The sequence below is a fragment of the Streptomyces sp. NPDC096205 genome, from assembly GCF_044763135.1.
Taxonomy (GTDB): domain Bacteria; phylum Actinomycetota; class Actinomycetes; order Streptomycetales; family Streptomycetaceae; genus Streptomyces.
In genome coordinates this window covers 673,802-729,601 of the sequence record NZ_JBIWFS010000003.1, presented here as the reverse complement: position 1 = coordinate 729,601, position 55,800 = coordinate 673,802, and the positions used below count along the sequence as shown (strand labels likewise).

Below are 55,800 nucleotides of genomic sequence, written 5' to 3'. Positions count from 1 at the left end.
CTCGGCGACATGCTTGACCAGCCCGGACAGCGACAGCTCGCTGGCGCTGGGCGCCTGGGCCGCCTGCTCGTCGGTCAGCCCCAGGAGCGACCTGCGCAGGCCGCCGCGCTGGGCCTCGACGAAGTTGAGAAGCGCGCCGCGCTCGTCACCGTGGGCCTCGGCGGGAACGTGAGTGGGCATGAGGGCCTCTTTCCTGGGGTTCGGCCGTTCCTTCTTCCGACACCGATGACGTTACGGGCCCTTGCGGTCAGGTTCTGTCCGCAAGGGCCCGCGAAAGAGGACGAGTCGGAGGCTCAGAAGGGGAACGCGCTCCGCCCGTGCTGGATGGAGATCCACTTCAGCGTCGTGAAGGCGTCCAGCCCGCTCTCGCCGTTCAGCCGGCCGACGCCGGAGTTCTTCTCGCCGCCGAAGGGCACGAGCGGCTCGTCGTGGGCGGTGCCGTCGTTCACATGGAACATGCCGGTGTCGATGCGCTGCGCGAACCGCACCCCGCGCTCGACATCGGCGGTGTGGACGGCGCCGCTCAGGCCGTAGGGAGTGTCGTTGACGAGGCGTACGGCCTCCTCCTCGCCGTCGAACGGGACGAGGAAGGCGACCGGCCCGAACACCTCCTGCTTCAGCAGGGGCGAGTCGGCCGGTACGTCGGTCAGGACGGTCGGCTCGACGAGGTTGTCCCGGACGCCGCCGCGCACCAGGGCGGTGGCCCCGCCGGCGACCGCCTGCTCGACCACGCTGGAAATGGCCTCCGCCTGCGAGGAGTTGATCAGCGGCCCGATGACCGTCTCCGGGTCGCGCGGGTCGCCCGCCTTCAGGCTCCTGACCTTGGCGACGAACTTCTCGGTGAACTCCTCGGCGACCGACCTGTCCACCAGGACACGGTTGGCGGCCATGCAGACCTGGCCCTGATGGACGTACCGGCTGAAGACCGCCGCGTCGACGGCGTAGTCGAGGTCGGCGTCGTCCAGCACGACCAGGGCGCTGTTGCCGCCCAGTTCGAGGACGGTCCGCTTGAAGTGCGCGGCGCAGACGGTGGCCACGTGGCGGCCGACCTTGTCGGAGCCGGTGAAGGAGATGACCTTCGGTATGGGGTGCTCGATGAAGGCGTCGCCTATCTCGGCGATGTCGGTGACGACGACGTTGAGCAGGCCGGCCGGCAGGCCCGCGTCCTCGAAGATCTTCGCGATCAGGGTGCCGCCGGTGACCGGGGTGTCCTGGTGGGGCTTGAGGACGACGCCGTTGCCGAGCGCGAGCGCCGGGGCGACCGACTTCAGCGACAGGAAGAAGGGGAAGTTGAAGGGGCTGATGACACCGACCACACCGACCGGCACGCGGTAGAGGCGGTTCTCCTTGCCTTCGACCGGGGAGGCGATCAGCTGCCCCTCGGGGCGGGTGGCCACGTTCATCGACTCGCGCAGGAACTCCTTGGCGAGGTACAGCTCGAAGGCGGCCTTCGCATGGGTGCCGCCCAGCTCGGCGATGATCACGTCGGTGATCTCCGCCTCGCGTTCCTCCACCACCCGCAGCGCCTTCTCCAGCACGGCCCGGCGGGTGTACGCGCTGGTCGCGGCCCACTCGCGCTGCACGCGCGCGGAGGCGCTGTAGGCCTGGTCGACCTCGTCGACGGTGGCGATGGTGATCGAGGCCAGCTTCTCCCCGTCGTACGGGTTGAAGTCGATGATGTCCCAGGAACCGGTGCCCGGACGCCACTCGCCGTCGATGTACTGCTGTGCCAGGTCGGTGAAGTAGGACGACATGTGATCCCTCAATCCCCTGCCGCAGATGCGTCGAAGCGGTCGAGCGGTCACGGCAAGAGGCAGGCACACCCGAACGGCTTCACGGTCTGATCAGGCGTCATCGTACTTGTGTTTCAAGACAGTTGAAGGAGTCCCCGCAGAAGATCCCGGCTCTCGTCCGGCCCCGGACTGTCGCTCTGCAGCTCCTTCAGCGCGGCCTCGTACTGGGCGACGTCCTCGGGCTTGTCGAGGTAGAGCGCACTGGTGAGCTGTTCGAGGTAGACGACGTCCGAGAGGTCGGACTCGGGGAAGCTGAGGATGGTGAAGGCACCGCTCTCGCCGGAGTGCCCGCCGAAGCTGAACGGCATGATCTGCAGGCGGACGTTGGGCCGCTCGGAGATGTCGATGAGGTGCTGGAGCTGGCCGCGCATCACCGCGCGGTCGCCGTAGGGGCGGCGCAGGGACGCCTCGTCGAGGACGATGTGGAAGTCGGGGGCGTTCTCCGCGACGAGGTGCTTCTGCCGCTCCAGACGCAGGGCCACACGCCGCTCCACGTCGGCCTCGCTCGCGCCCTTCATGCCGCGCCGCACGACCGCGCGGGCGTACTCCTCGGTTTGCAGCAGCCCGTGCACGAACTGCACCTCGTAGGCACGGATGATCGAGGCCGCGCCCTCCAGGCCCACATAGGTGGGGAACCAGTTGGGCAGCACGTCCGAGTAACTGTGCCACCAGCCCGCGACATTGGCCTCGCGGGCGAGCGAGACCAGCGCCGTGCGCTCCGTCTCGTCGGTGACGCCGTACAGGGTCAACAGGTCTTCGACGTCCCTCGTCTTGAAGCTCACCCGGCCCAGCTCCATCCGGCTGATCTTCGACTCGGAGGCGCGGATCGAGTAGCCCGCCGCCTCGCGGGTGATCCCGCGCGCCTCGCGCAGTCGCCTGAGTTGCGAGCCGAGCAGCATCCGCCGCACCACCGATCCGGGCTCTCCCGCGCTCACTTCGCCAGCCTCCCCAACCGTCTTCAGGGCCCGCAGTCTGCCACTAAAACACTCCGAGCAGTACTCGCCCGATTACAGAGACGGAAAGAAGCCAAAGATTCAACTGCGAACAAGTGCGTCGGCTGGGCGACGAGCAGGCGGAAGATGGCAGAAAAAATGGCTAAGAAGCGGTACGGGACTGACTAATTCGGTCACGTGCACGTGCATCTGCCCTTGCATCTGCCCTACGCATCCGAAACCATGGTCCCGCGCCACCGCTGCATCGCAACGACCGCGAATTACCGGGGGAGTGCCTCGCATGGGGACGAATGGATCGACCATGCTCGAGCCGTTAAGGCAGGGCCTTCCACCGCTGGATCCCTCGGCCGTGTCCAGCGCCGCCTCCTGCGCACTGCCCGCCCGCTACGAAGCGGTCCGCGACGCCCGGCAGTTCACCCGAAGAACTCTCGACCAGTGGGACCTGGGCGACCGCTTCGACGACGTCTGTCTGGTCGTCTCCGAACTCGTCACCAACGCCCTGCGGCACGCCCTGCCGGATTCCGGCACCGGCGTTCCGCAGCATCAGGAGCCTTTTGTACGGCTGCACTTGATGCGGTGGGCCGAGCGGCTGGTGTGCGCCGTGCGTGACCCCAGCAACGACGGCCCGGTCGCGCGCGTCTCGGAGGACTTCTCCGCGGAGTCGGGGCGGGGCCTGTTCCTCGTCGACTCCTTCAGCGACAGCTGGGGCTGGCACCCGCTGGCCGGCACGCTCAGCGGGAAGGTCGTCTGGGCGCTGTTCCGGCTGCGGCCGGAGGGGTGACGCCGGCCGACGGTGTGGCTTCGGCCGACGGTGTGACTCCAGGCGGAAGGATGACTCCGGCTGAGGGCGTGAGGAACCGCGGCACGTCCCGCCGTCCTGCCGTCACCCCTCTACGCGCGTCACCGCGCCCAGGAGCACCGCGTCCGGGACTCTCTGCCGAGCCCCGTGCCAGACGTCATCCCGCTATCAGGTGATCGAACTCGCCGTCCTTGATGCCGAGCAGCATCGCCTCGATCTCGGCACGGGTGTAGACCAGCGCCGGGCCGTCGGGAAAGTTCGAGTTGCGCACCGCCACGCGGCCGCCCGGCAGGCGGGCGAACTCCACGCATGATCCCTGCGAATTGCTGTGGCGGCTTTTCTGCCAGGCCACGTCCCGCAGCTTCGTCGCGGCCATGCCGTTGTACACGTCGTGGTCCACAGGTCGCTCCCCGGTGGTGCACTGGCTGGTGTGGCCATTGATGCAGTGGTCAACTGAGCCGGATCATAACCCTGTTCATGTGCAGTTGCATGGGCAGATGCACGTGCACGCGGGGTGGTCCTGTGGTTACAGCGGCGCCGACGCCGTCATGTGCGGTGTTGCAGCGCCTTCCCCAGAGATCGCACTACATGCGACCGCCAGCCCCCGTCCGTGGTCATCCACGCCTTGCGTCGCTCCGGGGGGGCCGGATCGAATCCGCCGCCCCTCAGATAGAGACGCATCAGGCGGGCTTGGTGTTCCACGGTCGGGGGCACGGATCGGTGCCGGTGATTGGCCGAAACCGGACCCGGAGCATCCGGATGTCCGGCGGGGAGCGACCTGAGGGAGTTCTCCAGGCTGAGGGTGTTCGACAGGGAGCGACCCTGAGGGTGTTCGGCAGCGAGCGCCCCGAAGGTGTTCGGCGACGCGCCGGGAGGAGCCGTCAGCGGGTGCCGTACGGCAGGAGTGCCATCTCCCGGGCGTTCTTGATCGCGCGTGCCAGTTGACGCTGCTGCTGGGAGGAGACACGCGTCACGCGACGGCTGCGGATCTTTCCGCGGTCGGAGATGAACTTCCGTAGCAGATCGGTGTCCTTGTAGTCGATGTACGTGATCCGCGCCTGGTCCAGCGGATTGGGGCGGTTCTTGGCGGGCTTGCGGTCGCTTTTGCGGGGCATGGGTCTCAAACCTCCAGAAGTGTGTCGAAGGGATGCGGAAGTTGACGCCAGGCCTCGCGCCCGGCGGCGTACTCGGCGTCGGTCAGCAGGCAGGACTCCAGCAGCTCGGCGAGTCCGTCGCGGTCGAGACCGGGAGACGTGAACACCAGGTGCTGGCAGCGGTCGCCGTGCTCGGGGTGCCAGTCCAGAGCGGCCGCGGCGCGGCGTACCGGCGGCACCATCTCCCAGGCCGCGTCGGGCAGGGACGCGAGCCACGGCCCCGCGCTCTCCACGCACAGGGCTCCGCCGGCGGCGTCCCAGTGCAGCAGCGTGTCCGGCTTGTCGGCCAGCCAGAACCGCCCTCGGCTGCGGGCTGCCGCGCAGGTCAGGTCCTCCAGCGCCACGTAGAGCCGCTCGGGGTGGAAGGGCCGGTGACGCCGCCAGACGAAGGTCGAGACACCGCGCGCGTCCGCCTCCACGGGCAGCAGCGCACACGCGGGGTGCTGCGCGGCTGCGGCGGCCTCGACGTCGAACCCGGCGAGGGCGGCCCGGGCCAGCGGAGGGTGGCGGTCCGGGCTCGGGGCACCTGCATGTGCTGCTGCGGGTGCACCGGAGGAGGGCTCCGCCTCTGGGGGCAAGCCGGTCGACGCCTCCGTACGGCCGCTGGTCCTGTCTATCGACACGTCCGTCGATGCGTCATCCAGCCCGCCACCCGGCGCAGACGCCGCCCCCAGCTCACCCCACCCCCCGGCGGAGCCGATCCGCACGCGCCGAGCCGTCGGATGCAACTGCACGAGCAGCTCCCGGTCCTCGTCGTCGGCCTCCTCCGAGTCGGCCACGGCAAGGACAGGGGCGTACTCCAGCTGGCGCGCGAAGGTGTCGGCGACCGTGCGCTGGTCGGTGGCGGCCGCGGCGAGGCCGCGTTCGGCGAGGTCGTCGCCGTTGCCGAGGCAGGGCAGCAGGAGTGCCGGGTCGACGGCGGTGATGACGCCGGTGACGGTGAGGCCGCCTGCGGTGATCACCTCGGCCATCGCCTTGGGTTCGACGGAGTCCCACAGCTCGACGATCGCGAGCGGGCTGGTGCCCGCGTCCTGGATGCGTTCCAGCTCGGGCACCAGGTCCTCGCGCAGGGCGCAGCAGGCGCAGTCGTTGACCAGGGGCGCCTCGCCCGTGGAGAGGACCCCGGAGGCGTCCCGGACGGTGCGGACGACCGTGCCCGCCGGGGCCGTGGCGAGGTCGTGGTGGAGGGCGACGCTGCCGGGCACCTCGGTGAGCAGCTGCCCGACGGCCGCCCGGCGCGCGTCGGCGTGCAGGCCGGCGACGATGACGACGGAGAGCATCAGCCCCTCTTCCCGTACCGGCGTTCGAAGCGCTCGACGCGTCCGGCGGTGTCCAGGACGCGGGCCGTGCCCGTGTAGAAGGGGTGGCTGACGTTCGAGATCTCGACGTCCACGACCGGGTAGGTGTGGCCGTCCTCCCACTCGATCGTCTTCTCGCTCGTCATGGTCGAGCGGGTGAGGAAGGCGTGGTCCGCGGCGCGGTCACGGAAGACGACCGGGCCGTAGGGCGGGTGGATTCCCTTGCGCATGGCGGGGTTCAGCGCTCCTCTCGGAAGTCGACGTGCCGGCCGGCGACCGGGTCGTACTTGCGCAGGGTCATGCGGTCCGGGTCGTTTCGGCGGTTCTTGCGGGTGACGTACGTGTAGCCGGTTCCGGCGGTGGACCGGAGTTTGATGACCGGGCGGAGTTCGTTGCGTGCCATGGCGCTATGCTACTGAAAATGATTTCCATTTACACATCGGACTCCAAGAGATTCGAGAGAGGTGCATCACCGTGTCCGCGCACTGCATGCTGACCGGCACCAAGCCCGGCTTCGGCAACGCGATCTCCCACTCCCACCGGCGGACCTCCCGCCGCTTCGACCCGAACATCCAGATCAAGCGCTACTGGCTGCCGAGCGAGGGCCGGTACGTCCGGCTGAAGCTGAGCACCAAGGCGATCAAGACGGTCGACGCGATCGGCGTCGAGGCGGCGGTTGCGCGCATCCGCGCGCGGGGGGTGAAGATCTGATGGCCAAGAAGAGCAAGATCGCGAAGAACGAGAAGCGACAGGAGACCGTCGCCCGCTACGCCGCACGGCGGGCCGAGCTGAAGGAGATCATCCGCAGGCCGTCCTCCACCGACGCCGAACGCCTCGCCGCCCAGCGCGAGCTGCGCCGCCAGCCACGCGACGCGAGCCCCACGCGCGTCCGCAACCGCGACCAGGTGGACGGCCGTCCGCGCGGCTACTTCCGTACGTTCGGACTCTCGCGCGTGTCCCTGCGGGAGCAGGCGCACGCGGGGTATCTGCCCGGCGTGCGCAAGTCGTCCTGGTAGCACCGGTGCCGGACCTCACAGGAGCCGCCGGGGTTACGGGCTGGTAGCTTGCTGCGCGTCGAGGCGTCCGACCGGCTCACCCTGGGGGCTTGCAGTGAATACGGTGACGTACGCGCGCGTGGCGCGCAGGCGGATGCGGTTCGCCGCGGCGACCGCGGGACTGGCGGGCCTGCTCGTGCTGAGCGGGTGCAGCGACGGCGGCGGCTCCGACGACGACTCCTCGCCCACCGCGAGCGCCACGCCGACCGCCGCGCAGACCCAGGAGACCGGCGGCAGTACGTCCTCCCCCGAGGGCGGCCTGGAGGGCAGCTGGCTCACCACCTCCGGCGGCAGCGCGGTCGCCCTGGTGATCACCGGTGACGAGGCGGCCCTGTTCGGCTCCAAGGGCGCGGTGTGCAGCGGCTCGGCGTCGGCGCGGTCGATCCGCCTGACCTGCGCAGACGGCGACGACTCCCGGTCCTCCGGCACGGTCGACTCCGTCAGCGGCGACAGCCTGAAGGTCACCTGGAGCGGCGACCTCGGCCAGGAGACCTACCAGCGCGCAGAGGGCGGCACGCTGCCCTCGGGCCTGCCGACGGCGGGCCTGCCGACGGCGGGACTCGGCCAGTGACGCGAACGGTGCGCTGAAGCGCTCAACGGGCCGCGGAATCCCTCGGGTTCCGCGGCCCGTCCCGTTCCCCGCCCGTGGTCCCCGTAGCCCCCGTAGCCCCCGTAGCCCCCGTGGTCCCCGTGGTCATCGGCGGTACGGCGGTGTCGAGCGCCTCGGAGAGCTCGGTGAGGTGCCGCAGCAGCAGGCGGGCGCTCTGCTGCACGACCGTGTCCGCGACGTCGGCCCATTCGGGGTCCTCCAGGGCGTCCCGTACGGCCGTCCAGTCCGGCACCCGGCGCTCCCGTACGGCGCGGGCGCCCGCCTCGGTGGCCGTGCGCAGCGCGTCGGCGAGCCGGGCGGCGGGCGGCAGCGCGGGCGCGTCACGGTCCGGGAGGTGGGCCTCCATGAGCATCGCCACGCGGCCCGTCTGGGTCAGCGCCTCCTCGGCGTCGTCGGCGGTGACCCGGGACAGGCCCCGGTGGCGCACCGGCTCCCCGGCGGCACGGGCCACCGCGGCGTGCCAGGCCGCGCGGGCGGACCTGGCCGCGAGGAGCGCCTCGCGGACCTCGGCGAGCGACGTGTCGGCGGGCTCGGCGTAGTGCCGTACGACCGCAGCGGCGTAGCGGCCCTGCGCGGCCAGCCAGTCGGCGAGGTGGGCACGTAGCCGCGGGGTCTCCCAGGCCGGGTAGACGGCGTACGCCACCATCGCCAGCACCCCGCCCAGCAGGGTGAGCAGCACGCGCTCGGGCACGGTCTGCGTCCACTGCTCGCCGCCCATGCCGAGCAGGAAGACGACGTACGCCGCGACGCACGCCTGGGCGGCGAACTGGCCGGTGCGCATAAGGAGGTACATCAGCGCGGCACTGGCCACGGCGAGCGCGCCGGACACCTCGGGGTCGGCGCCGGTGAGCTGGAGGACGCCCGTGGCGACGGCCACGCCGACGAGGGTGCCCGCGAAACGCGCGACCGCGCGGCTGTACGTCTGCGTGAAGTCCGGCCGCATGATCATCACGGCGGCGAGGGGCGCCCAGTAGCCGTGCCCGAACGGCAGGGCGGTGCCGAGGAGGTAGCCGGCGCAGGCCACCACGGTGACGCGGACGGCGTGCCGGACGACGGGTGAGGAGTGGTGCCGCAGCTCGTCGCGCATGCCCTTGAGCGCGACCGGCACCAGGGACAGGAGGGACGGTCTGCGCAGGTGGGCGGCGGGGCTCGGGCCGTCCGCCGGCTCGCCGCCCGCCGTCTCCACCACGTCCTGCAGGAGCCGGCCGAGGCGGGTGGCCGCGCGGTGGGGGGCGCCCTTGAGGACCGATCCGGTGTCCGGGGTGCGGAAGGCGGCGACCGCGGCGGGCGGGAGATCGACGGCGGTGCCGTGGCGGATGGCATGGGCGGTGGCGTCCAGGACGGCGGCGGCCGCTCCGAGCAGCTCCCGCGCGCGGTCGCGTTCCGGGCCGTTCGGCGGCACGCCGACGGCCGGGTCGGCGAGGGAGGCGAGCACCGGGCGGATGCGCTCGGCGAGGCCGCGGGCGCCGCGCAGCTCGGCCGGGCGGCGGCGGGCCTGGCGCGGGGTGAGCACCGCCGCGGCCCGGGCCTCCATCAGCGGCACCGGGTCGAACGGCGCGACCGGGTCCTGCCGCAGCCGGCGCGCGTAGTCGGCCTCGGCGGCGAGGGCGTCGGCCAGCACGTCCCGCTGGCGCCCCCAGCGCCGTACGGGAAACAGCACGATCAGGGCCGCCTGGATCAGCCCGCCGGCGACCATCGTCGCCGCGTGCACACCCGCGTCGGCGACCGAGGTCGGCAGGGTGACGGTGACCAGCATCATCGCCACGTTCGAGGACGCGATCATCCCTGTCGTCGGGCCCGCGGCCCAGCTCAGCCCGGCCACGAAGGTCCACACGGCCAACAGCCCCAGGAACAGCACCAGGTGCGAGATCGTCAGATAACCGAGGAACGTCGACACCGCCAGGCTCGCCCCCGACGCCAGCGCCAGCTGCGGCCTCGGCCGCCAACTGCGCTGGAACGTCGCGATCGCCGCCTGGAACGCCCCGAACGCCGAACTCGCCGCCGCCTCCGGCCCCAGCGCCCACAGGCACACCCCGATGGTGATCCCCAGCCCCACCGCCCCACGCAACGCGACCAACGGCTCCAGCCGGGCCCGCTCCAGCGTGAGCCCCGAGCGCGAGGTCTCTTTCAGCGCTCGGAACCAGGTCATTTTGTCAGCGTACGGGAGATATGGGGCGCTTGTGGGGAGGGCGGGGTGGGTCTGCCGGGGGCCTTGAGGCGTGTACGTGGCGGGGTGGGGGCGGGTGCGGGGAGGGGGGCGAGGGGCGTGCGCGGCGCGTCCGCGGGGGCCCCGCAGGGGGATGCATGCCCCGGCCGGCGGCAGGGTGTCCCGGGAGAAGGGCGGCGCACGTTCCTGGAGGGGTGGCACGCGGGCCCGGAGGGGTAACGGCACGCGCCCCCGCAGGGGAAAGGCGCGTGCCCCCGTAGAGGGACGCGAGTGCCCCCGTAAGGGGACGGGCGCGCGCGGGACGGGATGTCGTGCGGGATGATCCAAGGGCATCGACCCGAGCCCTGAGGACCAGCCATGCGCGCCCTTCGTATCACCGTGACCGCTCTCGCCGCGAGCCTCGTGCTGACCGCCTGTGACAGTGAGGGCGGCGACACCGACAGCAAGCCCCGGGCCGGTGAGCCCTGTGCGATCGGGTCGGTTCGTATCGCGGTCGGCCCCGCGAATGTCGCGCCCGCTGCCGGGGACACCGGGAACGTGCCGGTCACCGTCACCAACCCCGGCCCCGAGTGCACCCTGAAGGGCTTCCCCGAGGTCGTCCTGGACACGGGCCACCACTCCGTCGAGGTCCCGGCGGACAAGGCCGCGAAGGCCGGCGAACTGACGCTGGCCGAGGGCACCGCCGCCTCCTTCACCCTGACCTACGTCAGGGGCGCGGAGGGCGACGGCAGTCTCGCCGTACGGACGCTGCGGATCGCCCTGCCCGGCTCGTCCGAGCAGCGGGACTTCGACTGGTCGAACTACGGCCCGGTGGCCGGGACCGACACGCCGCAGGCGTCGTTCACGGCCTTCCAGCAGGCCGGGGACTGATCGGCGGCGCGTCAGCCGAGGCGACGGCGGGAGCGGACCTCGGCGTGGTCCGCGGCGCGGGCGCCCTCGGTCCAGCCCGCCTCGTCGCTGATCCCACGCAGCCGGCTCGTGGTCGTCTCCGGGAACAGGCGGTCGGTCGCGGCGCCGACCGCGACCTCGCGGGAGGCCAGGACCGGGAGCAGGTCGTCGCTGACCTGCGTCTCGGCGGCCGCCGCGAGCCGCGTGCCGACGCGATGCGCGTACGCGGCCAGGAACGACTGCCGGAAGGTCTTGGTCCGTTTCCGCCCGCCGGCCCGCTGCGCGGCCTCCGCCCTGGTCATGGCGGAGGTCGCCTGCACGAGCAGCGAGGCGTAGAGCAGCTCGACCGCCTCCAGATCGGCCTCGAACCCGACGACCGTGGAGAAGCCGAGCGGCTCGTTCCACACCGCGCGGCAGTGGTTGGCCGTCGCCACCGCGTCCAGCAGCACCGCCTTGGCCTGCTCGTACGGCGGCTCAACCCCGATCCGGCACGCGGCGGGCGCGTCCGGGTCGGGCGCCTGCGCGGCCAGCAGGGCTTCGTCGACGCTGTGCCGCGCCATCAGCTCCTGCGCCTTGGCGCTCAGCGCCTCGGCCTCCTCCGGATAGCCGGTCGCCTCGGCCTTGGCGAGCAGCGCGCGGATGCGGGTGAGCATGCGGGACTCGGTCCGCGGTGAGCCCTCGGGGCGGTCGAGGGGTTCGAGGACGGGCAGCCTCAGCAGCAGGCGGTACAGCTCCAGAGTGACGGTGGCATTCGTGAAACGGTCCGCGCGCCGCGGGAGTTCCCCGGGCAGTTCGGCGATCTGCGCCGCCCACCGGGGTCCGCGCGGCCGGTCGTCGGGCGCCTGCGCGCGGATCAGCGCCGCCAGCACACGCGCGTGCACGTCGTCCAACTCCCGCCGCACCATCCGTACGACGTCGGCGGGCTGCCAGCCCCGGCGCCAGGCCGCCGCCACGAACTCCCTGCCGCGCCGGTCGAGCTCGGCGTCCGCCGCGGGGTCTGCGGCGAGAAGGGAGGCTGCGGTGTCGAAGGCGCTGTCGGGCGCGTCGCCGTAGAGGGTGGCCTCGAAGGCGCGTTCGACGGTGGTGGGCGTACTCACGGGTCCGATGGTCTCATCAGATGCCTCCGGGAAGGTGTCAACCATCGGTTGACAGTCCCTGGGGTGCAACCTACGGTTGACACATGACGACGAACTCCGCCATCACGTCCTCCGTACGCCTCGACGACCTCATCGCGGCCATCAAGCAGGTCCACGCGGAACCGCTCGAACAGCTCCAGGACGCCGTACTCGCCGGTGAGCACCTGGGTGACGTGGCCGACCACCTGATCGGGCACTTCGTGGACCAGGCCCGCCGCTCCGGCGCCTCCTGGACCGACATCGGCAAGAGCATGGGAGTCACCCGGCAGGCCGCGCAGAAGCGGTTCGTGCCGAAGGAGTCGGCCGACCTCGACCCCAGCCAGGGCTTCAGCCGCTACACGCCCCGCGCGCGGAACGTCATCATGGCCGCGCACAACGAGGCCGTCGCCGCGCGCAACGCCGAGGGGCGGCCCGAGCACCTGGTCCTCGGGCTGCTCGCCGAGCCGGAGGGGCTCGCCGCCAAGGCGATCGTGGCGCAGGGGGTGCTGCTGGACTCCGTCCGCCAGGCCGCGCACGCGGTGCTGCCGGCCGCCGTCGAGGACGCGCCGGAGCTGGTGCCCTACGGGCCCGACGCCAAGAAGGTCCTGGAGCTCACCTTCCGGGAGGCTCTGCGGCTCGGGCACAACTACATCGGGACCGAGCATGTGCTGCTGGCGCTGCTGGAGTTCGAGAACGGGGAAGGTGTGCTGAGCGGGCTCGGTCTCACCAAGGCGGCGGTCGAGGGGTACGTGGCCGAGGCGCTGGCTCTGTTGGTGGCCGAGCGGACTGAGGAGAGCTGACCTTGCCGGGGACGCCGTGGGTGCTGCTGCGGATCGCGGGCTGACCGTCGTTCGTGGCTGGTGGCGCAGTTCCCCGCGCCCCTTTCGGGACGTCGTTGTCAGACCCCCCTGACACACTCGCAGCATGACCGATCGATGGGCGCTCGCTGCGGCCGAGGACGGTGGCGTGGAGGTCGCCGCCCTCGGCCCGGACGGGCTGCCCGCGGGGCCGGTGGTGTGGGAGCCGGAGCTCGCCAGGGCCGTGCGGGGGCGGCCCGAGGTCGCCCGGTGGGTGTGGCGGTCCACCGCCGAGATGTATCCGCGTCTGCTCGCCGCGGGGGTGCGAGTGGAGCGGTGCTACGACATCGAGGACGCCGAGACGCTCCTGCTGGGCCACGAGGGACGGTACGGCGAACCGCGCTCGGCCGCCGCCGCCCTCGCCCGGCTGCGCGGCGGCCCCGTACCGCCCGACCCGCCGCAGCGCGCCGCCGAACCGGGCGCGCAGTCGCCGCTGTTCGAGCCGCAGGGCGTCCATGTGCCGCTGCGGGATCTGATCGACGTGTACGCAGATCAGCAGCGCCGGCATGACGCGACCGCGCACCCGGAGCGCATGCGGCTGCTGACCGCCGCCGAGTCGGCGGGCATGCTCGTGGCCGCCGAGATGAACGCCGCGGGGCTGCCGTGGAGCGCGGACGTCCACCGCGCGGTGCTGAACGAACTGCTCGGCGAGCGGTACGCGGGCGGTGGCGAGCCGCGCCGCCTGGCCGAGCTGGCCGACGAGGTGTCCGCCGCGTTCGGGCGCCGGGTCCGGCCCGATCTGCCGGCCGATGTGATCAAGGCCTTCGCCCAGGCCGGGATCAAGGTCGGCTCGACCCGCCGCTGGGAGCTGGAGACCATCGACCATCCGGCCGTGAAGCCGCTGGTCGAGTACAAGAAGCTGTACCGCATCTGGGTCGCCCACGGCTGGTCCTGGCTGCAGGACTGGGTACGCGAGGGGCGGTTCCGGCCGGAGTTCGTCGCCGGCGGCACCGTCACGGGCCGCTGGGTGACCAACGGCGGAGGCGCGCTGCAGATCCCCCGGGTCATCCGGCGGGCCGTCGTCGCCGACCCCGGCTGGCGGCTGGTCGTCGCCGACGCCGACCAGATGGAACCGCGCGTGCTCGCCGCCATCTCCCGCGACCCCGGACTGATGGAGGTGGCCGGCCGCGAGAGCGACCTCTACCAGTCCGTCTCCGACCGCGCCTTCTCCGGCGACCGCGACCAGGCCAAGATCGCCGTCCTGGGCGCCGTGTACGGGCAGACCTCCGGGGACGGCCTGAAGAACCTCGCCGCGCTCAGACGCCGCTTCCCCCAGGCGGTGGCCTACGTCGACGACGCGGCGCGGGCCGGTGAGGAGGGGCGGCTGGTGCGGACGTGGCTGGGCCGGACCTGTCCCCCGGCCGCGGGGACGGGCGACGCCGCCGAGGAGGCCGGTCTCCCCCAGGACGACGACCCGCAGCCCCCGGCCGGCCAGGAGTGGGTGCCGGGCTACGCCTCCACCAACACGCGTGCCCGCGGCCGCTTCGCCCGCAACTTCGTCGTCCAGGGCAGCGCCGCCGACTGGGCCCTGCTGATGCTCGCCGCCCTGCGCCGGGCCTGCGCGGACCTCTCGGCCGAACTGGTGTTCTTCCAGCACGACGAGGTGATCGTGCACTGTCCGGCGGAGGAGGCCGACACCGTCGTACAAGCCATCAAAGAGGCATCCGACCTGGCCGGACGGCTGACCTTCGGGGAGACGCCGGTGCGGTTCCCGTTCACCACGGCGGTGGTGGAGTGCTATGCCGACGCGAAGTGAGCGCGCCCGCAGCCGCGCGGGGTCAGGCCTTCCGCCCGGCCAGCAGCTCCCGCAGCTCCGCCACCACCGCCTTCTCGTCGGTGCCGTCGAGGGCGCTGAGCGCGGCCCGCCACTGCGCGTGCGCCTCGTCGCCACGGCCGTGTTCGCGCAGCAGAAGCCCGTGCTGGTGGCGGGCCAGGGCGCCGGTGTAGCCGTCGGCGCGGGCGTCGGCGCGGCTCAGCAGCTCGGCGCACTCGCGTCCGGCCCGCCCGGTGTCGCCGAGCAGCCGCAGCGCGCGCACCAGGCCGAGCCGGGTCTGGGACTCGCCGTGCCAGTCGCCGTGGCCGCCGAGGATGCGCAGGCTCTCCTCGAAGTGCGGCAGGGCGGCGTGCGGTTCGCCGAGGGTGAGGTGGGCGTAGCCCATGTTGCAGTGCGCCGAGTGCTGCACGATCACCGCGCCGATCTCCACGCCGATCGCGAGCGAGCGCCGGTGCTGCTCGATGGCCGCACGCGGGTCGGTGTGCTCGTAGAGGTTACCGAGGTGGCTGTACGTCACGGCCTCGCCCTGCGGGTCGTTCAACTGCCGGGAGTACTCCAGGCTCTGCCGCAGCGCCTCCCCCGACTCGGCGTGCCGGCCCAGCCCTTCGAGCAGCAGCCCGCGGTTGTTCAGGCAGCGGCGGATACGGGTGACCGCGCCGAGTCCCTGCCAGATCTCCAGCGCGCGGTCGTTGAGGGCGAGCGCCTCGTTGTGCCGGCCGGTGAGGAAGTGCAGGCCGGCGAGGTCACCGAGGGCGTACGCCTCGGCCGCGGCGTCCCCGAGCCGCCGCGCCACCGTGAGCGCCGCCCGCCCGAGCACCTCCATCTCGGCGACCCGGCCGCTGCGGTGGACACACGGGAAGAGCAGGCGCAGCAGCGTGGAGAGGTGTGCGAGCTGCGACTCCGGCCCGGCCGCCGCCTCGGCCTCATCGGCGTACTGCTCCGCGAGCGCCACGAGGTTCTCCAGCTCCCGGTCGGCCCAGGCGAAGGCGTCCTCCGGGCTGCCGAAGTGCGGCACGACGGCGACGTCGGCCGCGTGCCCGGCTGGCTGCGCGGCGGTCGGGCGGCACCGGTCGTCCAGGTCGAGGCCGGGTTCGAGGATCGCCGTGAGGATGCGTTCGGCGACGGCCGCGTACCAGCGCAGGGCGATCTCCGCGGTGTCGCCGGCCTGCCCGGAGTGGGCCAGTTCGCGGGCGAAGTCACGGACGAGGTCGTGCGGGGCGTAGCGGCCGTACGCCGTCTCCTCCAGCAGCGCCACGTCGACCAGCCGGTCGAGCGCTGCCTCGGCGCGGCGCTCGTCGGTGCCGAGCAGCCGGGCGAGGAGCGGGGCGCCGTACGCGGGCAGGTCGAGCGCGCCGATGCGGCCGAGGGCGGCGGCCGCGTCCCGGTCGGCCTCCCGGTCGGAGGCGGCGAGCGCCTCGTGCGCGACGGCGAGCGACCGCCGCACGCTCAGGTCGTCGTACTCCAGGTGGTGCAGACGCCCTTCGGTGGCGGCCAGTTGACCGGCCAGCACCTCCGGGGTGAGGGCACTGCGGGCGGCCAGCCGCGCGGCGACGACCCGCAGGGCGAGCGGGAGTCGGCCGGTGAGACCGACGAGCGGGTGACCGGCGTCGAGCCCGTCCCGGCCGGAGACCGCACGCAGCAGGGCGGCACTGTCCTCGTCACTCAGCGGCCCGAGCGGGAAGCGGACGGCCCCGTCGAGCGCGGTCAGCGGCGAACGACTGGTCACGATCACCGCACAGCCGGGCCCCGCCGGAAGCAGGGGGCGTAGCTGCGCGGCGTTCTCGGCATCGTCGAGCACCATGAGCGTGCGGGTGGGGGCGAGCAGAGACCGCAGCAACGCCGCAGCGGCGTCCGGGTGTTCGGGGATGCGCCGGGGCTCGGTGCCGAGGTCCCGCAACAGCGCGGCGAGGGCCTGGCCAGAGGTGAGGGGGGTCATGCCCGGGGTGGCGCCATGCAGGTTCACATAGAGCTGCCCATCAGGGAAACGTTCCCGCAGGCCATGCGCCACATGCAGGGCGAGGGCGCTCTTGCCGACACCGGCCATACCGCTGACGACGGTGACGGCGGAGGGGCGGGTGAGGGTGTCGAGCAGGTCGTCGCGGATACGGGCACGGCCGGTGAAGTGTGCGGGGGGTGGGGGGAGTTGGGCGGGGCGGGGGGTGAGGGGGTTTTTGACCGGCGTGTGGGTGGGGGGCGTGGGGGTGGGGGCGGCGCTGGGTGCGGGGGTTGCGTCGGAGGCATCGAAGGCGTCGAAGGCTTCGGGGTGGCTCGAGTCGGCGTGCCGGGCGGGGGCGGCTCCCGGCACGTGGGCGGTGGGGTGGGAATCCGGGGCGGGGTGCGAATCCGCGCCGCCGCGTTGCGAGTCCAGGGCGTGAGGGGAATCCGAGGCGCGATACGACTCCGGGTCACCCTGCGAGCCCGGGGCACGCTGTGGGTCCCAGGCGGGATGCGAACCAGCGGCACCAGACGAACCCACAGCACCACGCGAGTCAGCGCCACGCTGCGAGCCCGAGGCAGGGCGCGAACCAGCGGCACCAGACGAACCCACAGCACCACGCGAGCCCACGACCCCCCGCGAATCCACGCCCCGCTGCGAATCCACGGCATCCCGCGCCGCCCCACCCGCCGCCCGAGTCGATCCGCCCGCCATGCGAACCGCCCCGCCAGTCGCCCGAGCCGATCCGGCCGAAGGCCGACCGCCCTCCCCCCGCAGCACCTCCAGGTGGGCCTCGCGCACCGCGGGCCCCGGTTCGATGCCGAGTTCCTCGACGAGGCGGGCGCGCAGGTCGCGGTGGACGGCGAGGGCCTCGGCCTGGCGGCCGGTGGCGTGCAGGGCGAGCATCAGCTGGCGGTGGTAGGCCTCGCGCAGCGGATGTTCGGCGGCGAGGGCCGTGAGTTCCGGGACGAGGCCGTCCGGCCGGCCGCCGGGGACGGCCAGTTGGGCGTCGTAGAGCCATTCGAGCAGCAGCAACCGTGCCTCGGTCAGGCGCTGCACGAAGGCGTAGCCGCCGAGGTCGGCGGGGAGGCCGCTGAGCGGTGTGCCGCGCCACAGCGCGAGCGCGGCGGTGCACTCGCGCACCGTCCGCTCCCAGTCCCCGTCGGTGTGTGCGGCGCGGGCCCCGGTGACGTGTGCGTCGAAGACATGGATGTCCAACTCGCCCTGTTCGACGCGCAGCAGATAGCCGGGCGGCACGGCGCGCAGCCGCTCGGGGTCGTCGAGGAGCCGGCGCAGCCGGGCGACGTGGTTGTGGAGCGAGGCGTGGGCGGAGACGGGTGGTTCGCCGCCCCACAGGGCGTCCTTGAGCGAGTGGACCGGGACGACGCGCCCGGCCTCCATCAGCAGCGCGGCGAGCAGGGAACGCACCTTGCCGCTGCGCACGGTCCGCACGGCGCAGCCCGAGGCGTCGGACATCCCGGCGCCGCCGTCGTCGTACAGCACGGGCGGTCCGAGCAGCCCGAAGCGCAGCGCGAACGGCGGCCCGGACCGCGGCCTGTGCCGCTCCTCCGGGCTCTCGGCTCCGCTCGAGCAGGGAGGTGCCCCCATCCGCCGCTCCATTGCCTTTCCGCGCGCCCGAGCGGCCGCGCTCCCTGCGGAAACGGCCGTCCCATGGCCGAATCCCACTGCTCTACGACGGTTTCCCGCCACTTGCTCGCCAGGCCGCCCAACGGCCGCTCCGCCCGGCAACCGCACCGCGCGCGACGAATTCCGGCGAGAACGCGGCGGAATCCGTCGCGCTCCACTACGGTGACGACCGTTTACCGTCGCATAGTTGCGGTTCCACCGCGCTTCCGTTCGCGGCGAGGCCGACCTGTCCACCGCCGCAGGCAGCCGAAAGGCGGTTTCCCGCCAGCCGGTCGACAGCAAGTCGGAGAACCGTTGGCCACATGTTAGCGATCCGTTGGTGCGACCTGATGTGATCACTTCATCGGATCTGGCCCGACGGTGCGCGCGTTCTACGCGTTGCTCGGGGGAGTGTCGCCGCCGCGGCCGGGTCCGGGGACGCAAGAGGGCCCCCGGTCGGCAGAGGTGAGCGACCGGGGCCCTCGTCCCTCCCTCGCGCGGCTCAGGTCCGCCGGTTCTCCTTACGGCGTACGAACTTCAGCCCCGACCAGTCCTCCCCCAGCGCGGCCACCTTCACATCGACCAGGCCCAACGGCAGGAACAGCTCCCGTAGCGCGTCCTCGGTGATGTCACTGTCGTGCCCGGCCGCCCGACGTGGCCAGGCGATCCACACCATGGTCCCGTCCCCCAGCTCGGCAGCCACCCGCCGCGCCTCCTGTGCCAGCAGGGCCCGCTCCCGGTAGAACGCCACGGTCACATCCGCCCGCGCCGGCCCACCGACATCCACCTCACACCCCTCCGGCAGCCCCGGAATCCCCCACCCCTGCGGCCCGTGCCACAACCGCACCCGCTGCCCGCCTTCACCCCGATCTTCCGCGCGAGCGGCGTACCCGAATACCCGGCGGCTTCACTCATGCGCACCGCTCTTCCCGCCCCGGACAACAAGAAAACCCCAGATCAGATTCTTCTGACCTGGGGTTCCAGTGGAGCCGCCTTCGGGATTCGAACCCGAGACCTACGCATTACGAGTTGTCCGATCTTGGTCCGGGGGCGTCCACTCATGTCCCCGGAGCGCCATGATGGCCTGGTCAGGCGAGGGCTCAGACTTCGACAGACCACGGCGGACGATTGTGGATCGGACGCCGGATGAGACCGCCATTGAGACCACCAGCAGCGTCGGCAATCTCGAAGGCTGTCACAGCACATGTTACTCGTGGGGCGAAGTACCACCCGCCCTGCAGAGAGCTGCACCCCTGGCCAGGTCGATTTGCCAGAGGCCCAGGATGCCGGAAACCGCACTCGCTCGCTTCTGCCTGGGGCCATGGGAGAGCTCCGCGCCCATGCCACTGCTCCGTCGGCCCTCGCGAACGGGGCCGCCTCTTCTCGGGGCTGAGGCGGCCCCACCAGAGGCATGCCGTTGCCCCCCACCAGGGGCACGGGTAGGACCCGAAGGAGCACTACCGTCGGTGCGGGCCCGCCATGTCTGCGCGCCTGAGACGGTCACTGCTTGTTGACTGCTAGCGGGCTCATGGCGAGCGCTTCAATGCGGAGTTACGGCAAGTCGCCCTGCTGGAACGACACTTCATCCTATGCTGATGGCGAGCATAGGGGGTGGGGGCATGACTTCATCGGAGCCGAACACACCGGAAACGGGTGCGCTTCGCGATCAGTTCGCATTGGAGCGGTATCGATACGTACTGCAGCAGATCCAAGCCGTGAACGAAAATACACATCGATTCCTGGCCATCTATCAAACGCTCGCTACAGCATTGGTTGGGGCAGCGTTAGCGCTCTTCGTCGGTTACCGAAAGTGGGAAGTGGCCCCAGACGTCGCACGCTCCGGAGTGATCGGGTTACTAATACTGACCACAATGGTCGCCGCATTCACAGCAACGTTGATCGCGGTGGGCGCAGCCGCTTGGCTTGACTACCGAAACGAAGAGTGCGATATAACAGATGAAATGGTAGGCCCTGGATTCCGTAAGCGTCCTCGCCCTGGCAACCTACTGCGCTGGTATGAAACCTATGTTCTCCTTTTCATCATTTTCTCCGTAATGTTGATGTGGGTTCTTTCTGGGATTCTCGTGATTCCTGCAATAAAATAGCACAGCAGAGTGGCATTGTGTCGACTGCACCCCTTCTGCTGCACGCCGCCGACAAGCGGGACAGAGGCTAGCCCAATAATCGGTTGATCGGAGGAATTAATGGACTACGAGGAGACGCGTTTTTGGAGACTCTTCAGCGAGCAGATTGGGATGCAGGCCCAGAGCGAGGCACAGCGGCTTGCAGAGCAGTTTAAGAGTAGCCGCAAACGGGCTGCGCTTATCGCTGCAGAGATCAGTCGAGATTCTGCAGACCTAACACAGCACGACATTTCTCACATCGACGCTCTTTGGGAGTATGCCGAGCTAGTTTGTGGCCCAGAGTACGCGCTAAATCCTGCCGAGATCTACGTTCTAGGTATCGCCTTCCTTGCCCACGATCTAGCCAATGGATTGGCGGCAATCCCGGAAGGGATGGAACATGTAAAGAAAGACGCAAGGTGGCTAGATATCTTGACTTCGGAATACCGGGCAGAGAACGGCGTTTACCCTTCACCCGAGAAACTTACCGAACCGGATCCCGAGATAAAATCCCGAGCAATCTCACGTTATCTCCGCGAGACACATGCCGACTTCGCCGCAAATATTCCCTTGGAGCCTTACACAGACACCGCTACAGGCGAATCCTTCTATCTGCTGGAGGACGCTGAACTGCGCAATCAATATGGACACCTGGCCGGCCGCATCGCAGCGAGCCATTGGTGGCCATCTAGAGTGTTGCGCGAGGAATTCAGTGTGCGAATTGGTGCGCGTGCCAGCATGCCCAGTTCATGGGAGGTAGACCCACTCGCCCTTGCCTTCATTCTTCGATGTGCCGATGCTAGTCATTTGGATTCCCGTAGGGCACCTGCCTTTTTGCGTGCGGTGAGGAGCCCAAGGAACGAATCAATGCCTCACTGGGTCTTTCAGGACAAGCTTCAGAAACCGCGCATTCACGATGATCGATTGTCATACACCAGCTTGAGCCCCTTCGGACGGAACGAATCCGAAGCCTGGTGGGTCTGCCACGACGCCCTCTCAACGCTCCATCACGAGCTTACAGCCGCCGATAACATCCTTTCTGATTCAGGGAGGGATCGGTTTGCTGCGCGAGGCGTAGTGGGTATTAGCGACCTGGAGGAACTCTCCCGGAACATCCGTACCGATGGCTGGCATCCGATCAACGCCACGGTTAAGGCTACCGACGTAATCACTCTCGTCCGCCGCCTAGGGGGTGCAGAACTGTACGGCAATGACCCTTCGATCCCCATTCGAGAATTGATCAGCAACGCTGCCGACGCCGTGCGGGCGAAGAAATCACTTCTGGGTGCATCCGGAGCACGCCCCTGGGAAATTACGGGGGATGTCACCGTTTCACTAAATTACGATGCAGACGGTACCTGGCTCCATATTCACGACACAGGTCTCGGCATGTCAAAAAACGTTCTGACTAATGCACTTTTGAACTTCGGCACCTCTTACTGGGGTTCACCCGACTCGCGGCGAGATCTCCCGGGACTCCTTTCGTCTGACTTCCGCCCTACGGGGCAGTATGGTATCGGATTCTTTTCCGTATTCATGATTGGCCGCTCAGTTCGAGTAACATCTCGTCGCTACGACGCTGCCGCGAGCGAGACAATGGTGCTTGAGTTCGCAAACGGCCTGACAGGGCGCCCACTGCTGAGGAATGCCGAATTTCACGAGCAGCTAGTTACCGGTGGCACCGAGGTCAGGGTACTACTGAACACAGACCTTTCCGATATCCTGACCGTCGATGATCACCACGGAATCCTAGAGAGTCACACGTTAACTTTGGCTGAATATTACGCCTGGCTCTGCCCTGCGCTGGATGTAAATCTCTACGTGGTAAACAAAAACGGGGAGCGCGTTCTCGCTGTAGAAGCGGACGATTGGAAACGCCTCGATCGCAACTCACTTATTGATCGGCTACATGCAGACCATCGACCAAGTGAGCGTGAGCGATTCAAACAGGTGATCAACGGCGATCTGGAGCCTGTCTATTCGCCTCTCGGGGAAATGGTGGCCAGGATCGCCATTGCGCCCATGATCACCGATGCTAGACTCCGCGAGCGTCCTGACTCCGACGACTCTCATGGAGTGGACTGGATTTCCATGGCTGCTCCACTCGTAGTGGGCGGCGTGCGTGCCAAATCCAGCATGCAGAGCTGTGCAGGTCTAATCGTTGGTAGAACACTGCGAGCAGCGCGCGATGTTGCAATTCCTGCTATCCCTGCACAAGATTTCTCTGCTTGGGCTACCAGTCAGGCTGCATCATGGATTCCGACTTGGGATCACTATATCGAGAGTATCTCCCAGCAGCTGGTTTCACTTTACGCAGAGCCAGGGAAAATGCCAGTAGGTGAAACGTCGGACGGCCCGGCGACATACGAGCAACTGGTCGAGCACTGCAAGAATCTGCAGCGCGTTATCCTATTGCAAGACGCCGCGTGGTCCAATTACTGCAGCAGAGATGGCGCCAGCCAACATGAACTCCAGAAAGACGTGATCCTTATGAATCCAGGATACGCGTCAGTCTTGAGTGTCGAACGCAGCCAAAATGGCGGGCGGGATATTGATGTTCACGATTGGGTGGGACACTTCTCTGTCGGTGAGAACTCGGTCGCGCCCAACTCGATTCCCGGCATCATCGTTCGAGCCGTGGCTCAAGCATGGAGCATCGATGAGTCCGAGCTCCAATCAGCCTATGCCCGCCGGGAAAAAGGTGACGCAAGGCAAATTGAGGTCGTCGGAGTAAGCAAAAAGGGTGAAACTGTGAAGAGCGTGCGGCTCTCGACAATTGCTGTTTTTTCACGAGAATAGTCGATCACAGTAGTATCAGCTCCGACCAGGCGCCAGCCGGGCTGGAAACGAGGTGGGGACCAGAACAGAGTTGACCCGAGCCTGTGCTCGGCAGCGCTCGATCTGCGCAGGGTGATCACATTCAGCCTGATTGGCCCACTGGCGACAATGATCGCGTGTGCTCGTCAGAGATTGAGTTTGGCGTCAACCGTAGGTAGCCATTGGGCGACAGCATCCTGAGGCAGCGAGAGCCATGGGAAGCTTGAAACAGACAGTGAGCGGACGGGGAAGGAGAGCGAGTGTCTCAGCAGGTCAGCCCTCGGGGAACCTTCCTGAAAGTCGCGGACGAACTGAAGGCTCGAACTGCGGCAGACCCAGACATGGCGGAGCTTCCGTCCTTGGCTGAGGTTATGCGGGAGCACAAGGTCTCGCGCGGGGTTGCCCTTCGCGCCTTCGGCGTGTTGCGCCAGGAAGGTGTGGCTGAGCCGGTGCCAGGGGGTCGATGGCGTGTTGTGCGCTCGGGTGCACGAGTTGACGGGCGCCCGCTCGATGAGCGCATCGTCGACATCATCAAGGCTGAGGGGTTCGAAGTAGGGGAAGCCTTCCTGAGCGCCACCGTGCTGGCGAACCGGTTCGGAGTCTCACGCCCCACGGTCACCAAGGCACTGGAGAAGCTGCAGACCGCCGGCGTGCTGGCGGGGGGCGGACAGGGCAGGGTGCGGACGGTCCGCGCCGTGCCGACGCGAGAGGAGCGTTCATAGCTTGCCGAAGTTGACGGAGTGGGCCTATCCCCTGGCTGAGTCCCTGCTCGCCGAGCCGCTGCCGCGGCGGTGGAAGCACTGTCTCGGGGTCGCCGAGAGGTCACGCACGATCGCGCTCATCCTTGATCAGGATGCAGACCTGCTGGAGGCTGCGGCGGTCCTGCACGACATTGGCTATGCGCCGGACCTGGCTAAGACCGGCTTTCATCCGCTGGACGGCGCACGCTACCTGCGGGACGTCGCCGGCGCCGACGAGCGCGTCATTAACCTGGTCGCCCACCACTCCTGTGCGTGCATGGAGGCCGAAGCTCGGGGCCTGCGCCAGGAGCTGGAGGACGAGTTCCCCCGCGAGGGCGCACACCTCAATGACGCGCTGTGCTTCTGCGACATGAACACCACGCCAGACGGGACGCCCACCAACCCGATCGACCGGATCAACGAGATCGCTGGTCGTTACGGGCCTGAAAGCCTAATCGGGCAGTTCATCCGCCGGGCCGAACCCGAGATCCTGGCGTGCACGTCCCGTGTCCTCGATAGAGTCGCTGCTGCCAAGCGTCAGCCGATGTAGGGCGCGCTCCGGGCTCGGTCCATAGCGTGCTCGATCCGGAGCCGCATCGTGGGATGCACGTCTAGAGCCGTCAGGTCCTCCGGGGCGACCCAGCGGACCTGGGTCGTCTCGTTACTCGTCCGGACCTCACCGCCGACCGGCCGCGCGCGGAAGCAGATGCTGAACTGTTGGCGGACCTCGCCATCGTCGTACTGCATCACGTGTCCGGGGTCCGTGTAGATCCCGGACATGTCTACGACTTCCGCCTTGATCCCGGTCTCTTCCCAGACCTCGCGGATGACCGTATCGCTGATGGACTCCCCTACGTCGTGCCCGCCGCCGGGCAGAGCCCAGCGCCCGTTATCGGATCGCTGGATCATCAGCACCTCTCCCGCGTCGTTCTGCACGAACGCGACCACGGACGGCACTACGGAGTTGGCCGGCGGGGCGTCGGGGTCATGTAGGTAGTCGATACGTCCCATGGTTCAGGCTCCCGTGATGCTCGCTATGTCCTGCTCGGTGATCGGGCGTGCGTTCTCCCACGTGTGGTCGATGCTATTGGCGTACGTGTCGAAGATGCCGCCGCCGGGCAGTCGGCGCAGATGCATGACGGGCGCCATGTAGGCGCCGATGCCGTAGACGTGAGGGTTGACGAGCATCTCGTCATCCGCCCGATAGATCGAGTTGTAGAGCGTCGAGTCATGCAGCCGGAAGTCAATGTCCGGGTGACTCCGCATGAGGGGACGGTAGAGCACCAGGGCGTTGCGAATCTTGCCGTCCATGATCTGGTGACCCTCGTCTATGCCCCGCTGTCGCACGGCATCACAGTCAGGGTCCCCGAGCAGGATGCGCACCCGCGCCCCCGCTTCCACCTTGGCCCTCAGCAGGTTGTGGAACAGCGGATCTTCCGAGAGGAAGAGGCCGGAGTAGACAAGCACGTCCAGATTCCGCTCAGCGCGGCTGTAGAGCTCTCGCCACAACCCGGGCGGCACTGTATGCCGGTGGGGGTAGACGGAAGCTATCTCGGCTTTGGTCAGGTCCGTCGCGCTCTCGACGTTGCGGTCGTCGTCCCACAGCGTCGTCACGTCGACCCTGAGCGCCACTGCCGTTGCGTACTGGTGGCGCCGGTAGGGCACCTTCCCTTGCGTGATCCAGCGCTCAACCGTCTTCGGGTTGACGTTGATCTCTTCAGCGAGGCTCTGCACCGTCATGCCGCGTGCGAGCAGGGCGGACCGTAAGCGCTCGTTCGACATCTGCACCCCCGGTGGGACGTCTAGGGACTTCTTGACCGTAGCCAGAAGTCCCGGAGCTGTCCACGTATGGGGTGACCAACTCCCCTGACCTGCGGCGATTCTGAATGTGCGCCAAGAAGTCCCGGCGCGAAACCAAGAGGTTCCGTCGACATACTTGACGGACCCTCATGCAGTACCTGTAAATCAGGTACTGCTACGGCCGAACGCAACAACTCGGCTGTAGGCGGCTTCATGCCGCACGCGCAGAAGGCGGGGACGCTGCAATCCCGCTGAAGGCCAGGCAGAACAGGGTTTCGGCCCGTACTGGCGAGGTGGCCCGGCGACCGCGAGCAACGGCCGGAGGGTGGGGACTAGGTCCCCCTTGCAGTGCTTCACCCCTGTTGATCTGGCCCGAAAGGGATTTCCAGTGCTCCGACGAAGACTGTGGGCGCCGCCGTGAGGGACCGGCCGGCGGGCGCCAGTGCGGCATTCCGGTCCGTTCTCTTCCTGCCATCGCAGCGGCTAGCGCTGCGGTCGGTTGCCTCCCTCGCCCGTCCGGGCCCGCGCATGGCGCGGGGCGCGTACGGGCGGGGCGTGGGGAGCCGAGTCGGCTTCAACGGCAAGCGGCTCCCGGGGTGCCTCCCGGGAGCCGCGTTCGGGCCGTTCACCTTCGAGAGGAACACGACCCATGAAGATTCTCCCCCTTCACCCGCTGCCCGGCATCGACGTGGCCGAGTCGGACCGTGAACCGACGGACGCGGAGCTGAGCGCGATCGACGCCGAGATGCCGCTGATCCGCGCGGAGGTCGAGGAGCTGGACGTTCAGATCAGCCTCCTGGACCGGCCGGTGACCGAGTGGGACGCGCGCCGGCTGCGCCGGGCCCGCCGCAAGGTGCTGGTCGCGCGCCGGGACCTGGCCAACCGGGACGGCGCCGGGGCGCCGGAGGTGGCCTGATGGCGCGGGAGTTCACGGCGCAGATGTCCGTGTCCAAGGGGCGGTGGCGCTTGTACGTCGCCCTGCTGAATACGACCGAGCCGTGGCCTGAGTTCAGCTTCGAGCGGCCCGCGCCGGTGCCGACGTTCACGGAACGTGTGAACGCGCTCAGCGTGCTCGGCTTCGAGCCGGTTCCGGACGCCGAGTGGGAGTGGACGGAGTACAGCGCCGACGATGAGGACCCCGCCTCCCCGGTGACACTGCTCGGCTCGGTTCAGGTGCGTTCACGGACGGGGGCGGGCGCGTGAACACCGACCAGATCCGTTCAGCGGAGCGGGCGCTGTCGGTCGGCACGTGGCTGATCGTGGGCGGCGCCATGCTGTACTCCATCCTGACCGTGACCCCGCTCGCGGCTGCGCACACGCCGGATGAGTGGGACTGGACGGCGCCGATCCTGCCGCTCGTGGTCGATGCGGCGGTCGTCATCGTGGTCCGGCTGGATGCCGTACTGGCCCGCCTGGGCGGGCGCGGTGGGCGGTGGCCGGTGGCGCTGCGGTGGATGACCGGGGGCATGACGCTGGCCCTCAACGTCGCCGATTCCGCCCTGGACAGGGACCCGGTGGGCGTGGCCGTGCACGCGGTCGCCCCCCTGCTGCTCATCGTCACCGCCGAGACCGGGCTCGCCTACCGGCGTGCCATCACCACCGCCATGACGGCGCTGGAAGAACGCCGGCGGGCCGAGCGCGAGCAGCGCGAGCGTGCCGCCCAGGAGCGGGCTTCGGCGGCCCGTCGACAGGCGCGGGAAGAGCGTGAGCATGCCGCGATGCTCGCTCGTGAACAGCGCGAGCATGAGGCACGGCTCGCCCGTGAAGCCGCCGAGCGGGAGGAGCGGCGGCGGCGCGAGGAGCAGGCCGAGCGGGCTGCCCGTGAGGCTGCGGAGCGGGAGGCGCGTGAACGCCGTGAACGCGAGCGTGAACAGCGCGAGCGGGAGCGCGAACGCGCTGAGCGGGAGGTCGCCGAACGCCGCGAGCGCGAGCGGCTGGAGCGCGAGGAGCGTGAACGCCGTGAACAGGCTGAGCGCGAGGAGCGGGCTGAGCGTGAACGCGCCGCGCTGCTGTCGCGCGGCCCCGCCCAGAGCAAGCTGCCCGAGGACGAAGCGCGCGCCGTCGTCGCTGCCGCGTTCCACGCCGGCCTGTCGGTGCGGCAGGCGGCCGAGCTGTGCGGCTGGTCTGTCGGCTGGGTCTCCACCCGCTACGCCGAACACCGCGACCCCGCCGCGGGCGGCGCTGAACTGGCCATCGCGGGCCGCTGATGGCCGCGATACCTGTCTACCCCTGGCGCCTGGCCCCTGACGGGCTGGCCACCCGTCGTCAGCTGCGTGCCCGTGGGCTGCGGCCCGGCGGGCAGGACGTGGCCGCGCAGGTCGAGCGACCTCGGCGCCGCCGGGGGCCGCTGGTCGCCTACCTGTACTCGATCGAGCAGGCCAAGCCGGTGCGGCCGATGACGCCGGCCAAGTGGGCGGCGTTGGAGCGGGCGAACGCGGCCCGCCGCATCTGCCCGCAGTGCCGCACGGACGCCGGTTACGTCATCCCCGCATCGCTCGGGATGTGCGTGCCGTGCGCCTTCCCTAACGAACAGTGCGCCGCCTGAAGCCCCCTTCGACTCTCTCTGGAGTTCGCTGTGTCCAGTCGTACCCGTGCCCGCGGCGTGAAGACGGCCGCGGGTGTTCACACCGTTCAGATCCCTCGCCAGCGCGGCCGGCGCGGCGCGCAGCCGTTCGTGATCGTCGTCCCCGAACGGCCCTCCTTCACCCGCGAGGCACTCGGCTTCGCCGGCCGCGCGCTGTGGAAGGGCCGCCGCGCACTCGCCCCGACCAGTCTCGGCCTGGTGGCCCTGGTCGTGACCGGCCTGCTGCACCTGCTGGGCTGGTGGTCGGGGCTGGTGCTCGCACCGCTCGCCGTGGCCCCGCTGGTCTGGCTCGGCCTCGTCCAGCGCCGCCGCCCCGGTCGTCTTTCCACGCTGGCCTGGCGCATCGGTCTGGCCGTGCTCGCCACGGTCGCATTCACCTGGGCGGCGCTGGCCGCCACGTTCGGCCCGCTCGCCGGGCCGCTGCCCCTGGTCTGGCTGCTCGTGCTGATCTCCGCCCAGACCGGCTGGCTCATCATCCGCCGCACCCGCTGACCTGAGGAGACGGATTCTGATGGCAACCCCGACCCGTAACAGCCGCGGCGGGCGCAACAGCGGCGACAAGGGCAACAAGTTCGCCAACGCCGGCGCCGCCGCCGGCGGTTTCGTCGGCGCGCTCGGCGGCTCGTTCGTCCCGCCGGTCAACGTCACCGTGAACAACAACAAGAACAGCTCCCGCAGCGGCGGTGGCCGTCCGCACGCGGAGGCGCTGCTGCCGGCTCCGGAGTTCGGCTCGCCGGCGCAGGTGCGGCAGTACTGCAACACCCTGCGGGCCGCGGCCGTGACCCTGTCGATCGAAGTCGCGATGGGCGCCGAGATCCTCAAGGGCGTGCTCGCCGCGGTTCCGGACCCGGAGGGGCGGACGTTCGGCTCCCGCATCCGGGCGCAGAAGGTGGCCCGCAAGATGCAGCGCTCCGCGGACGCGCTGCGGGACGCGGCGAAGAACGCCGCCGCCTGCTACTCGGTCTTCCAGCAGGAGTTCGAGGAGGAGATCAACCGCGTCCGTCACCGTGCCCGGCGCCCCACGCAGCCGGTCATGAACTGGCACCAGCAGTAGAAGGGACCAGCCGATGACCAGCAGCAACGGCAGGCGGCGAACCCGCATGGACCACTTGGGGAACGGACTCGTGGCTACCTACACCGTGCCGGAGGGCGAGCCCTCCGGCGGCACGATCAGCGCCTACCTCCTGCACCGGGCAAAGCCGCACCTTCCGCCGTGGCTCGGCTGGGGCGCCACCGGCCTGGCCGGAGCGCTCGCACACACGCGGTGGGCCGAGAGCGCCGCCGCCGGCGTTGGCCTCACCCTCGCCTCCGTGGCCCTGACCGGGGCCACGTGGTGGGCGGGCAAGGGCACCAGCCAGCAACGGCGCCTGCACTCGGCCATCACCGTGGCCGCGGGCTCGGCCTGGCTCACCGGCGCCTCGCTCGCCGGTTTCACGGCCGGGCCGCTCGATGACCTGTACCTGATGGGCGGCCCGGCGTTGGCGCTGTCGTGGAACGTGCGCATGATCCTGCGCCACAACGTCGACGGGGGCACCGGCGACGGCGCGGACAAGGGCCTGATGGAGAAGATCGGGCTCGCGCGTGCGCAGCTCGGTGCGGCGAAGGTGGAGCCCAACCGGGTCACCGCCCGCGTCGCGCTGGAACCGGGTGAGCAGACCCACGACGACGCCACCAAAGCCTTGGGGCGGCTCGCGTCCGCGCTGGACCTGCCGACCTCCGCCGTTCGCTACACCCCGGACGCGGACTCCTCGCGGCGCGGTGAGTTCGTGATCGTGCCGGAGGACATGCTGGCCGAGGTGGCGGAGTGGGAGGGGCCGTCTAACCTGGGCGGCTCCATCACCGAGCCCCTGGTCATCGGCCGGTACGACGACGGCTCGCCGCTGGTCATGTGGCTGCCCGGCGACCCGGACTCGGGCCGCAACTCCACCCACGGGCTGATCGCGGGAGGCACCGGCTCAGGCAAGGGCGACGCCGCCCTGAACCTCCTGACCGAGATCCTGTCCCGCACCGACGTGATCGTGTGGTTCTCCGACCCCAAGGCATTCCAGGACTTCGCACCCCTGCGGCCCGGCCTGGACTGGGACGCGGAGGGCGGCACCGAAACCGAGGTACTGGTCGCAGCCGTGGAGGCCGTCATCCCCGCGCGCACTCGGTGGTTGGGCGTGCACGGCTACCGCCAGTGGGTCGCGCAGGCCGCGCAGCAGCAGAACGACCCTGAGCACTCCTGCCGCGGCGACGGGCGGGCGTGCGGCTGCGAGGGCATGCCGTTCCTGGTCGCCTGGTTCGAGGAGGCCGCCAACACCCTGCGCAACCTCGGTGACGACGCATTCACCGGCATCGCGCAAGAGGCCCGCGCCGCCGGGATCTCGCTGATCGTGTCGCTCCAGCGGCCCTCCTACGACCAGATGTCCACCTCCACCCGCGCTTCCCTGCCGTCCGTGATCGCGCTCGGCTGCGACGCACGCGATGAGGGGTTCGTCCTGCCGGACGAGGTCCTCGCGCAGGGCGCCCACCCGGGCGCGTGGGGCAACCGGCGGCCCGGCTACTGCTACGTCGTCTCACCCGGCATCTCCGAGGACCGCTACGCCTCACCGGGCCGCACCTTCCGCTTCACCCACCGCGCCGTGCCGGTCATGGAACTGCTCGCCGTCTGGGCCCAGCGCAACGGCGCGACCGCCGACCCGGTCACTGCGGGCGCCGCCGCCAGCGTCGCCGGCAACGCCTACACCGGCCGGACCAACTCCAGCACCCCGCAGCCGACGGCGCTGAGGGCCGTCGATCAGGAGGACGGCATGGACCATGGCGGACTGCTGGTCGACCCCGAGGACGCAGGCATCGACCCGGAAGCCGAACTCCCCGACGCGCAAGACGGCGACGATGCCCCGATCTTCGGTCAGAACACCGGCCGCAAGCCGTCCCCGGAAGAGGCCCGGCGTCTCTTCGCCGATGCGCTCGCCGAGTTCGAGAGCGAGGGCCGGATGATCGTGGGCCCGGTCGACTTCATGGACTGGTGCGACCGGCACAACCTCTCCCGCCCGTGGGTCTCCGCCCGGCTGAAGGAAGCCGCCGAGCAGGGCCGGTTGGAGGCGACGAACACGACTGGCCGGTGGCGCATCGTCCCCGCCCTGACGGCCGCCTGACGCCTGACACCGTCACGGTCCCCTGACACCCAAACCCCTAGGCAAACCCGCTGTCAGAAACGCCTGACGCCCCAGCGTGACACCCCTGACACCCGCGCCTGGCACTCACCCGCGCGGGCCCGCACCCGCGCCGGTGCGGCCCCGCGCGGCTCACCCGAGGGAGGCACTCATGCCCCACCGAGACCCGCCCGGAATCGTCGCCCCACACATTCCCGCCGACGCCTACCGCCGGGCGGAGAGCACCGGCGCCCCGGTCGTGATCGTCGTCCACACCGCCGCCCCGACCGGCCGGCCCCTGCGCCACTTCCTCTACCCGATCGCCGTCGCGACCGCCGGCGCGGTTGGGGTGTTCGCCACCGTGGCCGCGCTGCTCGCCCTGCTCGACTTCGCCGCGCACACCGCCGTTGCCATCGCCGGCGCGACCGGCCCGCTCGGTGTCGGCGGCATCAGCCTCAAACTCACCCGCTCCAAAGGCTCATGACCCGCCGCGCGCGGCTCCCGGCCGGCGCGCAACGGGGGACGCCTGCGCCGGATCACCGATGCTGCTCCGGCCCCACCGCCCACCAGCCAAACTTTCCCACCCCAGCGATGGAGCAGAGGGGCAGCAGAGGGGATGTCAGACCCCCGACCACGCAAAAGCGGGCCCCTCACCTGCATAAACGCCCGCCGCCCCGAACGGCTCGCGCAACAGATATCGCAACCTTTGTCGCATCACTAGGCGCAACAGATAGCGCAAGAGATGTCGCAACAAACCTTCCGGCCACGGCGCAAACCCGCCGCTGTGCGGCGCTGGCAACGTCGCCAACGATCAGGCGAGCGACAGCACCTGCTCAGAGGTCGTCCGCCTCGCCTGCTCTTCACCGCCAACCACCGGACCCACCACGCCCGAAAGCGAGTGATCCCATGTCGTTCGGAGAGACCCCGATCACCCTCGTCGGCAACCTGACCGACGACCCGGAACTGAAGATCACCGACTCCGGCACCGCCCTGGCCCGGTTCACGATCGCCGTCACCCCGCGCACCTTCGACCGTGCGTCGAACCAGTGGAAGGACGGCACCACCGCGTTCTACCGGTGCGCCGCCTGGCGCACCCTCGCCGAACACGTCACCGACAGCTTCGGCAAGGGCTCCCGCGTCGTCGCCACCGGCCGGATGCGCCAGCACGACTGGAAGACCCCCGAGGGCGAGAACCGCAGCATGCTCGCCGTCGAGGTAGACGACATCGGAGCGTCCGTCCGCTTCACCACCGTCCAGATCAACGGCAAGCGGCGCGCGTCCAACGGCCCGGCCGGCAGCGACCCGTGGAACACCGGGGACAACCCCACCGAGCCGGGCAACGAACCCCCGTTCTAGCTACGCCAAGGGCGGCCCCCGCATCTCGCCAAAGAACCGGGGCCGCCCTTGTCCACCTGTCCTCATCAGACCTGTGGAGGTCTCCCAGCATGACCCAACCTGCCCTCATCCGGCGAGTGCGCGGCCGACGGCCGCGGCTGCTGGACCTGTTCTGCTGCCAGGGCGGCGCGGCCAAGGGCTACGACGACGCCGGTTTCGACGTGACCGGCGTCGACAAGGACCCCCAGCCCCGCTACCCGTTCCGGTTCGTCCAGGCCGACGCGATCGAGTTCGTCATCGCGCATGGGGCGGAGTTCGACTTCATCCACGCCTCATGTCCTTGCCAGCACGACAGCGACTGCCAGCGCCTCCAGGGCAACAACCACCCGGACCTGATCGCCCCCACCCGCGCCGCCCTGGAAGCCACCGGGCGGCCGTGGTTGATCGAGAACGTCAGGGGTGCGCGGCCCAAGCTCCGTGATCCGGTGATGCTGTGCGGACCCATGTTCGGCGTGGCCACGTACCGGCACCGGTACTTCGAGCCCGGCGGAGGCTTCCGCCTCACCCAGCCCGAGCATCCCGCCCACACCGTGCCGCAGGCGAAGATGGGCCGCCCTGTCCCGCCCGGCCACTACGGGCAGTTCGTCGGCAACTTCTCCGGAGTCGACCTCGCCCGGCAGGTGATGGGCGTGCCGTGGATGAACCGCGACGGCATCCGCGAGTGCATCCCGCCCGCCTACACCCAGTGGATCGGCCGCACTGCCCTCACCCAGCTCGCGCCCGCGCTGGAGGTGGCGGCATGAGCCTGATCAACGTCACCAGCACGCCTCTGGTCGACCTCAGCACGCTCCACCTGTTGGCCGCCGCGCTGTGCTCCGCCGAACGCGGCTGGCCCGTCATCCCGTTGCACCCCGGCACCAAGCGCCCGGCCGGGCACCCGGAACGCTCCTGCCCCAGCACCGGACGCTGCGCCGAGGGCCACCGCACACCCGAGCAGCGCGCCACGACCGACCCGGAGTTGATCCAGGCGGCATGGGCGCGCACCGCGTACAACGTGGGGATTGCCACCGGTCCGGCCGGGTTGCTGGTGGTGGATCTGGACGTGTGCAAGCCGGGAGACGAAGAAGGAGCGCCTGACGGCGCCGCTTCTTTGGCAGCGCTCTGCGAGCGCGCCGGCGAGACGCTTCCGCCCACTTACCAGGTGCGGACTCCGAGCGGGGGCCGCCACCTGTACTTCACCGCCCCGCCCGGCGGGCGCCTGCCCAACAGCGTCAACCGGCTCGGCCCGCACATCGACACCCGGGCATGCGGCGGGTACGTCGTCGCGCCCGGTAGCACCACCCCCGAGGGCGCGTACGAAGTGCTTGACGAGGCCCCGGTCGCAGCGCTGCCGCACTGGCTCACCTCACTTCTGATCGAGCCAGCCGCGGCCGCCAACGTGGCGCCCGCCCCGTTGCTCATCCATGAGTCGGTCACTCGCCGGGCCCGGGTGGCGCTGGAGCGGGAGGTGGCCGCGGTCGCCGGGACCGGCGAGGGAGGCCGGAACCAGCGGCTGTTGGAGGGCGCCCGCGCGCTGGGCCGGCTCGTCGCATGGGGCGAGATCCCCCGTGATGTGGTGGAGCAGGCGTTTCAGGCGGGGGGAGAGACGGCCGGACTGCCCGCGTCCGAGTGCCGCGCCACCATCCGCAGCGCCCTGGACTGGTCGATCCGCACGTGCCGGCCCAGGGACGCCGCGTGACCCCCCGCCCTGAAAAGCCCACCCGAACCGCTTCCCCGCCTCCGCGCCCGACCGGGCCCGACTCCCAGGGGAGCCGTGGCACGAAGAGCGACGGCCGACAGGCCGTCCTTTCAGCTCTTCACCCCGCCACGCACCCGCCCGGCCGCCCGCAGCCGAGCCCGGACGACCCCACGCCGCAACGGCCAGGCATCCGCATCTACGCCCCGCCGGTCTACCGCCACCACTACGACGGCGCCCGCTGGTCCAAGCGATACGGCGACACCCCCACCGCCGCCTACGCCTGCGGCTGCGGCGAGACCCGCACCGCCCGCGGCCAGGACGACGTGGCCGACCTGGTCGCCGACTACGACGCCCACAGGCACTTCTGCACCGGCACTCCCGCCCCGCGCACCGAAAGGAGGATCGCCGCATGACCGACACCACCACGCCCACCCCGTCCCTCGACGGCGCTGCCCTGCTCAACGAGGTCGAAGCGTTCCACCGCCGCTTCAATGTCTTCCCCACCGAGGCCGCGTACGTGGCCGTCACACTGTGGGACGCGCACGCGCACCTGTTGGACGCGTTCGAGTCCACCCCGCGGCTCGCGTTCCTCTCCCCGGAGCCGGGCTCGGGCAAGACGCGGGCGCTGGAGATCTGCGGCACCCTCGTGCCGCAGCCCATGGTGGCCGTCAACGCCTCACCCGCCGCCCTGTTCCGGGCCGTCTCGGGGATGGAGTCCGGCCGGCCCACGATCCTGTTCGACGAGATCGACACCGTCTTCGGCCCCAAGGCCAAGGACAATGAAGAACTGCGCGGCCTGCTCAACGCCGGCCACCGCCGAACGGGCGTCTCCTACCGCTGCGTCGGGGACGGCGGCAACCAGACTGTGCAAGCCTTCCCGTCCTACGCCGCGGTCGCCGTCGCCGGTCTCGGCTGGCTGCCGGACACGATCCTGACCCGCTCGGTCATCATCCGCATGCGCCGCCGCGCCCCGAACGAGACCGTGGAATCCTTCCGCAGCCGCCTCCACGAGCCCGAGGGCCGCGCCCTGCGCGAGCGCCTGGCGGCATGGGCGGACACCGTCCGCGAGCGGCTGCAGGATGCCTTCCCCGAAATGCCCGATGGGGTCTCCGACCGACCCGCGGACGTGTGGGAGCCCCTGCTGGCCATCGCCGACGCGGCCGGCGGAGAGTGGCCCGAGCGCGCCCGCGAGGCGTGCGTCGAACTGGTCGCCGCGGCCACGGCCGGCGACAAAGCGTCCCTGGGCATCCGGTTGTTGACCGACTTGCGCGACGTTGTGTTCAACGGCGCCGACCGGATGCCCACCGCGCAGATTCTCGCCGCGCTCAATGCCATGGACGACGCGCCGTGGGCCGACATGGGCGGCAAGCCGCTCGACTCCCGGCAACTCGCCAAGCGGCTCGGGGAGTACGTCACCGCCGACAACACCCCCATCAAGGCCCGCAACATCCGCACAGGCGCTGGCGTCGTCAAGGGCTACTACGCAGCCGACCTGTATGACGCGTGGAAGCGGTACTGCCCCGCGCCCAAGGGGCCCGAGTCCGCTACACCCGCCACGGACGCCGACTGATCACCGTCTGACCTGCGGAAACGGCGTAGCGGCTGTTACCCACGTAACCCGCTACGCCCCCGCTACTGACACCGGAAAGCCGCTACAGCACCCGAGCGTGTAGCGGCCCCATCCGCTACACGCGGCCCCACCGCTACGCCGAAAACAGGCTCTGAGCTGCGACGTAGCACCCGTGGCGCATGTAGCGGACTTCCAGGGCATGCCAGACAGCCCCACCCGAGGAGACACCCGGATGAGCACAGCCACCGCTGCGCCTGTGGACCGGCTTCTCTACACGCCGGAAGAGGCCGCCGAAGCACTCGCCATTGGCCGCTCGACCCTCTACGAGCTGATGGCCGAAGGAGTCCTGAAGTACATCAAGTTGGGCCGCAGCCGCCGCATCCGGCGGACGGACCTTGAGCACTACGTGGCGAGCCTCGCCCCGATCGCCCACTGACCAGCGTCACCGAGGCGGCCCCGAATTCATCGGGGCCGCCTCCCGCATGGAGGAGTGCATGAGCCCCCGCAAAGCGAATATGGAATCGTCCATCTACCTGGGCAGTGACGGCTGGTTTCACGGCCGCGTCACGATGGGCGTCAAGGACGATGGCAGTCCCGACCGACGCCACCGCCGGGCGCGGACCGAGACGGAAATCAAGCGCAAGGTCCGGGAACTGGAAGACCTACGCGACAAGGGACGCGCGCCCAAGGCCGGACGCAAGCCGACCGTAGAGCAGTGGATGACCACATACCTGACCGATATCGCGTCCTTGAAGCTCAAGCCGCGCTCCCTGGACGACTACTGGTCCAAGACCAGGAACGACATCATCCCCGGTATCGGCAAACACCGGCTCGACAAGCTTCAGCCGGAGCACTTGGAGCGGATGTACCGCGTCATGCTCGATGAGGGACACGCGCCGTCGCACGTGCTCAAGGTGCACCGCATCCTGTCGCGCGCCCTGAAGATCGCACACCGCCGCCGTCTGATCGTCGAAAACGTGGCCACCCTCGTCGACCCACCCACTGTCGACGAGACCGAGGCAAACCCGTTCACGACCGAGGAAGCCAAGGCGTTCCTGGAGGCCGCCGCCAAGCGCCCCACCTTCATGCGGTGGTGCGTCGGCGTCGGCATGGGCTTCAGACAGGGCGAGACCCTGGGCTTGAGGTGGCCGTACGTCGACTTCGACAACGAGCTTTTCCATCCCGAATGGCAGCTTCAGCGCCTTACGTGGCGGCACGGCTGCACAGACCCGCACGCATGCGGCGACAAGTTCCACCGGTTCGAGCCGTGCCCGCCGGAATGCAGGACCCACAAGAACTACAAGCGCGGCTGCCCGAAGCCGTGCCCGAAAGACTGCACGAGTCACGCCCGAGCGTGCCCGGAACGCAAAGGCGGCGGCTTGGTCTTCACCCGGCCCAAGACCAAGAAGAGCCGGAACGCCGTGCCTATCCCGCCGCCGTTCATCCCCTACCTCCGCGAGCACAAGGCGCAGCAGGACGCAGCACGCGCCGAAGCAGGGGACGCGTGGGAGGAACACAAGCTGGTCTTCACCCGCCCGGACGGCCGCCCTCTGGACCCTCGCCAGGACTGGGAAGAGTTCAAGGAGCTGTTGGCGGAAGCCGGGATCGACGACCGGCGCCTGTACGACGGGAGCCGTCACACCGCCGGCACGATCCTGAACGAACTCGGGGTCGACATGCCCACGATCATGGAGATCCTCCGGCACACCCAGATCAGTCAGACCCGGCGGTACGTGAAGGGCAGATCCCACCTTTCGAAGGACGCCATGCGTCGCATGGGAGACGCCTTCATGCCCCGCCCGGAACCCGCGACTGAGACCAGAACTGAGACCGAGGACAGCCGGGCAGCCCGCGCGCTGCGCCGTCGCCGCATCCGCTGAACGAGAAAACCCCAGGTCAGAGAGATTCTGTCCTGGGGTTCCAGTGGAGCCGCCTTCGGGATTCGAACCCGAGACCTACGCATTACGAGTGCGTTGCTCTGGCCATCTGAGCTAAGGCGGCGCGCTGTCCGCACTATGGTGCGATCAGCAACGTCGGTAAGTCTACACAGTTTCCCGGGGTGCTTCGTACCGCCCCCGGAGCAGGGGACTCCGGGGCGGGTGGCAGTGCTTATGAGCAGCGCTTTTGGTCCGTGGGCGGGGTGCCGCGGAGGAGGTAGGCGTTGATCGTGGAGTCGATGCAGGCGCTGCCGCGGCCGTACGCCGTGTGGCCGTCGCCGTCGTAGGTGAGCAGGCGGGCGGAGGAGAGCTGGCCGGCGAGGGAGCGGGCCCAGCGGTAGGGGGTGGCCGGGTCGCGGGTGGTGCCGACCACGACGATGGGCGCGGCGCCCTTCGCCTCGATGCGGTGCGGCTCACCGGTCGGGGCGACCGGCCAGTACGCGCACGTCAGTGCGGCCCAGGCGAGGCCCTTGCCGAAGACCGGGGAGGCCTTCTCGAAGGCGCCGAGCGACTCGCGCACCTTCTCGGGGCCGTCGAAGGCGGGCGGCAGGTCGAGGCAGTTCACGGCGGCGTTGGCGTACATCAGGTTCGAGTAGTCGCCGTCGGCGTCCCGCTCGTAGTAGCTGTCGGAGAGCATCAGCAGGCCCGCGCCGTCGCGCTCTTCCATCGCCGACGTCAGCGCCTCGCGCAACTGCTCCCAGCTGCTCTCGTCGTACATCGCCGCGATCACCCCGGTGGTGGCGAGCGACTCGCCGAGCCGGCGCCCGTCGGCGTCACCGGCGGGAATCGGCCGCGCGTCGAGCTTCCCGAAGAACTCCTTCAACGTGCGCCCCGCCTGCTCGGGCGTCGTGCGCGGGCCGCCGAGCGGGCAGTCCGGCTGCCGCACGCAGTCCTTCACGAACGCCCGGAACGCCGTCTCGAAACCCGCCGTCTGATCCAGGCTCAGCCGCCGCGCGGGCAGCGACGGGTCCATCGCGCCGTCCAGCACCAGCCGCCCGGCCCGCTCCGGGAACAGCCCGGCGTACGTCGCCCCGAGGAACGTCCCGTACGACGCCCCCACATAGGTGAGCTTCTGGTCGCCCAGCACCGCCCGCACGATGTCCATGTCCCGCGCCGCCTCGACGGTGGACAGATGCCGCAGCAACCGCGGCGCGTCCGCCCCGCAGCCCTCCGCGAACTTCTTGTACGCGTCGACGAGCGCGTCCACCTCCTTGTCGTCGTCGGGCGTGACGTCCGTCTGCGTGTACGTGTCCATGTCCCGCCCGTCCAGGCACTCGACGGGCTCGCTGCGGGCCACGCCCCGCGGGTCCACGGCCACCATGTCGTAGCGGGACCGGACCTCGGCCGGGTAGCCGATCCCCGCGTACGCCTGGAGGTAACCGACCGCGGAGCCGCCCGGCCCGCCCGGGTTCACCAGCAGCGAGCCCAGCCGCTCCCCCGGCCCCGTCGCCTTCTTACGGGCCACCGCGAGCCGGATGTCGCCCCGGTCCGGCTCGGCGTAGTCCAGCGGCGCCTTGACCGTGGTGCACTGAAAACCCGGCACCCCGCAGGCGCGCCAGCTCAGCCGCTGCCCGTAGTAGGGCGCCAGCGCGGCCGGCGTGGCCTCGGGCAGGGCCGCCAGCTCGGCCCGCGCCGCCGCGGTGGACGTACCCGACACGCTGCCCGAGGAGCAGGCGGACACGAGCAGCGCGGCTGCGGCGAACAGACCCGCGGCGGTACGGGACCTGCGGTGCGCGGCGGTACGGGAACTGCGGACGGGGCGCCTTGAGTGCATCCACCGAGCGTAACTGCAAGCGATCACGCAGATGCTCTCCGTGTCCGCTGTGCCCCGGACGAGTTACCGGCGTCAACCAGGGTCGACGCCCTCCCCGGCGGGAGAGGTCAGCCGGATCTGAGTGCCATCGTCATCGCCTCCACCGCCAGCAGAGGCGCCACATTGCGGTCGAGCGCGTCGCGGCACGCGCTGATGGCCTCGATACGGCGCAGGGTGGACTCCGGGGTGCCGGAACGGGCCAGCCGCTCCAGGACGTCCTCGGCGTCGGTGTTGGCCAGGGCCACCCGCGAGCCCAGCTGGAGGGCGAGGACGTCGCGGTAGAAGGCGGTGAGGTCGGTCAGAGCCAGGTCGAGGCTGTCGCGCTGGGTGCGCGTTCTGCGGCGCTTCTGCTTGTCCTCCAGGTCCTTCATCACCCCGGCCGTGCCGCGCGGCATCCGGCCGCCCTGGGCCGCGCCCAGCGCCGCCTTCAGTTCCTCGGTCTCCTTGCCGTCGAGCTCCTCGGCGAGCTGCTTGGCGTCCTCGGCGGCGGCGTCGACCAGCTCCTGCGCGGCCCTGAGCGCGCCGCCGACGTCCTCGACGCGCAGCGGCAGCTTCAGCACCGCGGCCCGGCGCTCCCGCGCGGCGGGGTCGGTGGCCAGGCGGCGGGCCCGGTCGACATGGCCCTGGGTGGCGCGGGACACGGCGGCGGCGACCTCGGGCTCGATGCCCTCGCGCCGTACGAGCATGTCGGCCACCGCCTCCACCGACGGCGTGCGCAGGTTCAGGTGGCGGCAGCGGGAGCGGATGGTGGGCAGGACGTCCTCCAGGGAGGGCGCGCACAGCAGCCACACCGTGCGTGGGGCGGGCTCCTCCACCGCCTTCAGGACGGCGTTCGCCGACTTCTCGTTCAGCCGCTCGGCGTCCTCGACGAGGATGACCTGCCAGCGGCCGTTCGCCGGCGACGTGAACGACTTGCGGACCGTGTCGCGCATGTCGTCGGCGAGGATCTGCGTGCCCACGGCGGCGACCGTGGTGACGTCGGCGTGCGTGCCGATGAGTGCGGTGTGGCAGCCGTCGCAGAACCCGCAGCCGGGGACCCCGCCGAGGGCGCGGTCGGGGCTCACGCACTGCAGGGCCGCGGCGAACGCCCGCGCCGTCTGCGTACGGCCCGCTCCGGGCGGGCCCGTGAACAGCCACGCGTGCGTCATCTTCGACGCCTCCGGCGGCGGAGCGTCGGTCGCGACCGCGGTGACCAGGGCGTCGGCGTCCCGGGCAGCGGCGGCGAGCTGCTCGCTCACCTTCTCCTGCCCGACCAGGTCGTCCCACACGGTCATGGGTCACCCCGCCCTTTCGTCACGCTTCGTGTTGCTGCCTCCATTGTGGGGGCACCCACTGACAACGGGTTCCGGCCCCGTCAGCGGCCCCCGCCGACGGGGTCGCGGCCAGAGCCACTGAGAGCGGGTCCCGGCAACGTCAGCGGCTCCCACCAACGGAGTCGGAGCCGGGGCCGACGCCCCGGGCGCCCGGCCCCGCCGAGTTCCGCCGCTTCATACAGAGCTCAGGGTTCAGGACTCACGGCACAGGGCTCAGCCCCGCCGCCCCCGGCCGCCACGGCCCCGGCCGCGGTCGTCGCGATCCGTCCCGTCCTCGTCGTCCCGCGGGCCCAGCAGCTCGTCCGCCAGCGTCGGCAGGTCGTCCAGCGGCGTCTCCTCGGCCCAGTCGGACCGCGGCCGCCGACGCGGCGCGCCCTCGGCGTCGACCTGCGGCAGCTCCCGCGTACGGCCCTGCGAGCCGTCCGGGCCTGCCCCCGACCGCTCGTCCCGGAAGAACCCCGGCGGCACCCGGTCCGCCGGATCCCCGCCCGGCACCTGCGGCAGCACAGCCGTCTCGTCCGCCGCGCCCGGCACGACGGGCGGCAGCACGGCCGTCTCGTCCGCGGCCCCTGGCGCCACCGGAGGCAGCACAGCCGTCTCGTCGGCCGCGCCCTGCGGCACCGGCGGCTGCGGCAGCTCCGCCGTCACCTCGGAGTCGGAAGCGGTGGAGGGGGCGGCCGAGGTGTCGGCACGGTCCGAGGGCTCGGCCTCGTCCCGCACGGGACGCAGTACAGCCGTGTCCTCAGTCGAACGCGCCGCAGGCGCCGAGCGTGCCGCACGCGCCTCCTCCGGCGTCACCACCGGCGTCGGCACGGTCACCGCCTCCGGCGAGCCGACCTGCGGCGCCGGTGCCGGGGCCGGTGCCGGTGTCTTGGGGCCGGCCGCCGCCGCGGCCGCGGCCTGTTCGGCGGCCCGGCGGGCCTGCTCGGCCTTCAGCAGGGCCTCCTCGGCCTTGCGCTGCTTCTCCAGGCGCCGTGCCTCGGCCTCGGCGTGCAGCCGGGCCTCCTCCTCGGCCTGCTTGCGGCGCCGTTCCTCCTCGGCCTTGCGGCGGGCCTCCGCCTCGGCCCGGGCCCGCTCCTCGGCGAGGAGACGCTGACGTTCCTCCTCGGCCCGCCTGTGTGCTTCCTCGGCGCGCTGCCGCGCCTCCTCCGCCTGCCGCTCGGCCTCGCGGCGCTGGGCCTCCTCCAGCTCGCGCCGCTTGCGCTCCTCCTCCTCGGCGCGCAGCTTGGCGAGCTGCTCCTGGCGCTCGCGCTCCAGGCGCTCCTCCTCGGCCTTGCGGGCGGCCTCTTCCTCGGCCTTCCTGCGGGCCTCCTCCTCGGCCTTGCGGCGCGCCTCCTCGCGGGCCTGGATCTCGGCCTCGGACAGCGGCAGCATCTGGTCCAGCCGGGCCCGGATCACGGTCGTGACGCCCTCGGGCTCCTGCCCGGCGTCCACGACGAGGTAGCGGCCGGGATCGGCGGCGGCCAGCGTGAGGAAACCGGAGCGCACGCGCGCGTGGAACTCGGCCGGCTCCGACTCCAGCCGGTCCGGCGCCTCGGTGAACCGCTCGCGCGCGGTCTCCGGCGACACGTCAAGGAGCACCGTCAGGTTCGGCACGAGCCCGTTAGTCGCCCAGCGCGAGATCCGTGCGATCTCGGTCGGGGACAGGTCACGGCCGGCGCCCTGGTAGGCCACCGAGGAGTCGATGTACCGGTCGGTGATCACGACAGCGCCGCGCTCCAGGGCGGGCCGTACGACGGTGTCGACGTGCTCCGCGCGGTCCGCCGCGTACAGCAGGGCCTCCGCGCGGTGCGACAGCCCGGCCGAGGACACGTCCAGCAGGATCGACCGCAGCCGCTTGCCGACGGGTGTGGCGCCCGGCTCGCGGGTGAGGACGACCTCGTGGCCCTTGGCCCTGATCCACTCGGCGAGCGCCTCGGCCTGGGTGGACTTCCCGGCGCCGTCACCGCCCTCCAGGGCGATGAAGAAGCCGGCCGCGGCGGGCGCCTGCACGGGGTCGTCGCCGCCGAGCAGCGCGTCCCTCAGGTCGTGGCGCAGCGGCACGCCGGAGCGGTCGTCGAGCTTGGCCAGCACCAGCGCGGCCACGGGCAGCAGCAGCGCGCCGACGAGCATCAGGGTGAAGGCGGCACCGCCGTGCGCGAACACGAACTTGCCGTTCTCCAGCCGGTGCGGCCCGATCAGCGCCGCCACCACGGGCGCGATCAGCACGCCGAGCGCCACGAAGACCCGGACCACCGCGTGCAGGTGCCCGGTCGTGCGCGTGCGGCGGGCCTCCTCGACCTCCTGGTCGAGCAGGGCGTGCCCGATGTTGGCGGCCATGCCCGCGCCGGCGCCCGCCAGGCCGACGATCAGCACCACGGTGGCGACGTCCGGGACGAGGCCCGCGGCCAGCAGCGCCACGCCGGTGAAGGCCGTCGCCAGCGCCAGCATGCGCCGCCGCGACAGGGAGACCAGCGCCTTGGGCGCCGTACGGATACCGACGACGACTCCGCCGGTCAGCGCCAGGACCAGCAGGCCGTACGTCACCGGACCGCCGCCCAGGTCCTTGGCGTGCAGCACCGACACGGCGACGGCGGCCGCCACCGCGCCCGCGACGGCGGCGCAGGTGAGAACCAGCAGCGGGAGCGCGCCGGTACGGCCCTTGTCGGCGCCCTCAGCGGTACGAGGACGGCGCAGCCCCTCCAGCGGCGACCGCGCGCGCGGGGTGCGCGTGGCAGGCAGCTCCAGGAAGACCACCACGGACAGGGAAGCGGCGAACAGCCCGGCCGCGACGTACGAAGCGAGCGCCGCCTGGTGCTGGGCGAACCAGTCGAGGCCCGAGCCGAGCAGGTTGTTCAGCAGGGCCGCGGCGACGAGCCCGGCGGCCGCGAGCGGGATCGCCACGAAGGACGTACGCAGCGAAAGACGGCGCAGGGCGTCCATGTGGTCGGGAAGCGGCCGTACGGTCGCGCCCTCCGGCGGCGGGGCGGGCAGCAACGCCGGGGCCGCACCCTCCCGGCACACCGTCCACAGGCGCTCGGCGACGCCGGTGAGGAAGACGGTGACGAGGAGGGCGGCCAGCGCGTTGTCCGGCGTCCAGTCGATCCACAGGGGGGCGACGATCAGCAGCGCCGCCCGCAGTCCGTCCGCACCGACCATGGTCCAACGGCGGTCGAGCGGGCCCTCCTGGGACGTGAGGGAGTTCAGCGGTCCGAGCAGGACCGCGCCGAACAGGAGCGTCGCGAGGACCCGCGCCGCGAAGACGGTCGCCACTGCGAACGCCACGCCCCGGTAGCCGCCGCCGAAGGAGCCTTCGGCGATCGCCGCCTGGAGCGCGAGTAGCACCAGTACCAGCAGGGCGAGGGTGTCGCCGACACCTCCCACCAGCTGGGCGCTCCACAGTCGCTTCAACTGGGGAGTGCGCAGCAGGGCGCGGACGGCGCGCTCGCGGGAGTCCGCGACCAGGGCATCGTCGGGGGCGGGGTGGTGGGCCGTTGGCTGCTCGGCTCGCGTCATGCGTTCAGCCTATCGGGACGCACCGACACTCCGAGGCGGTGCCCGAACGCGCGAGCGCCCCGGCACCGCAGCGGTACCGGGGCGTTCGCTCAGCGAACAGGCAGTGGCTCCGCGGCCACCCTCCTGGGACGGCCTCAGTCCTCCGAGGACGTCTTGGCGGCGGTCGCCTTCTTCGCGGCCGTGGCCTTCTTGGCCGTGGTCGTCTTCTTGGCGGCCGTCTTCTTCGTCGCCGTCGTCTTCTTGGCGGCGGTCTTCTTCGTCGCAGTCGCCTTCTTCGCGGGCGCCTTCTTCGCCGTCTTCTTGGCGGGTCCCTTGGCGCGCTTCTCGGCGAGCAGCTCGAAGCCGCGCTCCGGGGTGATCGTCTCGACACTGTCGCCGGAGCGCAGGGTCGCGTTGGTCTCCCCGTCGGTGACGTACGGGCCGAAGCGGCCGTCCTTGACCACGACCGGCTTCTCGCTCACCGGGTCGGTGCCCAGTTCCTTCAGCGGCGGCTTGGCGGCCGCGCGACCGCGCTGCTTGGGCTGGGAGTAGATCTCCAGCGCCTCTTCGAGCGTGATCATGAAGAGCTGGTCCTCGGACTGCAGCGAACGCGAGTCCGTGCCCTTCTTCAGGTACGGGCCGTAGCGGCCGTTCTGCGCGGTGATCTCCTGGCCTTCGGCGTCCGTGCCGACCACGCGCGGCAGCGACATCAGCTTGAGCGCGTCGTCCAGCGTCACCGTGTCCAGCGACATCGACTTGAACAGCGAGGCCGTGCGCGGCTTGACCGCGTTCTTGCCGGTCTTCGGGGTGCCCTCGGGGAGCACCTCGGTGACGTACGGGCCGTAGCGGCCGTCCTTGGCGATGATCTGGTGCCCGGTGGCCGGGTCGGTGCCCAGCTCGAAGTCGCCGCTGGGCTTGGCCAGCAGCTCCTCGGCCAGCTCGACCGTCAGCTCGTCGGGCGCCAGGTCGTCCGGGATGTCGGCGCGCTGGTGCTGCTCGGTGTCCTTCTCGCCGCGCTCGATGTACGGGCCGTAGCGGCCGACCCGCAGCACGATGTCGTTGGCCACCGGGAACGAGGACACCTCGCGCGCGTCGATCGCGCCCAGGTCGGTCACCAGCTCCTTGAGGCCACCGAGATGGTCCCCGTCGCCGTTGCCCGCCTCGGCCGCGCCGCCGATGCCGTTGGCCTCGCCGAAGTAGAAGCGCTTCAGCCACGGCACGGACTGGGCCTCGCCGCGGGCGATGCGGTCGAGGTCGTCCTCCATCTTGGCGGTGAAGTCGTAGTCGACGAGCCGCCCGAAGTGCTTCTCCAGGAGGTTGACCACGGCGAAGGACAGGAAGGACGGCACGAGCGCCGTGCCCTTCTTGAACACATAGCCGCGGTCGAGGATCGTGCCGATGATCGACGCGTACGTCGACGGGCGGCCGATCTCGCGCTCTTCCAGCTCCTTGACCAGCGACGCCTCGGTGTAGCGGGCCGGGGGCTTGGTGGCGTGGCCGTCGGCGGTGATCTCTTCGGCGCTCAGCCGGTCGCCCTCGGCGACCTGCGGCAGCCGGCGCTCGCGGTCGTCGAGCTCGGCGTTCGGGTCGTCGGCGCCCTCGACGTAGGCCTTCAGGAAGCCGTGGAAGGTGATGGTCTTGCCGGACGCGCTGAACTCGACGTCCCGGCCGTCGGCGGCGGCGCCACCGATCTTCACGGTGACGGAGTTGCCCGTGGCGTCCTTCATCTGGGACGCGACGGTCCGCTTCCAGATCAGCTCGTAGAGCTTGAACTGGTCACCGGTCAGTCCGGTCTCGGCGGGCGTGCGGAAACGATCACCCGAGGGACGGATCGCCTCGTGCGCCTCCTGCGCGTTCTTGACCTTGCCGGCGTAGGTGCGCGGGGCGTCCGGCAGGTACTCGGCGCCGTACAGATGCGTGACCTGGGCGCGGGCGGCCGCGATCGCGGTGTCCGACAGCGTCGTGGAGTCCGTACGCATGTAGGTGATGAAGCCGTTCTCGTACAGCTTCTGGGCGATCTGCATGGTCGCCTTGGCGCCGAAGCCGAGCTTCCGCGACGCCTCCTGCTGGAGCGTCGTCGTACGGAACGGGGCGTACGGCGAGCGGCGGTACGGCTTGGACTCGACGGACCGCACGGAGAACTGCGTGTTCTCCAGAGCGGTGACCAGGGCGCGGGCGGTCGCCTCGTCGAGGTGGAGGGTGTTCGCGCTCTTGAGTTGTCCCACGGAGTCGAAGTCGCGGCCCTGCGCGACCCGACGGCCGTCGACGGTCTGCAGGCGGGCGACCAGCGACGACGGGTCCGACGAGTCTCCCGCGCGGCCGGTCGCGAAGGTGCCCGTCAGGTCCCAGTACTCAGCAGAACGAAACGCGATGCGCTCGCGTTCCCGCTCGACCACGAGACGTGTCGCGACGGACTGGACGCGGCCCGCCGACAGCTTCGGCATGACCTTCTTCCACAGCACCGGCGAGACCTCGTAGCCGTACAGACGGTCGAGGATGCGGCGGGTCTCCTGCGCGTCGACGAGCTTCTGGTTGAGCTGGCGCGGGTTGGCCACGGCGGCCTGGATCGCGGTCTTGGTGATCTCGTGGAAGACCATCCGCTTGACCGGGACCTTGGGCTTGAGCACCTCCTGGAGATGCCAGGCGATCGCCTCGCCCTCGCGGTCCTCATCGGTGGCGAGGTAGAGCTCGTCGGATTCCTTCAGCAGGTCCTTGAGCTTCTTGACCTGTGCCTTCTTGTCGGCGTTGACCACATAGATCGGCTGGAAGTCATGTTCGACGTCCACACCGAGGCGGCGGACCTCGCCGGTGTACTTCTCCGGCACCTCCGCGGCGCCGTTCGGAAGGTCGCGGATGTGCCCGACGCTCGCCTCGACGATGTATCCGGGGCCCAGATAGCCCTTGATCGTCTTCGCCTTGGCAGGCGACTCGACGATGACGAGTCGGCGGCCGCCCTTCGCGGTCTCGCTGGTCGGGGACAACTTCGCTCTTCTCTCCGGTCGACGCTGGGGCCTCCCCAGGCCTTGCTCCCGGGGTCGGGGTGGTGACGCTGCGGAGTGTGACGGTACATCCCGCCCCCGTGTCAAACGGGAAAAGCCCGCAACGGCCACTCGAACGGTAACCCGACTACCGCCCTTCCTGCCGCCCGGAGTGTCCAGCGGCTCATTCCGGGCGTTCCGGAACCCGTCCTCCCTATTACTGCGGAGCAGCCGCCCCCGCGCCGTCCGAACGTCACGTCCCGGCCACCTCCCGGAGGCCTTCCCGACGCCCGGACCTGCGTCTACGCCGCCATCGGACCGGCGCCCTCCGCATCGCGGCCCGGAGGCCTACGACCCGACGGCGCGACAGCCCTCACACCCACCTGCCCCCTCAGAACCGAGTGAAGCACCACACGCCGAGGGCCAGCGCGAGCAGCGCCACGACGCCGGAGACAGTGGCCGACGCCACGGGCCCCACCCCGTCCGCCACCGGCTCGCCGCGCCGGACCCGCACCCCCGTCCAAGCCAGCAGGCCAACGCCGAACAGGGCGAACACCCCTCCCGCGAAGATCGCCGGTCCGCTCTCCATGGCCGCCCCGTCCCTTTTCTCCCGCACCGCGTGCCCAGTCGCCGCGAGACTGACACGCGCGGGCTGCGTCCAGGCGAACCCTGGGTGAACGGGCGATCGACACGGCGATGCGCGTGCCCTTCCGCGGGCACCGCCGGGTGGAGCGGTCGACTCCCACGGTCCCGGCCGCGTCCTCGGGGCGGCCGAGATCGACGTGAAGTCGTCGTATGGACGCCCCGAATCCTGGAGGTCGGGGGGCGGGGGTCGGGGGTCGCCGGTCGGGGGTCGCCGGTCGCCGGTCGCCGGTCGCCGGTCAGAGTCGAACGGTGGGTCGCAGGCCGCCGGTCAGAGTCGAACGGTGGGTCGCAGGTCGCCGGTCAGAGTCGAACGGCGGGTCGCCGGCCGAACAGCGGGGCGCGAGCCGAGAAGTGGGTCACGCCCCGAACAGCGGGCCGCGGGTCGAATGGCGGGCCACGGATCGGAGCCGAGCAGCGAAGGTCAGCGCGCGGAGGCCCGCCCCGTCAGACCCCCGGCTCCAGGAAGCCCTGCTCGACCAGCAGCCGGATCTGCGCAGGCGTACGGTCGCGCAGCAGGACCGGGTCCTCGCCGACCAGCTGGGCGATGGCGTCCAGGATGCGGCCCGCGCTCAGCGTGCCGTCGCAGACGCCGGCGAAGCCCGCGCCGACCGTGTCGACCTTGGTGGCACGGCGCATGCCGCGGTGCTGCCGCAGTACGACATGCTCCGGGTCCTCGGCGCCGGGCAGCCCGACCTGCTCCTGCACGACTTCTCCAGCGAGCCTGAAGTGCTCCTCGAGCAGGGCCGCGTCATCGCGTCCGCGCAGATAGTCGAGGCGCTCGAAGTGCGCGCGCACGGTGTCGCCGAGCGGCTGCTCGACCGGGTGCGGCCACTCCTCCACCGTGATCGAGGGCACGGCCGCGTCCGTCCTGCGCAGGGTGATCCACCCGAACCCCACGGACCTGACCTTGCGGGCCTCGAACTCGTCCAGCCACGCGTCGTACCGCGCCTGGTACTCGGCCTGGTCGCCGCGGTGGTCACCGGCGTCCCGGAGCCACAGCTCGGCGTACTGAGTGATGTCCTGCACCTCGCGCTGCACGATCCAGGCATCGCACCCGCGCGGCACCCATGACCTGAGTCTGTCCTGCCAGTCCTCCCCTTCCACGTGCTGCCAGTTGGCGAGGAACTGCGCGAACCCGCCCTCGTTCAGCCGTTCCCCTGCTCCCTGAACGAGCGAACGGCACAGATCGTCCCCGGACATGCCGCCGTCTCGGTACGTCAGCCGGGCTCCCGGCGAGATCACGAACGGCGGGTTGGAGACGATCAGGTCGTACTTCTCGCCCTCCGGCAGCGGCTCGAACAAAGAGCCCTCCCGCAGATCGGCGGCGGGCGCGCCGGACAGCGCCAGCGTGAGCGCGGTGATGTGCAGGGCACGCGGGTTGAGGTCGGTCGCCGTCACGCGCGTGGCGTGCTGGGCGGCGTGCAGCGCCTGGATGCCGGACCCGGTGCCGAGGTCCAGGGCGGAGGCGACAGGGGTGCGGACGGTGATGCCCGCGAGGGTGGTGGAGGCACCGCCGACCCCGAGGACGACTTCCTCGTGACGGCTTCCGATGCCGCCCGCCCCGCCGACGGCGCAGCCCAGGTCGGACACGATGAACCAGTCCTCGCCACCGGGTCCGCCGTACGGCCGTACGTCGACGGTCGCGGCGACCTCGTCGTCACCGGCCGCCACCAGCCACCCGCTGTCCAGGCACTCCGCGACGGGCAGAACGCCCGCCACGCGCGCCTGCGGCACCGGCTGCTGGAGCAGGAACAGCCGGGTCAGCAGCTCCAGGGGCGTGTCGCCCCGCGTGGCCCGCAGCGCGGGCACGGTCTCGCTGCGGGCGAGGGCCGCGTAGGCGGGGGCTCCGAGCAGTTCGAGCAACCCGTCGGCGGTGAAGTCGGCCGCGAGCAGGGCGTCACGCAGCCGTACGGCGACGTCGGCGCGGTCGGCGGAGGGCAGGGGGGACAGGGTGGCTTCACTCACGTCCCCATTGTGACGGCCCTCCGCCGAAGGCTCAGCTCCTCACGCCTCTCAGCGCTCGATCAGCTCTGGCTCAGCTCTTCTTGCTCAGCTCTTCTGGCTCAGCTCTTCTTGCTCAGGTCTGGCTCAGCTCTTGGTCGCCGGGGCCGACGCGGGCGCGGAGGCGCGCTGGCAGCTCGGCTGCTCGGCCATCGCCTGGCCCACCTCGCCCTCCTCCAGGTTGGTCAGGGCGTCGTTGCCGCTCCTGCTGAGCTTGTCGAGCTCGGTGGCGACATCCTTGAGGCCGTCGGCGAACTTCGCCTGGTCCTTGGTGTTCAGCGCGTCGACCTGCTTCTTCAGCGAGGCGTACGACGCGGAGATGGAGTTGAGCTCCTTGACCGCGTCCTGCTGCTTCTTCTCGCCGTTCTCCACGTCGGGCGCGCCGGCCTTGCTCACGGCGGCGCCGATCGCCTTGTAGGCGTCGGACATGTCCTGGAAGGCCTGCGAGTCCGCCTTCTGGACCTCGGCCGGGGTGCTGTTGTCCGAGGCTTCCTTCTTGATCGCGTTGTTGGCGGTCTCGATCTTCTTCGCCTGCGGCTGGACGGCGTCGCAGACCTGCTTGGCCCACGCGTTCAGCTTCTCGTCGCCGTCGTCGCTGCTGCATCCCGACAGCGCCAGTACCAGTACCGCACCGCCGGACAGTGCGGCCGCGAGCTTCTTGTTCACCGGATTGGTCCCTTCCATGGCTCTCGGCCCCGGAACATACACGCCAAACGGGCGACACCCGCATGATGAGCATCCACTCTGTCCGGTATTGCAGCCATTTGCACCAAGAGAGAGAAGCCTCACGAAGGGACCTGCCGACCATGCGGGGCGGGCGGACGGCACGTCAAAGCGCGCTGCCCGCCCGCCCCTTGGAGCAGGTGTCGTACAACGGACTACGAAACCACCGCGGTGTCCGCCGACTTGGGCGAGGCGTCGGCCCCGTCCTCGTCGCCCATGGCGATGCCGCGCCGCTTGGAGACGTACACCGCGCCGACGATCACCACGAACGCCAGCGCCGCGATCAGGATGCGGACGCCGATGCTCTTGTCGTCGCCGTAGGAGAACTTGATGACGGCCGGTGCGATGAGCAGCGACACCAGGTTCATCACCTTCAGCAGCGGGTTGATGGCGGGTCCCGCGGTGTCCTTGAACGGGTCGCCGACCGTGTCACCGATCACGGTCGCCGCGTGCGCCTCGCTGCCCTTGCCGCCGTGATGGCCGTCCTCGACCAGTTTCTTGGCGTTGTCCCACGCGCCACCGGAGTTGGCGAGGAACACCGCCATCAGCGTGCCCGCGCCGATCGCGCCCGCGAGAAACGCGCCGAGCGCGCCGACGCCGAGCGTGAACCCGACGAAGATCGGCGCCATCACGGCGAGCAGCCCGGGCGTGGCGAGTTCCCTCAACGCGTCCCTGGTGCAGATGTCGACGACCTTGCCGTACTCCGGTTTCTCACTGTAGTCCATGATCCCGGGCCGCTCCCGGAACTGCCGGCGCACCTCGAAGACCACCGAACCCGCCGACCGCGACACGGCGTTGATCGCCAGCCCCGAGAAGAGGAAGACGACCGCGGCGCCCGCGATGAGACCGACGAGGTTGTTGGGCTGGGAGATGTCCATGGAGAGGGTCATGGCCGCGCCCTCGCCGCCGAGTTTCTCGCCCACGTCCCGCGCGCCGGTGATGATCGCGTCGCGGTACGAGCCGAAGAGCGCGGAGGCCGCGAGGACGGCGGTGGCGATGGCGATGCCCTTGGTGATGGCCTTGGTGGTGTTGCCGACGGCGTCGAGGTTGGTGAGCACCTGCGCGCCCGCGCCCTGGACGTCCCCGGACATCTCGGCGATGCCCTGGGCGTTGTCGGAGACCGGCCCGAAGGTGTCCATGGCGACGATGACGCCGACCGTGGTGAGCAGGCCGGTGCCGGCAAGCGCCACCGCGAACAGCGCCAGCATGATCGACGTACCGCCGAGCAGGAAGGCGCCGTAGACGCTCAGGCCGATCAACAGGGCGGTGTAGACGGCGGATTCGAGACCGACGGAGATGCCGGCGAGGACGACGGTGGCCGGCCCGGTGAGCGAGCTCTTGCCGATGTCCCTGACCGGGCGGCGGTTGGTCTCGGTGAAGTAGCCGGTCAGCTGCTGGATGACGGCGGCCAGCAGAATGCCGATGGCGACCGCGACGAGCGCCAGGATCCGGGGGTCGCCGCCCTTGCCCTGGATCGCGGTGTCGGTGACACCGTTCAGCTCGGCGTACGAACTCGGAAGGTAGATGAAGACGGCCACGGCCACGAGGACGAGCGAGATCACCGCGGAGATGAAGAAGCCCCGGTTGATCGCGGACATGCCACTGCGGTCGGCCCGGCGCGGCGCGACCGCGAAGATGCCGATCATGGCCGTGATCACCCCGATGGCGGGCACGAGCAGCGGGAAGGCGAGCCCGGAGTCGCCGAAGGCCGCCTTCCCGAGGATCAGCGCGGCGACCAGCGTCACGGCGTACGACTCGAAGAGGTCGGCCGCCATGCCGGCGCAGTCGCCGACGTTGTCGCCGACGTTGTCGGCGATGGTCGCGGCATTGCGCGGGTCGTCCTCCGGGATGCCCTGCTCGACCTTGCCGACCAGGTCGGCGCCGACGTCGGCGGCCTTGGTGAAGATGCCGCCGCCGACACGCATGAACATCGCGATCAGCGCGGCACCGAGACCGAATCCCTCGAGCACCTTCGGCGCGTCGGCCGCGTACACCAGCACCACGCAGGAGGCGCCCAGCAGACCGAGCCCCACCGTGAACATGCCGACGACGCCACCCGTGCGGAAAGCGATCTTCATCGCTTTGTGCGAGACCTCGGTGAGATCCTTTTCCGGTTCGCCTTCCGCCGGTGTCGCCTCGCGCGCCGCGGCCGCGACGCGCACATTGCTGCGTACGGCGAGCCACATGCCGATATAGCCGGTGGCTGCCGAGAACGCCGCGCCGATCAAGAAGAACACCGATCGTCCGGCACGCTGATTCCAGTCGTCCGCGGGCAGCAGCATGAGCAGGAAGAACACGACGACGGCGAATACGCCGAGCGTGCGCAGCTGCCGGGCCAGATAGGCGTTGGCGCCTTCCTGGACCGCCGCGGCGATCTCCTTCATGCTGTCGGTGCCCTCGCCCGCCGTGAGCACCTGGCGCAACAACATCCCCGCGACCACCAGGGCGGCCAGCGCGACGACCGCGATGACCACCACCAGGACACGGTTGCCGTCGGTCAGGACTGCGGCTGCGAAGGCTGTGGAGTGATCCAGCTGATGAGGGGTAGAAAGCCCCGCCATTCGTCCTCCTTGACGCTTGGGCTGAGCTCAAGATGTGGACGGATTGTAGGTACCGGAACCTGATCAAAACAGTGCGCGGTAAACGGAATTTGCATTCAAGCAGTAATGCCCTGAAGGCATTCGCCTTGATCCATTTTTTCAAGCACCAGGATCGTGAATGAATTCACGAAAGGCACCGCCTGGAACAGTACGGATCGGTAGGAACTCCTGACGCAACCACTGTAGGCGGGGGCACTGACAGCCGCACACGCACAGACCCCGCACGGACACGCACGGGCACAGACGGACAGGCATGGCATGCAGAAGGGCCCCGCCGAGGCGGGGCCCTATGACTCTGCGTCGCGGGGGTCAGGACAGAGGCGTCAGCGGGGGCTGTGCGGTCGGCCAGGTCATCTTGATCTGGCCGCCGTGCTCCCCGGCGGTGACCTCCACGTCGTCGACGAGGCCGCTGATGACCGCGAGGCCCATCTCGTCCTCCTCGGCATCGGCGTCCTCGCCGGCGGCGCCGGGTGCCCGATCGCCAGGGGCCGAGCGCGGCGCCTCGTCGCCGACCTCGATGGAGAACTGCTTCTCCTCCTCGATCAGCAGCACCTTCACCGGCGCGGTGATCCCGGAGCTCTGGTGCAGCCCGACAGCGCGCGTACAAGCCTCACCGACGGCGAGTCTCACCTCGTCCAGGACGGCCTCGTCCACTCCGGCCCTGCGTGCCACCGCGGCCGCCACCAGCCGGGCGGTCCGCACGTGCTCGGGCAGCGCGCTGAAGCGGAGTTCGACGGTGGCCATGCATCCCCCTCGAAAACTACGGGCGTGCGGTCAGGGGCCGGCCGCCGAACGCCCGGCCCCCCGGTTGAACTGTGCCGAGCCGGGCCACACGGACCCGGCTCGGGAGATCAGTCGGTGGCCGCCACCGCTTCCTCGACCGAGGTGTGGATCGGGAACACCTTGGTCAGGCCGGTGATGCGGAAGATCTTCAGAATGCGCTCCTGGTTGCACACCAGGCGCAGCGAGCCCTCATGGGCACGCACGCGCTTGAGACCGCCGACCAGTACGCCGAGACCGGTGGAGTCGAGGAAGTCCACGCCCTCCATGTCGACGACGAGGTGGAAATTCCCGTCGTTCACCAGCTCGACCAGCTGCTCGCGCAGCTTGGGCGCGGTATATACGTCGATTTCGCCACCGACCTCGACGACCGTACGATCGCCGACGGTACGGGTCGACAGGGACAGGTCCACGGATCCTCCAGCACCTTGCTATCGAGCGGTCGCCCCTAGGGGGCACTCGGCTTGAAGCCCCCAGGACGGTTCGCCAGCCGCGATGGCATTCAATCACTTACCGGCAGGCGTGCACGACGCCTTGAGCCCATTGTCCGTCACGCCAGTGACACACTCGGTGCCGATGGCCAAGAATCACCGATCCGATCGACCCTCGACGGACCCCGCACTCCGCCCGTCCCCTGGCACGGTTCTGGACCGGCTCGCCTCGGGTCCGAGCCGGGCTTCGCGCATCACTCATACGGAGCACTTGCCCCCGAGGGAGGGTCGCCATGCCGTCTGGCCTGATCGGATTCGCGCGGAGGTGATCGCGGCCATCCAGGCGGCGGGCATCGAACACCCCTGGGAGCATCAGGCGCGGGCCGCAGAGCACGCCCTGGACGGCGATTCGGTGGTTGTCGCCACCGGGACCGCCTCGGGCAAGTCGCTGGCCTATCTGGCCCCGGTGCTCTCCGCCCTCCTGGAGGGCTCCGAGGCCCCGAACGGCCGCGGCTCCACCGCCCTGTACCTGGCCCCCACCAAGGCCCTGGCCGCCGACCAGTGCCGCGCCGTGCGCGCCCTGGCCCAGCCGCTGGGCAACGCCGTGCGCGCCGCGGTGTACGACGGCGACACGCCGTTCGAGGAACGCGAGTGGATCCGCCAGTACGCCAACTACGTCCTCACCAATCCGGACATGCTGCACCGCGGCATACTCCCGTCCCACCCCCGCTGGTCCTCCTTTCTGAAGTCGCTGAAGTACGTCGTCATCGACGAGTGCCACACCTACCGCGGCGTCTTCGGCTCCCACGTCGCCCAGGTGCTGCGCCGACTACGCCGTCTGTGCGCGCGCTACGGCGCCTCCCCCGTCTTCCTCCTCGCCTCGGCGACCGCCGCCGAGCCCGCCGTGGCCGGGCGCCGCCTGACCGGGCTGCCGGTGGTGGAGGTCGCCGACGACGCCTCCCCGCGCGGGGAGCTGGTGTTCGCCCTGTGGGAGCCGCCACTCACCGAACTCCAGGGCGAGAAGGGCGCTCCTGTACGCCGTACGGCCACCGCCGAGACGGCCGACCTGCTCACCGACCTCACCCTCCAGGGCATCCGCAGCGTCGCCTTCGTCCGCTCCCGGCGCGGCGCCGAGCTGATCTCGGTCATCACCCAGGAGCGGCTGGCCGAGATCGATCGCTCCCTGTCCGGGCGTGTCGCGGCCTACCGAGGCGGCTACCTCCCCGAGGAGCGCCG

General features: G+C 70.4%; 51 protein-coding genes and 1 tRNA gene (2 of these 52 only partly in view). 27 read left to right on the top strand and 25 right to left on the bottom strand.

Translation table 11 applies throughout. The annotated features are described in order from the left end of the window. The 3 genes from ACIQ6Y_RS15755 to ACIQ6Y_RS15745 all read right to left on the bottom strand — a co-directional run. Window positions 1–180, bottom strand: partial view of a DinB family protein gene (locus ACIQ6Y_RS15755; RefSeq protein ID WP_404038077.1) — the 5' end (the start) only. 369 nt of this gene lie to the left of the window's left edge; only the first 180 of its 549 coding nucleotides appear in the window; its start codon is at window positions 178–180; the stop codon falls past the left edge of the window. 113 nt (window positions 181–293) lie between these two features. Next, window positions 294–1,754: an aldehyde dehydrogenase family protein gene (locus tag ACIQ6Y_RS15750; RefSeq protein ID WP_404038074.1), complete on the bottom strand. Its 1,461-nt coding sequence runs from the start codon at window positions 1,752–1,754 to the stop codon at window positions 294–296. Between the two features lie 113 nt (window positions 1,755–1,867). After that, complete coding sequence (locus tag ACIQ6Y_RS15745) at window positions 1,868–2,692, bottom strand: helix-turn-helix domain-containing protein (protein WP_404038390.1); 825 nt, start codon at window positions 2,690–2,692, stop codon at window positions 1,868–1,870. A 334-nt stretch (window positions 2,693–3,026) separates the two neighbouring features. On the opposite strand from ACIQ6Y_RS15745, the gene ACIQ6Y_RS15740 reads away from it, so the two are divergent. Beyond that, entirely contained in the window at window positions 3,027–3,527 is a 501-nt protein-coding gene (locus ACIQ6Y_RS15740; RefSeq protein ID WP_404038071.1) for an ATP-binding protein, read from the top strand. 175 nt (window positions 3,528–3,702) lie between these two features. Here the strand turns inward: ACIQ6Y_RS15740 and ACIQ6Y_RS15735 are convergent, their stop codons facing one another. The 5 genes from ACIQ6Y_RS15735 to rpmG all read right to left on the bottom strand — a co-directional run bounded on the left by ACIQ6Y_RS15735 (window position 3,703) and on the right by rpmG (window position 6,400). After that, the gene (locus ACIQ6Y_RS15735; protein WP_386384292.1) at window positions 3,703–3,921 is read right to left on the bottom strand and encodes a DUF397 domain-containing protein; all 219 of its coding nucleotides are present in this window, start codon (window positions 3,919–3,921) and stop codon (window positions 3,703–3,705) included. 505 nt (window positions 3,922–4,426) lie between these two features. Then, the gene (gene rpsR, locus ACIQ6Y_RS15730; RefSeq protein WP_404038068.1) at window positions 4,427–4,660 is read right to left on the bottom strand and encodes a 30S ribosomal protein S18; all 234 of its coding nucleotides are present in this window, start codon (window positions 4,658–4,660) and stop codon (window positions 4,427–4,429) included. A 5-nt stretch (window positions 4,661–4,665) separates the two neighbouring features. After that, window positions 4,666–5,979 (bottom strand): GTP-binding protein, encoded by a 1,314-nt coding sequence (locus tag ACIQ6Y_RS15725; RefSeq protein WP_404038065.1) that lies wholly within the window; start codon window positions 5,977–5,979, stop codon window positions 4,666–4,668. Continuing rightward, window positions 5,979–6,227, bottom strand: a complete 249-nt coding sequence (locus ACIQ6Y_RS15720; protein ID WP_404038062.1) for a type B 50S ribosomal protein L31 — start codon at window positions 6,225–6,227, stop codon at window positions 5,979–5,981. The genes ACIQ6Y_RS15725 and ACIQ6Y_RS15720 overlap by 1 nt, the downstream gene beginning before the upstream one ends. 8 nt (window positions 6,228–6,235) lie before the next feature. Continuing rightward, complete coding sequence (gene rpmG, locus ACIQ6Y_RS15715; protein ID WP_030573688.1) at window positions 6,236–6,400, bottom strand: 50S ribosomal protein L33; 165 nt, start codon at window positions 6,398–6,400, stop codon at window positions 6,236–6,238. 71 nt (window positions 6,401–6,471) lie between these two features. Between rpmG and rpmB the strand changes: the two genes are divergently transcribed. The 3 genes from rpmB (at window position 6,472) to ACIQ6Y_RS15700 (ending at window position 7,623) form a co-directional block, all read left to right on the top strand. Then, on the top strand, window positions 6,472–6,708 hold the full coding sequence (rpmB, locus tag ACIQ6Y_RS15710) for a 50S ribosomal protein L28 (protein ID WP_404038058.1): 237 nt from the start codon (window positions 6,472–6,474) through the stop codon (window positions 6,706–6,708). Then, window positions 6,708–7,013: a 30S ribosomal protein S14 gene (rpsN, locus tag ACIQ6Y_RS15705; protein ID WP_404038055.1), complete on the top strand. Its 306-nt coding sequence runs from the start codon at window positions 6,708–6,710 to the stop codon at window positions 7,011–7,013. The genes rpmB and rpsN overlap by 1 nt, the downstream gene beginning before the upstream one ends. 103 nt (window positions 7,014–7,116) lie before the next feature. Continuing rightward, window positions 7,117–7,623 carry a hypothetical protein gene (locus ACIQ6Y_RS15700; RefSeq protein ID WP_404038052.1) on the top strand — a complete coding sequence of 169 codons (507 nt, stop codon included), beginning with the start codon at window positions 7,117–7,119 and terminating at the stop codon, window positions 7,621–7,623. Window positions 7,624–7,645: 22 nt separating this feature from the next. On the opposite strand, the gene ACIQ6Y_RS15695 is transcribed toward ACIQ6Y_RS15700, so the two are convergent. Then, window positions 7,646–9,811: an FUSC family protein gene (locus ACIQ6Y_RS15695; protein WP_404038049.1), complete on the bottom strand. Its 2,166-nt coding sequence runs from the start codon at window positions 9,809–9,811 to the stop codon at window positions 7,646–7,648. Window positions 9,812–10,186: 375 nt separating this feature from the next. On the opposite strand from ACIQ6Y_RS15695, the gene ACIQ6Y_RS15690 reads away from it, so the two are divergent. Continuing rightward, window positions 10,187–10,699 (top strand): DUF4232 domain-containing protein, encoded by a 513-nt coding sequence (locus tag ACIQ6Y_RS15690; protein WP_404038046.1) that lies wholly within the window; start codon window positions 10,187–10,189, stop codon window positions 10,697–10,699. Window positions 10,700–10,710: 11 nt separating this feature from the next. Here ACIQ6Y_RS15690 and ACIQ6Y_RS15685 read toward each other — a convergent pair whose 3' ends face one another. Further along, window positions 10,711–11,859: a DUF2786 domain-containing protein gene (locus tag ACIQ6Y_RS15685; RefSeq protein WP_404038043.1), complete on the bottom strand. Its 1,149-nt coding sequence runs from the start codon at window positions 11,857–11,859 to the stop codon at window positions 10,711–10,713. Window positions 11,860–11,897: 38 nt separating this feature from the next. Between ACIQ6Y_RS15685 and ACIQ6Y_RS15680 the strand changes: the two genes are divergently transcribed. Further along, complete coding sequence (locus tag ACIQ6Y_RS15680) at window positions 11,898–12,632, top strand: Clp protease N-terminal domain-containing protein (protein ID WP_404038040.1); 735 nt, start codon at window positions 11,898–11,900, stop codon at window positions 12,630–12,632. 124 nt (window positions 12,633–12,756) lie between these two features. After that, a complete protein-coding gene (locus ACIQ6Y_RS15675; RefSeq protein WP_404038037.1) occupies window positions 12,757–14,445 on the top strand; it encodes a bifunctional 3'-5' exonuclease/DNA polymerase in 1,689 nt (562 codons plus the stop codon). Window positions 14,446–14,467: 22 nt separating this feature from the next. Here the strand turns inward: ACIQ6Y_RS15675 and ACIQ6Y_RS15670 are convergent, their stop codons facing one another. Next, window positions 14,468–17,875, bottom strand: a complete 3,408-nt coding sequence (locus tag ACIQ6Y_RS15670; protein ID WP_404038388.1) for a BTAD domain-containing putative transcriptional regulator — start codon at window positions 17,873–17,875, stop codon at window positions 14,468–14,470. A 652-nt stretch (window positions 17,876–18,527) separates the two neighbouring features. Further along, complete coding sequence (locus tag ACIQ6Y_RS15665) at window positions 18,528–18,812, bottom strand: hypothetical protein (RefSeq protein ID WP_404038034.1); 285 nt, start codon at window positions 18,810–18,812, stop codon at window positions 18,528–18,530. A gap of 802 nt (window positions 18,813–19,614) precedes the next feature. Here ACIQ6Y_RS15665 and ACIQ6Y_RS15660 point away from each other — a divergent pair. The 4 genes from ACIQ6Y_RS15660 to ACIQ6Y_RS15645 all read left to right on the top strand — a co-directional run bounded on the left by ACIQ6Y_RS15660 (window position 19,615) and on the right by ACIQ6Y_RS15645 (window position 24,255). Beyond that, window positions 19,615–20,130, top strand: a complete 516-nt coding sequence (locus tag ACIQ6Y_RS15660; RefSeq protein ID WP_404038031.1) for a hypothetical protein — start codon at window positions 19,615–19,617, stop codon at window positions 20,128–20,130. A gap of 99 nt (window positions 20,131–20,229) precedes the next feature. Continuing rightward, the gene (locus tag ACIQ6Y_RS15655) at window positions 20,230–22,947 is read left to right on the top strand and encodes an ATP-binding protein (protein WP_404038028.1); all 2,718 of its coding nucleotides are present in this window, start codon (window positions 20,230–20,232) and stop codon (window positions 22,945–22,947) included. Window positions 22,948–23,225: 278 nt separating this feature from the next. Further along, window positions 23,226–23,687, top strand: coding sequence for a transcriptional regulator (locus tag ACIQ6Y_RS15650; protein WP_404038025.1), 462 nt, complete (start codon window positions 23,226–23,228; stop codon window positions 23,685–23,687). 1 nt (window position 23,688) lies between these two features. Next, complete coding sequence (locus ACIQ6Y_RS15645) at window positions 23,689–24,255, top strand: HD domain-containing protein (protein WP_404038023.1); 567 nt, start codon at window positions 23,689–23,691, stop codon at window positions 24,253–24,255. On the opposite strand, the gene ACIQ6Y_RS15640 is transcribed toward ACIQ6Y_RS15645, so the two are convergent. Next, on the bottom strand, window positions 24,243–24,716 hold the full coding sequence (locus ACIQ6Y_RS15640) for an NUDIX domain-containing protein (RefSeq protein WP_404038020.1): 474 nt from the start codon (window positions 24,714–24,716) through the stop codon (window positions 24,243–24,245). The two genes, ACIQ6Y_RS15645 and ACIQ6Y_RS15640, sit on opposite strands and share 13 nt — an antisense overlap. Before the next feature lie 3 nt (window positions 24,717–24,719). Beyond that, window positions 24,720–25,487 carry an XRE family transcriptional regulator gene (locus ACIQ6Y_RS15635; protein WP_404038017.1) on the bottom strand — a complete coding sequence of 256 codons (768 nt, stop codon included), beginning with the start codon at window positions 25,485–25,487 and terminating at the stop codon, window positions 24,720–24,722. A gap of 667 nt (window positions 25,488–26,154) precedes the next feature. Between ACIQ6Y_RS15635 and ACIQ6Y_RS15630 the strand changes: the two genes are divergently transcribed. From ACIQ6Y_RS15630 to ACIQ6Y_RS15560, 15 genes are all read left to right on the top strand, one after another. After that, window positions 26,155–26,421, top strand: coding sequence for a DUF6284 family protein (locus ACIQ6Y_RS15630; protein ID WP_404038014.1), 267 nt, complete (start codon window positions 26,155–26,157; stop codon window positions 26,419–26,421). Then, entirely contained in the window at window positions 26,421–26,708 is a 288-nt protein-coding gene (locus ACIQ6Y_RS15625; RefSeq protein ID WP_404038012.1) for a DUF6303 family protein, read from the top strand. The genes ACIQ6Y_RS15630 and ACIQ6Y_RS15625 overlap by 1 nt, the downstream gene beginning before the upstream one ends. Continuing rightward, on the top strand, window positions 26,705–27,712 hold the full coding sequence (locus ACIQ6Y_RS15620; RefSeq protein ID WP_404038009.1) for a DUF2637 domain-containing protein: 1,008 nt from the start codon (window positions 26,705–26,707) through the stop codon (window positions 27,710–27,712). The genes ACIQ6Y_RS15625 and ACIQ6Y_RS15620 overlap by 4 nt, the downstream gene beginning before the upstream one ends. Next, window positions 27,712–28,050, top strand: a complete 339-nt coding sequence (locus ACIQ6Y_RS15615; RefSeq protein WP_404038006.1) for an RRQRL motif-containing zinc-binding protein — start codon at window positions 27,712–27,714, stop codon at window positions 28,048–28,050. Before ACIQ6Y_RS15620 ends, ACIQ6Y_RS15615 begins: the two co-directional genes overlap by 1 nt. A gap of 30 nt (window positions 28,051–28,080) precedes the next feature. Then, window positions 28,081–28,581 (top strand): hypothetical protein, encoded by a 501-nt coding sequence (locus ACIQ6Y_RS15610; protein WP_404038003.1) that lies wholly within the window; start codon window positions 28,081–28,083, stop codon window positions 28,579–28,581. A gap of 19 nt (window positions 28,582–28,600) precedes the next feature. Beyond that, window positions 28,601–29,143 (top strand): plasmid transfer protein TraA, encoded by a 543-nt coding sequence (gene traA, locus ACIQ6Y_RS15605; protein WP_404038000.1) that lies wholly within the window; start codon window positions 28,601–28,603, stop codon window positions 29,141–29,143. A gap of 46 nt (window positions 29,144–29,189) precedes the next feature. Further along, window positions 29,190–31,229, top strand: a complete 2,040-nt coding sequence (traB, locus tag ACIQ6Y_RS15600; RefSeq protein WP_404038385.1) for a plasmid transfer protein TraB — start codon at window positions 29,190–29,192, stop codon at window positions 31,227–31,229. Between the two features lie 169 nt (window positions 31,230–31,398). Next, a complete protein-coding gene (locus tag ACIQ6Y_RS15595; protein WP_404037998.1) occupies window positions 31,399–31,710 on the top strand; it encodes a hypothetical protein in 312 nt (103 codons plus the stop codon). A gap of 422 nt (window positions 31,711–32,132) precedes the next feature. Next, window positions 32,133–32,582, top strand: a complete 450-nt coding sequence (gene ssb / locus ACIQ6Y_RS15590; protein ID WP_404037995.1) for a single-stranded DNA-binding protein — start codon at window positions 32,133–32,135, stop codon at window positions 32,580–32,582. An 89-nt stretch (window positions 32,583–32,671) separates the two neighbouring features. Further along, on the top strand, window positions 32,672–33,364 hold the full coding sequence (locus ACIQ6Y_RS15585) for a class I SAM-dependent methyltransferase (protein WP_404037992.1): 693 nt from the start codon (window positions 32,672–32,674) through the stop codon (window positions 33,362–33,364). Continuing rightward, complete coding sequence (locus ACIQ6Y_RS15580; RefSeq protein ID WP_404037989.1) at window positions 33,361–34,299, top strand: bifunctional DNA primase/polymerase; 939 nt, start codon at window positions 33,361–33,363, stop codon at window positions 34,297–34,299. Before ACIQ6Y_RS15585 ends, ACIQ6Y_RS15580 begins: the two co-directional genes overlap by 4 nt. After that, window positions 34,296–34,712 carry a hypothetical protein gene (locus ACIQ6Y_RS15575; protein ID WP_404037986.1) on the top strand — a complete coding sequence of 139 codons (417 nt, stop codon included), beginning with the start codon at window positions 34,296–34,298 and terminating at the stop codon, window positions 34,710–34,712. Before ACIQ6Y_RS15580 ends, ACIQ6Y_RS15575 begins: the two co-directional genes overlap by 4 nt. After that, on the top strand, window positions 34,709–35,869 hold the full coding sequence (locus ACIQ6Y_RS15570) for a DUF3631 domain-containing protein (protein WP_404037983.1): 1,161 nt from the start codon (window positions 34,709–34,711) through the stop codon (window positions 35,867–35,869). Before ACIQ6Y_RS15575 ends, ACIQ6Y_RS15570 begins: the two co-directional genes overlap by 4 nt. Before the next feature lie 232 nt (window positions 35,870–36,101). After that, window positions 36,102–36,305 (top strand): helix-turn-helix domain-containing protein, encoded by a 204-nt coding sequence (locus ACIQ6Y_RS15565; RefSeq protein ID WP_404037980.1) that lies wholly within the window; start codon window positions 36,102–36,104, stop codon window positions 36,303–36,305. A 58-nt stretch (window positions 36,306–36,363) separates the two neighbouring features. Then, window positions 36,364–37,749, top strand: coding sequence for a tyrosine-type recombinase/integrase (locus ACIQ6Y_RS15560; protein WP_404037978.1), 1,386 nt, complete (start codon window positions 36,364–36,366; stop codon window positions 37,747–37,749). A gap of 44 nt (window positions 37,750–37,793) precedes the next feature. Here the strand turns inward: ACIQ6Y_RS15560 and ACIQ6Y_RS15555 are convergent. The 11 genes from ACIQ6Y_RS15555 to bldG form a co-directional block, all read right to left on the bottom strand. Continuing rightward, window positions 37,794–37,870: transfer RNA gene (locus ACIQ6Y_RS15555), tRNA-Thr, on the bottom strand. 108 nt (window positions 37,871–37,978) lie between these two features. After that, entirely contained in the window at window positions 37,979–39,580 is a 1,602-nt protein-coding gene (locus ACIQ6Y_RS15550; RefSeq protein ID WP_404037975.1) for an alpha/beta hydrolase, read from the bottom strand. A gap of 107 nt (window positions 39,581–39,687) precedes the next feature. Then, window positions 39,688–40,893 (bottom strand): DNA polymerase III subunit delta', encoded by a 1,206-nt coding sequence (locus tag ACIQ6Y_RS15545; RefSeq protein ID WP_404037972.1) that lies wholly within the window; start codon window positions 40,891–40,893, stop codon window positions 39,688–39,690. 252 nt (window positions 40,894–41,145) lie between these two features. Next, a complete protein-coding gene (gene tmk / locus ACIQ6Y_RS15540; RefSeq protein ID WP_404037969.1) occupies window positions 41,146–44,427 on the bottom strand; it encodes a dTMP kinase in 3,282 nt (1,093 codons plus the stop codon). Window positions 44,428–44,561: 134 nt separating this feature from the next. Then, window positions 44,562–47,387: a type I DNA topoisomerase gene (topA, locus tag ACIQ6Y_RS15535; RefSeq protein WP_404037966.1), complete on the bottom strand. Its 2,826-nt coding sequence runs from the start codon at window positions 47,385–47,387 to the stop codon at window positions 44,562–44,564. A 388-nt stretch (window positions 47,388–47,775) separates the two neighbouring features. Next, window positions 47,776–47,973 carry a hypothetical protein gene (locus tag ACIQ6Y_RS15530; RefSeq protein WP_404037963.1) on the bottom strand — a complete coding sequence of 66 codons (198 nt, stop codon included), beginning with the start codon at window positions 47,971–47,973 and terminating at the stop codon, window positions 47,776–47,778. Window positions 47,974–48,473: 500 nt separating this feature from the next. Next, a complete protein-coding gene (locus tag ACIQ6Y_RS15525; protein WP_404037960.1) occupies window positions 48,474–49,994 on the bottom strand; it encodes a methyltransferase in 1,521 nt (506 codons plus the stop codon). 123 nt (window positions 49,995–50,117) lie between these two features. Next, window positions 50,118–50,714: a small secreted protein gene (locus tag ACIQ6Y_RS15520; RefSeq protein ID WP_404037957.1), complete on the bottom strand. Its 597-nt coding sequence runs from the start codon at window positions 50,712–50,714 to the stop codon at window positions 50,118–50,120. 194 nt (window positions 50,715–50,908) lie between these two features. Beyond that, window positions 50,909–53,314, bottom strand: a complete 2,406-nt coding sequence (locus ACIQ6Y_RS15515) for a sodium-translocating pyrophosphatase (RefSeq protein ID WP_404037954.1) — start codon at window positions 53,312–53,314, stop codon at window positions 50,909–50,911. A gap of 348 nt (window positions 53,315–53,662) precedes the next feature. Continuing rightward, a complete protein-coding gene (locus ACIQ6Y_RS15510) occupies window positions 53,663–54,097 on the bottom strand; it encodes an ATP-binding protein (RefSeq protein ID WP_404037951.1) in 435 nt (144 codons plus the stop codon). 107 nt (window positions 54,098–54,204) lie between these two features. Continuing rightward, window positions 54,205–54,546 carry an anti-sigma factor antagonist BldG gene (gene bldG, locus ACIQ6Y_RS15505; RefSeq protein ID WP_010986038.1) on the bottom strand — a complete coding sequence of 114 codons (342 nt, stop codon included), beginning with the start codon at window positions 54,544–54,546 and terminating at the stop codon, window positions 54,205–54,207. Between the two features lie 82 nt (window positions 54,547–54,628). On the opposite strand from bldG, the gene ACIQ6Y_RS15500 reads away from it, so the two are divergent. Next, window positions 54,629–55,800: the 5' end (the start) of a DEAD/DEAH box helicase gene (locus ACIQ6Y_RS15500; protein ID WP_404037948.1), read on the top strand. Its footprint extends 1,384 nt past the window's final position; only the first 1,172 of its 2,556 coding nucleotides appear in the window; its start codon is at window positions 54,629–54,631; its stop codon lies off the right edge, out of view.

Excerpts from the sequence above, each read along its gene's own strand:
- ACIQ6Y_RS15750 (WP_404038074.1), bottom strand. The coding sequence starts at position 1,754 with ATGTCGTCCTACTTCACCGACCTGGCACAGCAGTACATCGACGGCGAG.
- ACIQ6Y_RS15745 (WP_404038390.1), bottom strand. The coding sequence starts at position 2,692 with ATGCTGCTCGGCTCGCAACTCAGGCGACTGCGCGAGGCGCGCGGGATC.
- ACIQ6Y_RS15740 (WP_404038071.1), top strand. The coding sequence starts at position 3,027 with ATGGGGACGAATGGATCGACCATGCTCGAGCCGTTAAGGCAGGGCCTT.
- ACIQ6Y_RS15735 (WP_386384292.1), bottom strand. The coding sequence starts at position 3,921 with ATGGCCGCGACGAAGCTGCGGGACGTGGCCTGGCAGAAAAGCCGCCAC.
- rpsR (WP_404038068.1), bottom strand. The coding sequence starts at position 4,660 with ATGCCCCGCAAAAGCGACCGCAAGCCCGCCAAGAACCGCCCCAATCCG.
- ACIQ6Y_RS15725 (WP_404038065.1), bottom strand. The coding sequence starts at position 5,979 with ATGCTCTCCGTCGTCATCGTCGCCGGCCTGCACGCCGACGCGCGCCGG.
- ACIQ6Y_RS15720 (WP_404038062.1), bottom strand. The coding sequence starts at position 6,227 with ATGCGCAAGGGAATCCACCCGCCCTACGGCCCGGTCGTCTTCCGTGAC.
- rpmG (WP_030573688.1), bottom strand. The coding sequence starts at position 6,400 with ATGGCACGCAACGAACTCCGCCCGGTCATCAAACTCCGGTCCACCGCC.
- rpsN (WP_404038055.1), top strand. The coding sequence starts at position 6,708 with ATGGCCAAGAAGAGCAAGATCGCGAAGAACGAGAAGCGACAGGAGACC.
- ACIQ6Y_RS15695 (WP_404038049.1), bottom strand. The coding sequence starts at position 9,811 with ATGACCTGGTTCCGAGCGCTGAAAGAGACCTCGCGCTCGGGGCTCACG.
- ACIQ6Y_RS15690 (WP_404038046.1), top strand. The coding sequence starts at position 10,187 with ATGCGCGCCCTTCGTATCACCGTGACCGCTCTCGCCGCGAGCCTCGTG.
- ACIQ6Y_RS15685 (WP_404038043.1), bottom strand. The coding sequence starts at position 11,859 with ATGGTTGACACCTTCCCGGAGGCATCTGATGAGACCATCGGACCCGTG.
- ACIQ6Y_RS15680 (WP_404038040.1), top strand. The coding sequence starts at position 11,898 with ATGACGACGAACTCCGCCATCACGTCCTCCGTACGCCTCGACGACCTC.
- ACIQ6Y_RS15675 (WP_404038037.1), top strand. The coding sequence starts at position 12,757 with ATGACCGATCGATGGGCGCTCGCTGCGGCCGAGGACGGTGGCGTGGAG.
- ACIQ6Y_RS15670 (WP_404038388.1), bottom strand. The coding sequence starts at position 17,875 with ATGTCCGACGCCTCGGGCTGCGCCGTGCGGACCGTGCGCAGCGGCAAG.
- ACIQ6Y_RS15660 (WP_404038031.1), top strand. The coding sequence starts at position 19,615 with ATGCTGATGGCGAGCATAGGGGGTGGGGGCATGACTTCATCGGAGCCG.
- ACIQ6Y_RS15655 (WP_404038028.1), top strand. The coding sequence starts at position 20,230 with ATGGACTACGAGGAGACGCGTTTTTGGAGACTCTTCAGCGAGCAGATT.
- ACIQ6Y_RS15640 (WP_404038020.1), bottom strand. The coding sequence starts at position 24,716 with ATGGGACGTATCGACTACCTACATGACCCCGACGCCCCGCCGGCCAAC.
- ACIQ6Y_RS15635 (WP_404038017.1), bottom strand. The coding sequence starts at position 25,487 with ATGTCGAACGAGCGCTTACGGTCCGCCCTGCTCGCACGCGGCATGACG.
- ACIQ6Y_RS15630 (WP_404038014.1), top strand. The coding sequence starts at position 26,155 with ATGAAGATTCTCCCCCTTCACCCGCTGCCCGGCATCGACGTGGCCGAG.
- ACIQ6Y_RS15625 (WP_404038012.1), top strand. The coding sequence starts at position 26,421 with ATGGCGCGGGAGTTCACGGCGCAGATGTCCGTGTCCAAGGGGCGGTGG.
- ACIQ6Y_RS15615 (WP_404038006.1), top strand. The coding sequence starts at position 27,712 with ATGGCCGCGATACCTGTCTACCCCTGGCGCCTGGCCCCTGACGGGCTG.
- traA (WP_404038000.1), top strand. The coding sequence starts at position 28,601 with ATGGCAACCCCGACCCGTAACAGCCGCGGCGGGCGCAACAGCGGCGAC.
- traB (WP_404038385.1), top strand. The coding sequence starts at position 29,190 with ATGGACCACTTGGGGAACGGACTCGTGGCTACCTACACCGTGCCGGAG.
- ACIQ6Y_RS15595 (WP_404037998.1), top strand. The coding sequence starts at position 31,399 with ATGCCCCACCGAGACCCGCCCGGAATCGTCGCCCCACACATTCCCGCC.
- ssb (WP_404037995.1), top strand. The coding sequence starts at position 32,133 with ATGTCGTTCGGAGAGACCCCGATCACCCTCGTCGGCAACCTGACCGAC.
- ACIQ6Y_RS15585 (WP_404037992.1), top strand. The coding sequence starts at position 32,672 with ATGACCCAACCTGCCCTCATCCGGCGAGTGCGCGGCCGACGGCCGCGG.
- ACIQ6Y_RS15580 (WP_404037989.1), top strand. The coding sequence starts at position 33,361 with ATGAGCCTGATCAACGTCACCAGCACGCCTCTGGTCGACCTCAGCACG.
- ACIQ6Y_RS15570 (WP_404037983.1), top strand. The coding sequence starts at position 34,709 with ATGACCGACACCACCACGCCCACCCCGTCCCTCGACGGCGCTGCCCTG.
- ACIQ6Y_RS15565 (WP_404037980.1), top strand. The coding sequence starts at position 36,102 with ATGAGCACAGCCACCGCTGCGCCTGTGGACCGGCTTCTCTACACGCCG.
- ACIQ6Y_RS15560 (WP_404037978.1), top strand. The coding sequence starts at position 36,364 with ATGAGCCCCCGCAAAGCGAATATGGAATCGTCCATCTACCTGGGCAGT.
- ACIQ6Y_RS15550 (WP_404037975.1), bottom strand. The coding sequence starts at position 39,580 with ATGCACTCAAGGCGCCCCGTCCGCAGTTCCCGTACCGCCGCGCACCGC.
- ACIQ6Y_RS15545 (WP_404037972.1), bottom strand. The coding sequence starts at position 40,893 with ATGACCGTGTGGGACGACCTGGTCGGGCAGGAGAAGGTGAGCGAGCAG.
- tmk (WP_404037969.1), bottom strand. The coding sequence starts at position 44,427 with ATGACGCGAGCCGAGCAGCCAACGGCCCACCACCCCGCCCCCGACGAT.
- ACIQ6Y_RS15530 (WP_404037963.1), bottom strand. The coding sequence starts at position 47,973 with ATGGAGAGCGGACCGGCGATCTTCGCGGGAGGGGTGTTCGCCCTGTTC.
- ACIQ6Y_RS15520 (WP_404037957.1), bottom strand. The coding sequence starts at position 50,714 with ATGGAAGGGACCAATCCGGTGAACAAGAAGCTCGCGGCCGCACTGTCC.
- ACIQ6Y_RS15515 (WP_404037954.1), bottom strand. The coding sequence starts at position 53,314 with ATGGCGGGGCTTTCTACCCCTCATCAGCTGGATCACTCCACAGCCTTC.
- ACIQ6Y_RS15510 (WP_404037951.1), bottom strand. The coding sequence starts at position 54,097 with ATGGCCACCGTCGAACTCCGCTTCAGCGCGCTGCCCGAGCACGTGCGG.